The organism is Arthrobacter sp. AG258, from assembly GCF_004364695.1.
Taxonomy (GTDB): Bacteria; Actinomycetota; Actinomycetes; order Actinomycetales; family Micrococcaceae; genus Arthrobacter.
The window spans coordinates 57281-114951 of the sequence record NZ_SOBI01000007.1 but is presented as its reverse complement, the minus strand read 5'-3'; the positions used below and the strand labels follow the sequence as shown (position 1 = coordinate 114951).

Annotated in this window: 48 protein-coding genes (2 of these 48 running past the window's edge); 15 read left to right on the top strand and 33 right to left on the bottom strand. The window is 66.8% G+C overall.

Going from position 1 to position 57671, the window contains the following annotated elements; genetic code table 11:
* The 4 genes from DFO47_RS15590 to DFO47_RS15575 all read right to left on the bottom strand — a co-directional run.
* Positions 1–1264, bottom strand: the 5' portion of a protein-coding gene (locus tag DFO47_RS15590) for an RNA polymerase sigma factor (protein ID WP_018761085.1). 50 nt of this gene lie to the left of the window's left edge; the window shows 1264 of its 1314 coding nt (coding positions 1–1264); the start codon lies at positions 1262–1264; its stop codon lies beyond the left edge, outside the window.
* A 305-nt stretch (positions 1265–1569) separates the two neighbouring features.
* A complete protein-coding gene (locus DFO47_RS15585; RefSeq protein ID WP_166651736.1) occupies positions 1570–2898 on the bottom strand; it encodes a DUF4192 family protein in 1329 nt (442 codons plus the stop codon).
* Between the two features lie 92 nt (positions 2899–2990).
* Positions 2991–4337 (bottom strand): MFS transporter, encoded by a 1347-nt coding sequence (locus DFO47_RS15580; RefSeq protein WP_018761083.1) that lies wholly within the window; start codon positions 4335–4337, stop codon positions 2991–2993.
* 51 nt (positions 4338–4388) lie between these two features.
* Positions 4389–5327, bottom strand: a complete 939-nt coding sequence (locus DFO47_RS15575; RefSeq protein ID WP_018761082.1) for a PAC2 family protein — start codon at positions 5325–5327, stop codon at positions 4389–4391.
* 254 nt (positions 5328–5581) lie between these two features.
* Here DFO47_RS15575 and DFO47_RS15570 point away from each other — a divergent pair, with 254 nt between their 5' ends.
* From DFO47_RS15570 to DFO47_RS15550, 5 genes are all read left to right on the top strand, one after another.
* Positions 5582–7105: a leucyl aminopeptidase gene (locus DFO47_RS15570; protein WP_133832237.1), complete on the top strand. Its 1524-nt coding sequence runs from the start codon at positions 5582–5584 to the stop codon at positions 7103–7105.
* A 254-nt stretch (positions 7106–7359) separates the two neighbouring features.
* Complete coding sequence (lpdA, locus tag DFO47_RS15565; RefSeq protein ID WP_109864052.1) at positions 7360–8742, top strand: dihydrolipoyl dehydrogenase; 1383 nt, start codon at positions 7360–7362, stop codon at positions 8740–8742.
* 114 nt (positions 8743–8856) lie between these two features.
* Positions 8857–10590, top strand: a complete 1734-nt coding sequence (gene sucB / locus DFO47_RS15560; RefSeq protein ID WP_133832236.1) for a 2-oxoglutarate dehydrogenase, E2 component, dihydrolipoamide succinyltransferase — start codon at positions 8857–8859, stop codon at positions 10588–10590.
* A gap of 155 nt (positions 10591–10745) precedes the next feature.
* Positions 10746–11099, top strand: a complete 354-nt coding sequence (locus DFO47_RS15555) for a hypothetical protein (protein WP_133832235.1) — start codon at positions 10746–10748, stop codon at positions 11097–11099.
* A gap of 151 nt (positions 11100–11250) precedes the next feature.
* Positions 11251–11679 (top strand): OsmC family protein, encoded by a 429-nt coding sequence (locus tag DFO47_RS15550; RefSeq protein ID WP_018761077.1) that lies wholly within the window; start codon positions 11251–11253, stop codon positions 11677–11679.
* An 82-nt stretch (positions 11680–11761) separates the two neighbouring features.
* Here DFO47_RS15550 and DFO47_RS15545 read toward each other — a convergent pair whose 3' ends face one another.
* Positions 11762–15295, bottom strand: a complete 3534-nt coding sequence (locus DFO47_RS15545; protein WP_133832234.1) for a S41 family peptidase — start codon at positions 15293–15295, stop codon at positions 11762–11764.
* Positions 15296–15368: 73 nt separating this feature from the next.
* Here DFO47_RS15545 and DFO47_RS15540 point away from each other — a divergent pair, with 73 nt between their 5' ends.
* Positions 15369–16271, top strand: a complete 903-nt coding sequence (locus tag DFO47_RS15540; protein ID WP_133832233.1) for a TIGR01777 family oxidoreductase — start codon at positions 15369–15371, stop codon at positions 16269–16271.
* A gap of 41 nt (positions 16272–16312) precedes the next feature.
* On the opposite strand, the gene DFO47_RS15535 is transcribed toward DFO47_RS15540, so the two are convergent.
* Positions 16313–17968, bottom strand: a complete 1656-nt coding sequence (locus DFO47_RS15535; protein ID WP_133832232.1) for a serine/threonine-protein kinase — start codon at positions 17966–17968, stop codon at positions 16313–16315.
* Positions 17969–18106: 138 nt separating this feature from the next.
* Between DFO47_RS15535 and lipB the strand changes: the two genes are divergently transcribed.
* The 4 genes from lipB (at position 18107) to DFO47_RS15515 (ending at position 21182) form a co-directional block, all read left to right on the top strand.
* Complete coding sequence (lipB, locus tag DFO47_RS15530; protein WP_018761073.1) at positions 18107–18775, top strand: lipoyl(octanoyl) transferase LipB; 669 nt, start codon at positions 18107–18109, stop codon at positions 18773–18775.
* Positions 18772–19791: a lipoyl synthase gene (lipA, locus tag DFO47_RS15525; protein WP_133832231.1), complete on the top strand. Its 1020-nt coding sequence runs from the start codon at positions 18772–18774 to the stop codon at positions 19789–19791. The genes lipB and lipA overlap by 4 nt, the downstream gene beginning before the upstream one ends.
* A gap of 89 nt (positions 19792–19880) precedes the next feature.
* Positions 19881–20633, top strand: coding sequence for a DUF4191 domain-containing protein (locus DFO47_RS15520; RefSeq protein WP_133832230.1), 753 nt, complete (start codon positions 19881–19883; stop codon positions 20631–20633).
* Positions 20634–20747: 114 nt separating this feature from the next.
* Positions 20748–21182: a DUF3817 domain-containing protein gene (locus DFO47_RS15515; protein ID WP_133832229.1), complete on the top strand. Its 435-nt coding sequence runs from the start codon at positions 20748–20750 to the stop codon at positions 21180–21182.
* Here DFO47_RS15515 and DFO47_RS15510 read toward each other — a convergent pair.
* Positions 21115–21552 (bottom strand): RDD family protein, encoded by a 438-nt coding sequence (locus DFO47_RS15510; protein ID WP_133832228.1) that lies wholly within the window; start codon positions 21550–21552, stop codon positions 21115–21117. The genes DFO47_RS15515 and DFO47_RS15510 overlap by 68 nt on opposite strands.
* A 287-nt stretch (positions 21553–21839) precedes the next feature.
* Here DFO47_RS15510 and glnA (DFO47_RS15505) point away from each other — a divergent pair, with 287 nt between their 5' ends.
* Complete coding sequence (gene glnA / locus DFO47_RS15505) at positions 21840–23264, top strand: type I glutamate--ammonia ligase (protein WP_018763577.1); 1425 nt, start codon at positions 21840–21842, stop codon at positions 23262–23264.
* Between the two features lie 279 nt (positions 23265–23543).
* Here the strand turns inward: glnA (DFO47_RS15505) and DFO47_RS15500 are convergent, their stop codons facing one another.
* The 3 genes from DFO47_RS15500 to glnA (DFO47_RS15490) are packed head-to-tail and all read right to left on the bottom strand — an operon-like array spanning position 23544 to position 28440.
* Positions 23544–24089, bottom strand: coding sequence for a GNAT family N-acetyltransferase (locus DFO47_RS15500; protein WP_133832227.1), 546 nt, complete (start codon positions 24087–24089; stop codon positions 23544–23546).
* Positions 24079–27090, bottom strand: coding sequence for a bifunctional [glutamine synthetase] adenylyltransferase/[glutamine synthetase]-adenylyl-L-tyrosine phosphorylase (locus tag DFO47_RS15495; RefSeq protein ID WP_133832226.1), 3012 nt, complete (start codon positions 27088–27090; stop codon positions 24079–24081). The genes DFO47_RS15500 and DFO47_RS15495 overlap by 11 nt, the downstream gene beginning before the upstream one ends.
* 9 nt (positions 27091–27099) lie before the next feature.
* Positions 27100–28440 carry a type I glutamate--ammonia ligase gene (glnA, locus tag DFO47_RS15490; protein WP_109864349.1) on the bottom strand — a complete coding sequence of 447 codons (1341 nt, stop codon included), beginning with the start codon at positions 28438–28440 and terminating at the stop codon, positions 27100–27102.
* A 277-nt stretch (positions 28441–28717) separates the two neighbouring features.
* On the opposite strand from glnA (DFO47_RS15490), the gene panB reads away from it, so the two are divergent.
* Positions 28718–29614 carry a 3-methyl-2-oxobutanoate hydroxymethyltransferase gene (gene panB, locus DFO47_RS15485; RefSeq protein WP_018763573.1) on the top strand — a complete coding sequence of 299 codons (897 nt, stop codon included), beginning with the start codon at positions 28718–28720 and terminating at the stop codon, positions 29612–29614.
* A 72-nt stretch (positions 29615–29686) separates the two neighbouring features.
* On the opposite strand, the gene DFO47_RS15480 is transcribed toward panB, so the two are convergent.
* Positions 29687–29851, bottom strand: coding sequence for an SPOR domain-containing protein (locus DFO47_RS15480; RefSeq protein WP_018763572.1), 165 nt, complete (start codon positions 29849–29851; stop codon positions 29687–29689).
* 122 nt (positions 29852–29973) lie between these two features.
* Between DFO47_RS15480 and map the strand changes: the two genes are divergently transcribed.
* Both map and ppgK read left to right on the top strand, forming a co-directional pair.
* Complete coding sequence (gene map, locus DFO47_RS15475; RefSeq protein ID WP_018763571.1) at positions 29974–30852, top strand: type I methionyl aminopeptidase; 879 nt, start codon at positions 29974–29976, stop codon at positions 30850–30852.
* A 110-nt stretch (positions 30853–30962) separates the two neighbouring features.
* A complete protein-coding gene (gene ppgK / locus DFO47_RS15470) occupies positions 30963–31766 on the top strand; it encodes a polyphosphate--glucose phosphotransferase (protein WP_018763570.1) in 804 nt (267 codons plus the stop codon).
* A gap of 51 nt (positions 31767–31817) precedes the next feature.
* On the opposite strand, the gene nrdR is transcribed toward ppgK, so the two are convergent.
* The 3 genes from nrdR to DFO47_RS15455 form a co-directional block, all read right to left on the bottom strand.
* A complete protein-coding gene (gene nrdR / locus DFO47_RS15465; protein WP_018763569.1) occupies positions 31818–32318 on the bottom strand; it encodes a transcriptional regulator NrdR in 501 nt (166 codons plus the stop codon).
* Positions 32319–32468: 150 nt separating this feature from the next.
* Positions 32469–33842: a histidinol dehydrogenase gene (gene hisD, locus DFO47_RS15460; protein WP_133832225.1), complete on the bottom strand. Its 1374-nt coding sequence runs from the start codon at positions 33840–33842 to the stop codon at positions 32469–32471.
* Between the two features lie 4 nt (positions 33843–33846).
* The gene (locus DFO47_RS15455) at positions 33847–34377 is read right to left on the bottom strand and encodes a hypothetical protein (protein ID WP_109864315.1); all 531 of its coding nucleotides are present in this window, start codon (positions 34375–34377) and stop codon (positions 33847–33849) included.
* 125 nt (positions 34378–34502) lie between these two features.
* Between DFO47_RS15455 and DFO47_RS15450 the strand changes: the two genes are divergently transcribed.
* Entirely contained in the window at positions 34503–35003 is a 501-nt protein-coding gene (locus DFO47_RS15450) for a flavin reductase family protein (RefSeq protein ID WP_018763566.1), read from the top strand.
* A 94-nt stretch (positions 35004–35097) separates the two neighbouring features.
* Here DFO47_RS15450 and dnaE read toward each other — a convergent pair whose 3' ends face one another.
* From dnaE to DFO47_RS15355, 19 genes are all read right to left on the bottom strand, one after another.
* Positions 35098–38655, bottom strand: coding sequence for a DNA polymerase III subunit alpha (gene dnaE, locus DFO47_RS15445; protein WP_109864316.1), 3558 nt, complete (start codon positions 38653–38655; stop codon positions 35098–35100).
* A gap of 49 nt (positions 38656–38704) precedes the next feature.
* Complete coding sequence (locus DFO47_RS15440) at positions 38705–39631, bottom strand: RluA family pseudouridine synthase (protein ID WP_133832224.1); 927 nt, start codon at positions 39629–39631, stop codon at positions 38705–38707.
* Positions 39624–40196: a signal peptidase II gene (gene lspA / locus DFO47_RS15435; RefSeq protein ID WP_018763563.1), complete on the bottom strand. Its 573-nt coding sequence runs from the start codon at positions 40194–40196 to the stop codon at positions 39624–39626. The genes DFO47_RS15440 and lspA overlap by 8 nt, the downstream gene beginning before the upstream one ends.
* Positions 40197–40290: 94 nt before the next feature.
* Positions 40291–40974 (bottom strand): DivIVA domain-containing protein, encoded by a 684-nt coding sequence (locus DFO47_RS15430; protein WP_018763562.1) that lies wholly within the window; start codon positions 40972–40974, stop codon positions 40291–40293.
* Positions 40975–41150: 176 nt separating this feature from the next.
* A complete protein-coding gene (locus tag DFO47_RS15425) occupies positions 41151–41438 on the bottom strand; it encodes a YggT family protein (protein WP_018763561.1) in 288 nt (95 codons plus the stop codon).
* Positions 41439–41572: 134 nt separating this feature from the next.
* The gene (gene sepF / locus DFO47_RS15420; protein ID WP_018763560.1) at positions 41573–42103 is read right to left on the bottom strand and encodes a cell division protein SepF; all 531 of its coding nucleotides are present in this window, start codon (positions 42101–42103) and stop codon (positions 41573–41575) included.
* Positions 42104–42193: 90 nt separating this feature from the next.
* The gene (locus DFO47_RS15415) at positions 42194–42946 is read right to left on the bottom strand and encodes a YggS family pyridoxal phosphate-dependent enzyme (RefSeq protein WP_133832223.1); all 753 of its coding nucleotides are present in this window, start codon (positions 42944–42946) and stop codon (positions 42194–42196) included.
* A complete protein-coding gene (locus tag DFO47_RS15410) occupies positions 42939–43628 on the bottom strand; it encodes a polyphenol oxidase family protein (RefSeq protein ID WP_133832222.1) in 690 nt (229 codons plus the stop codon). The genes DFO47_RS15415 and DFO47_RS15410 overlap by 8 nt, the downstream gene beginning before the upstream one ends.
* Positions 43629–43636: 8 nt before the next feature.
* Positions 43637–44890 carry a cell division protein FtsZ gene (gene ftsZ, locus DFO47_RS15405; protein ID WP_133832221.1) on the bottom strand — a complete coding sequence of 418 codons (1254 nt, stop codon included), beginning with the start codon at positions 44888–44890 and terminating at the stop codon, positions 43637–43639.
* A 185-nt stretch (positions 44891–45075) separates the two neighbouring features.
* The gene (locus DFO47_RS15400; RefSeq protein WP_018763556.1) at positions 45076–45993 is read right to left on the bottom strand and encodes an FtsQ-type POTRA domain-containing protein; all 918 of its coding nucleotides are present in this window, start codon (positions 45991–45993) and stop codon (positions 45076–45078) included.
* Positions 45986–47362: a UDP-N-acetylmuramate--L-alanine ligase gene (gene murC, locus DFO47_RS15395; protein WP_133832220.1), complete on the bottom strand. Its 1377-nt coding sequence runs from the start codon at positions 47360–47362 to the stop codon at positions 45986–45988. The genes DFO47_RS15400 and murC overlap by 8 nt, the downstream gene beginning before the upstream one ends.
* The gene (gene murG / locus DFO47_RS15390) at positions 47359–48459 is read right to left on the bottom strand and encodes an undecaprenyldiphospho-muramoylpentapeptide beta-N-acetylglucosaminyltransferase (protein WP_133832219.1); all 1101 of its coding nucleotides are present in this window, start codon (positions 48457–48459) and stop codon (positions 47359–47361) included. The genes murC and murG overlap by 4 nt, the downstream gene beginning before the upstream one ends.
* Positions 48460–48465: 6 nt before the next feature.
* Entirely contained in the window at positions 48466–49791 is a 1326-nt protein-coding gene (ftsW, locus tag DFO47_RS15385) for a putative lipid II flippase FtsW (RefSeq protein WP_133832218.1), read from the bottom strand.
* Between the two features lie 2 nt (positions 49792–49793).
* Entirely contained in the window at positions 49794–51371 is a 1578-nt protein-coding gene (gene murD, locus DFO47_RS15380; RefSeq protein ID WP_208294419.1) for a UDP-N-acetylmuramoyl-L-alanine--D-glutamate ligase, read from the bottom strand.
* Positions 51353–52462, bottom strand: coding sequence for a phospho-N-acetylmuramoyl-pentapeptide-transferase (mraY, locus tag DFO47_RS15375; RefSeq protein WP_133832216.1), 1110 nt, complete (start codon positions 52460–52462; stop codon positions 51353–51355). The genes murD and mraY overlap by 19 nt, the downstream gene beginning before the upstream one ends.
* On the bottom strand, positions 52459–53922 hold the full coding sequence (murF, locus tag DFO47_RS15370; protein WP_133832215.1) for a UDP-N-acetylmuramoyl-tripeptide--D-alanyl-D-alanine ligase: 1464 nt from the start codon (positions 53920–53922) through the stop codon (positions 52459–52461). Before murF ends, mraY begins: the two co-directional genes overlap by 4 nt.
* A 6-nt stretch (positions 53923–53928) precedes the next feature.
* A complete protein-coding gene (locus DFO47_RS15365; RefSeq protein ID WP_133832214.1) occupies positions 53929–55560 on the bottom strand; it encodes a UDP-N-acetylmuramoyl-L-alanyl-D-glutamate--2,6-diaminopimelate ligase in 1632 nt (543 codons plus the stop codon).
* 96 nt (positions 55561–55656) lie between these two features.
* Complete coding sequence (locus tag DFO47_RS15360; protein ID WP_018763548.1) at positions 55657–57462, bottom strand: penicillin-binding protein 2; 1806 nt, start codon at positions 57460–57462, stop codon at positions 55657–55659.
* 47 nt (positions 57463–57509) lie between these two features.
* On the bottom strand, positions 57510–57671 hold the end of the coding sequence (locus DFO47_RS15355) for a hypothetical protein (RefSeq protein WP_109864328.1). It continues 534 nt past the right edge of the window; the window shows 162 of its 696 coding nt (coding positions 535–696); its start codon lies beyond the right edge, outside the window; the stop codon is at positions 57510–57512.

The following is a 57671-nucleotide window of genomic DNA, read 5'->3' as shown; positions in this document are numbered from 1 at the left end:
TGGACATCGTCTTCGATTCGATCTGCCGGATCCGCTCGCGGGTGACGCCGTAGACCTTGCCGATTTCGTCTAAAGTCTTCGGCTGCCCGTCGGTGAGGCCGAACCGCATGGCAACGACGCCTGCTTCGCGCTCGGAGAGGGTATCCAGTACCGAGTGCAGCTGTTCCTGCAGCAGGGTGAAGCTCACTGCGTCGGCAGGGACCACCGCCTCGGAGTCCTCGATCAGGTCACCGAACTCGGAATCGCCATCCTCACCCAGGGGAGTGTGCAGCGAGATTGGTTCGCGGCCGTATTTCTGGACCTCGACAACCTTTTCCGGGGTCATGTCCAGTTCCAGCGCCAGTTCCTCGGGCGTGGGTTCGCGGCCGAGGTCCTGCAGCATCTGGCGCTGGACACGGGCCAGCTTGTTAATGACCTCAACCATGTGCACCGGGATACGGATGGTACGGGCCTGGTCGGCCATGGCGCGGGTGATCGCCTGCCGGATCCACCAGGTGGCGTACGTGGAGAACTTGAAGCCCTTGGTGTAGTCGAACTTCTCCACCGCACGGATCAGGCCCAGGTTGCCTTCCTGGATGAGGTCCAGGAAGAGCATGCCGCGGCCCGTGTAGCGCTTGGCCAGTGAAACCACGAGGCGCAGGTTGGCCTCCAGGAGGTGGTTCTTGGCGCGCTTGCCGTCGTGGATGATGAATTCGAGTTCGCGCTTGTACTTCGGGTCCATGGTGTCCCCGTCGGCAGCGATCTTTTCTTCGGCGAACAGTCCGGCTTCGATCCGGAGCGCCAGGTCGACTTCCTGCTCGGCGTTGAGCAGTGCCACCTTGCCGATCTGCTTCAGGTAGTCCTTGACGGGGTCGGCGGTGGCGCCGGCGGACATGACCTGCTGGACCGGAGCGTCGTCGTCGTCGGCGTCGGAGTAGACAAAGCCCTTGCCGCTGCCGGCGGCACCCTTGACCGGATCGGCGTCGGCATCCTCGACCGCGTCGGGGCCTTCGAGGACGATGTCGTCGATGTCCTCCTCGACCTCCTCGACGTCGTCCGGGTCAACGTCACCGGTGGACTTGCCGGCAGCCTCTGCTGCAGCCTTGGCGCCCGGTTTGGGCCCGCGCTTCTTCGGCTCGCGCTTGCCGTCCGCTGCAGCCTCACCGGACGAAGCCTTGTTGGCTGCCCGCGTAGCTGCCCGCTTGGCGTTGGTCGCGGCCTGCTTCTCCTCAGGGGACAAGACGTCCTGGGCGGCGGAATCCTTCTTCGTGGAAGACGGGGTCACAGAAAACCTTTCTAGCGGTGGTCTGTGGAATCACCATACGGGCAACACCACTATGACCCTGTCAAGTCCGTGGTGGAAACCAAGCGCCACCACGGCCGGCAGAGTCACTTAAGACAACTCCCGGAGCGGCTGTAATGTTCCCTTGCGGGCACGGTTACAAGCACTCGATACACGGACCCAACCGGGTCTCGGCATCCATTGTCTCATGATTTGGCCGAATCCGGCCTCTCCTGCCGGCATCCATTACCACCCCAGCGATTCCGTCGCCCCTGAGAGGCGTCGCCCGGGGCCACCCCGGCCGGGCGTCAGACCACACCTCCGCGCTCCCGCCCAAAGGGATCCGGCCCGAATTTCTGCCAGGCAGCGTCCTTCCGCGCCGCCCAGCCGCAGAGCGCACCCCGCGCGACAATGTCCAGCAACAATTCCGCCAGCCTGTACCCGGGCTCAAGCCGGAGCGCCTCGCCCAGGTAGGCGGCCGCGTACGATCCGCGGCCGCGGCACCAGGCTATCCATCCCCTGCCGGCCAAGGCTGCAGCCCCGGCCCGTCCGCCCGGCGCTGCCAAGTGTTCAAGGACGCGGTCCAACATGTCCAGGGCCGCCCAGCAGGGCACCTCAGGCGCCACTCCCATCAGGATCTCGCCGTAACCGGCAACCGGAGGTCCGGCGGGGTTCAGTAAACGTGGCCGGCGGTCCCGGCCCAGCCGCGCAGGCGCTGTTGCAGCCCCGAACCCCGGCGTCCGCAACCGCGGCGCCGTGTCCAGGCATGCGGCCGGCGAGGCCAACGGCGCGAACACGGCGGAGTCGCCGGCAACCTCAGACGCACCCACATCGTCAAGGGCCCCGAAAAGCTCAGCTCCTGCCTCCGCGGCACTCCTGCCCGCTGCTGCCATGACCAGAACGGCATCGCGCCAAGTCGGCACGAAGATGGTGGCGCGAAGGAACGCATCGCGCTCGGCGTCCGGTTGCCACGGCGTCGCGGCCGGCTGGCCCAGGATCCTCTCCCAGAAGTCCAGCACGGAGCTGAACTGGGCCCTGCTCCGGGTCCGCCCGGCCAGTTCTTCCATCCAGCCGTCCTCCCGCGCCAGGACGGAGGCCACATATTTGCCCGGCAGCGCCGGCAGGAGCGCAGTGCCCGATCCCGGCGCTGCCTCGATGCTGCTGCCCCGGTACACCATCTCGGCATTAAGCGTGCTGTCCCTGATCTGCTGGACCGGGCGGCCGGGCGGTGGGCAACACGACGAGTCCCGGCACAGGGCGTCCCGCCAATACTCGTCGCCCACGAACCACGCGTGACGGACAGGCATGCCCGCCTGGTCCAGGACAGCCTGCACCTCGCGGACCAGTTGGTCGTAGGCGGTAGGCGGCGCCGCCCCGGCGTCGGTGGTAAAAATCGCCAGCAGCGAGCCGTCGGCCTCGACGTCAGACTGCAGGTAGCGGCGGACGGCGCGGGCGAACCCCGACGGGTCCACCTGTGTCTCCAGGTCGGGAAGGTCAAGCCGCAGCGTGGCTCCCAGCGTGGTGCCGCGCAAGGTCATGGCCACGAGACTCGATGCCGGCCAGTATCCCAGCGAATGCGGGATGAAGCCGAGGATGTCTTCGGGGCCGTGGACTGTCAATCGTTCCGGAGCTGTCATGGCTCCAGCATTGGCCCCCTGCCGCGCAGCGCGCACCGGGCCGTTCGGCTATGTGGGAAACCCGAGCGGTGGAGGACCAGTGGCCTGCGCCCTTAGTCGTCGGTAGGTGCAGGCTGCCGGCGGCGGGCCAGGCTCTCCCGGCGCTGCCGCGCCAAGGCACTGCGCAGGGGCGGCACGACGATTCCCTGCGCCGCCATCTGCCGGCGCACCTTTCGCCTGGAGGCAACGATCGCTGCCGATCCAATCGCGAGCAGCAGGAACTGGACGCTGAGGGCCAGCCGGAACGGGTCCAGGCCATACAGGACACCCTGCGAGAATCCGGTGGCATAGAGCAGGTCCAACACCAGGCCGATCAGGAAGATGGACACCAGGGCGGCAATGAAACCGCCAACATTGACGATGCCGGTGGCCGTCCCGATCCGGTGCGCGGGGTTGAAAGTCCGCGCGAAGTCAAAACCGATCATCGACCCCGGGCCGCCGATGGCGAGGACGACCACCAGCATGGCCAGCAGCCACAGCGGAGACCTGCCGGGCAACAACAGCACCGCGGCCCAGGCGGCGGCCGTGAAACCGGCAATGAGCAGGACCATGGTGGAGCGGCGCAGCGGGTGGCGGGAAACGAAGCGGCCAATGAAGGGTCCCACGGCCATGGCAGCGGCAACATACAGCGCCATCAGAGCTGCAACGGTACCGGCGTCCAGGCCCTGGCCGGAGATCAGGAACGGGTAGCCCCAGGTCATCGCGAACACGGTGCCGCTGAACTGGATGGTGAAGTGGCTCCACATTCCCAGCCTGGTTCCGGGCTGGCGCCAGGCGCGCGCCAGCGAGACGCCGGTTGCTTTCAGCCCCTGCCGGGCGTCCGGGCGTTCGGTGCCCGGCGGAACGTCCTGCAGCAGCAGGAGGACCAGCACGACGGCGAGGGCTGACATCCCGGCCAGCATCAGGAAGGCGGGAGTCCAGCCCGACAGGTGCAGGACGAGCGCGAAGGGAAGGACGCTGAACAGCTGCCCCAGCTGGCCGGACATGCCGGTCAGCTGGGTCACCAGGGGGACGCGGACCGGAGCAAACCACAGCGGGATGAGCCGGATCACCGAGATGAAGGTCATGGCATCGCCGGCTCCCACCAGCACGCGGCCAAGGACCCCGCCCGGGATGCTCTCGGCAAAGGCAAGCTGCAACTGGCCCAGCCCCATCAGCACGGCACCGCCGGCGATCATTGCCCGGGAGCCGAACCTGTCCACCAGCAATCCGACCGGGATCTGCAACCCGGCGTAGACCAGCAGTTGCAGGACCGTGAAAAAGGATATGGCCGAGGCCGTGGCATGGAAGCGCTCGGTGGCCTCAAGGCCCACTACCCCGAAGGAGGTGCGTTGCGCCACGGCCACCAGGTACCCGAAAATTCCAACGGTCCAAATCAGCCAGGCGCGGGGAGCAGTCACTTGTTCATTATGCCCGGCCCCGGCAGGCTCCCCCGAAGCCGTGACGCGCCGCTACGGCTTCGGATTCTCCCTGGCCAGGTATGCTTCCACGGCGGCGCCGAGGTCGTCGGCGTCGGGAAGCTCGTCATTTTCGTTGGCCAGGAGCGAGCGCCGCACCATGCCGTCGGCCTTCTCGTCGTAGCGCGTTTCGAGGCGGGCCACCACCTGCTGGACTTCCTCGGACGCCTCGATCTGCTCGGCGATCTGGCGGCTGACGTCACGGCCCGATTCACGAAGCCGGTCGGTGGGCAGCATGAGCGACGTCGCAGCACCGAGGTATTCGAGGCCGGCGACGGCGGCCGTGGGGTACTCTGCCTCCGCAAGGTAGTGCGGCACGTGGATGACGTAGCCGGCGACATTGCGTCCGGCTTCGACGAGGCGCAATTCCAGGATGTGGCCGACGGCGGCTGGAACTTCCACGGTGGGCTTCCACACCGAAATGCCTTCAATCAGCTCAGGCCGGTTTCCGTGCACGGTGACGCCCACGGGACGGGTGTGCGGGACCGGCATGGGGATCGAGTGGATCCACGTGACCAGGTTGACATCGAGTTTCTCCACGATGTTGACCACGGCGCGGGCGAACCGCTCCCACTGCAGGTCGGGTTCGAATCCAGCCAGGAGGAGGAACGGTTTGCCGAGGCCGTCGACGAGGCGGTACAGGGCCAGGCGGGGCTCCTGGTAGTCCTGGATGTGGTCTTCCACGAAGCTCAGGTGCGGGCGGCGGGACCGGTAGTCGATCAGCTGGTCGGCGTCGAAGACCGCCACCGGCTGGGCATCGAGGGTGTCCAGCAGTTCGGCGTTGATCTGCTTCACCACGTGGCCGGCGTCGGCGAAACCGGTGAAACCCATGACCAGGTTCAACCCCCGCAGATCGGGGCTGTGGAACAGCTCGATGTTGCTGGCGTAGAGCGCGTCGGGGTCCAGCAGGGAGCCGGAAATCCGTTCAAGCACGGCGTGTTCCTTTCAGGGTTCGGGTGGACATCTTGCATAACGCGGCGGACGGGCCGGGCATTCCGGCACCCCGTGTGGCGCACATCTCAGGAAATTCTCCCGCCGTGGCGCGGAAGGGCTACGATCGGAACTGGCCTGCCAGGCGGGCTGGCACGCCCCCGGAGCGGTTCACGACGGCCGGAGCCGGGCCACCATGGCAGAGCGCCCAACATGCATTCCTGCCCGAACGTTTCGAGAATTGAGGACTCATCCCTGTGGTCAAGAATACTGAAATCAACCTTAGTACCGTCTCGCGGGACTTGAAGAAGAGCGCCAGCGAGGCAGTGGTCATCGGGGTGGGGCAGGGAACCGACGGGCCCGTTCTCCTGGACAACCCCTTGACGGCAAAGTCCGCGGAAGCCCTCACGGAATCCCTCAAGGCGCTGGGCGTTACCGGCGCGGCAGACCAGCTTGTACGCCTGCCGGGGCTGCCCGAAACCGGAGCCGGGATCCTGGCCCTGGCCGGGGTTGGCAAGGTCGCGGCCGGCGAACCGCTGGCAGGCGAGGCTCTTCGCCGCGCCGCAGGCTCGGCGGTCCGCCAGCTTGCGGGCCTGGCCACAGTCACCCTGGCGTTTCCGACGGCGACCGTGCAGGACGTCGCTGCCGTCGCCGAGGGCGCGGCGCTGGGCGCCTACTCCTTCACCGAGTTCCGGTCCTCGACTGACGGGCTGAAGGACCCGGTCCGGAACGCCGTGATCTTCACCGAACTGGCCGGCACCGCCGGGGTGGACTCCGCGCTGAAGCGCGCAGGCCTGGTGGCCAAGGCCGTGAATGCGACCCGGTCCCTCGTTAACACCCCGCCCAGCCACCTGTACCCGGAATCCTTCGCAGAGGCCGCCAAGGATCTCGCCAAGGGCCTTCCGGTGAAGGTGACCGTTTGGGACGAGAAGCGCCTGGAGAAGGAAGGCTTCGGCGGCATCATGGGCGTTGGCAAGGGCTCCTCGCGGCAGCCGCGCCTGGTGAAGGTCGAATACTCCCCCGCCAAGGCGACGTCGAAGATCGCCCTCGTCGGAAAGGGCATCACGTTCGACACCGGCGGAATTTCCCTCAAGCCGGCCCTGAACATGGGTGACATGAAGAGCGATATGGCGGGCGCCGCCGTCGTCCTTAACACTGTCCTGGCCATCGCCGGGCTGGGCCTGCCCGTCAAGGCCACGGCCTGGCTGTGCATCGCCGAAAACATGCCCGGCGGTGCCGCCTCCCGCCCCGCCGATGTCCTGACCATGTACGGCGGCAAGACCGTGGAAGTACTTAATACGGATGCCGAAGGCCGGCTGGTCATGGCGGACGGCATCGTCGCAGCGAGCGGCGAATACCCGGACGCCATCATTGACGTCGCCACCCTTACCGGCGCGCAGCTTATCGCACTGGGCAACCGCACCGCGGGCATCATGGGCTCGGACAGCGTCACCGGCGCGCTCAAGGTTGCCGCGGACCGCGCCGGCGAGCTGGTCTGGCCGATGCCCCTGCCGGAAGAACTGCGCCCCAGCCTGGACTCCCAGGTGGCGGACCTTGCCAATATCGGAGAGCGGCACGGCGGCATGATGACCGCTGCCGTTTTCCTGCGCGAGTTCGTGGGTAAGGATAAGGCGGGCGCGCAGATCCCGTGGGCGCACATCGACATTGCCGGGCCGTCATTCAACAACGGCAGCCCGTACGGCTACACACACAAGCAGGGCACCGGCTGCACCGTCCGGACCCTGGTCGCGTACGTCGAGGACATCCTCGCCGCGGCCTGATCAAGGCTTGACGGGCCGTGCCGCGCGGCTTTGCGGCGGGGGTGATCCCTCCGCCACAAAGCCGCGTGACACTGGCCACAAGCGCTCCACAAACGCGCCGTCAAGGTGGAGCATGGATAGGTGGTTCGCTAAGGTGAACCACGGTAGTCACAAATGCAAGAGAGTTGCCCTGCTGACATAATCACGGCAGTGCAAGTTCCAAGACCAGATGATGCGCGCTGATCGCGTCATCGTTCACGCGAGGGAGCGTTTTAGTGGCCGATCAGGCAACTGCGCAAGAATTCGACATCCTGGTACTCGGTGGCGGCAGCGGCGGGTACGCCGCGGCGCTGCGGGCGGTACAGCTGGGCCTTACCGTCGGCCTCGTGGAGAAGGGCAAGCTGGGCGGCACCTGCCTCCACAACGGCTGCATCCCCACCAAGGCCCTGCTGCACTCTGCAGAGCTGGCAGACCACGCCCGTGACTCCGCCAAGTACGGCGTGAACGTCACCCTCGACAGCATCGACATCAACGCTGTCAACGCCTACAAGGACGGCATCATCGCCGGCAAGTACAAGGGCCTGCAGGGACTCATCAAGTCCAAGGGCATCACCGTCATCGAGGGTGAAGGCAAGCTGCAGGGCACCGACACCGTCGTCGTGAACGGCACCGCCTACAAGGGCAAGAACATCGTCCTGGCAACCGGCTCCTACTCCCGTACCCTTCCCGGCCTGGAAATCGGCGGCAAGGTCATCACGTCGGACCAGGCCCTCACCATGGATTACATCCCCAAGAGCGCCATCATCCTCGGCGGCGGCGTCATCGGCGTCGAGTTCGCCTCGGTCTGGAAGTCGTTCGGCGTGGACGTCACCATCGTCGAAGGCCTCCCCTCCCTCGTTCCCAACGAGGACGCGACGATCGTCAAGAACTTCGAGCGTGCCTTCAAGAAGCGCGGCATCAAGTTCTCCACCGGCGTGTTCTTCCAGGGTGTCGAGCAGAATGACGACGGCGTCAAGGTCACCCTCGTGGACGGCAAGACCTTCGAAGCCGACCTGCTGCTGGTTGCCGTTGGCCGCGGCCCCGTCACCGCCAACCTGGGCTACGAGGACGCGGGGATCACCATTGACCGCGGCTTCGTCATCACCAACGAGCGCCTGCACACCGGCGTCGGCAACATCTACGCGGTGGGCGACATCGTTCCCGGCGTGCAGCTGGCGCACCGTGGTTACCAGCAGGGCATCTTCGTTGCCGAGGAAATCGCCGGCCTGAAGCCGGTGGTTGTCGAGGACATCAACATCCCCAAGGTCACCTACTCCGAACCCGAAATCGCCACGGTTGGCTACACCGAGAAGGCTGCCAAGGAAAAGTTCGGCGACGACCAGGTCCAGACCCAGGAGTACAACCTGGCCGGCAACGGCAAGAGCTCCATCCTGGGCACCTCCGGACTGGTCAAGCTGGTCCGCCAGAAGGACGGCCCCGTGGTTGGCGTCCACATGATCGGAGCCCGCATGGGCGAGCAGGTGGGCGAGGCCCAGCTGATCGTGAACTGGGAAGCCTACCCGGAGGACGTCGCCCAGCTGGTGCACGCCCACCCCACCCAGAACGAGGCCCTCGGCGAAGCCCACCTGGCGCTGGCCGGCAAGCCGCTGCACGGCTGATTTTCCACAGTATTACCAGGCCTGGTGCACCCGGCCGCGCAGGCCGGGTGCACTAGGCTTCCACCATGGCAGCAATCATTCGCACTAAAGATCAATAAGGAGAACGGGGACGACATGTCTGAATCCGTTAACTTGCCCGCCCTCGGTGAGAGTGTCACCGAAGGAACCGTCACCCGCTGGCTCAAGCAGGTAGGTGACCGGGTAGAGGTGGACGAGCCGCTGCTCGAAGTCTCCACCGACAAAGTAGACACTGAAATCCCCTCTCCCGTAGCTGGCGTGATTGAAGAAATCCTGGTCGCTGAAGATGAGACCGCCGAGGTAGGCGCACCCCTGGTGCGCATCGGCGACGGCTCCGGCGGCGGTTCCGCACCCGCCGAAGAAGCCCCTGCGCAGGAAGCACCGGCCCAGGAAGCACCCGCACCGGCTGAGGCAGCTCCCGCCCAGGAAGCTCCTGCCCAGCAGGCACCGGCGGCCGGCGGCGAAAGCCACGGCGTCACCCTGCCCGCGCTCGGCGAAAGCGTCACCGAAGGCACCGTCACCCGCTGGCTGAAGGCCGTAGGCGACTCCGTTGAGGTGGACGAGCCGCTGCTCGAGGTTTCCACTGACAAGGTGGACACCGAAATTCCGTCTCCGGTGGCAGGCACCCTGCAGGAAATCCGGGTCAACGAGGACGAAACCGCCGAGGTCGGCTCCGTGCTCGCCGTCATTGGCTCCGGCGCTCCCGCTGCTGCGGCTCCGGCTCCGGCTGCCGCACCTGCTCCCGAGGCTCCCAAGCAGGAGGCTCCGAAGCAGGAAGCCCCCAAGCAGGAAGCTCCTGCCCCTGCCGCGGCTCCGGCCCCGGCACCTGCTGCGGTTCCCGCCCCGGCTGCAGCACCCGCTGCACCCGCAGCCCAGGAGGCAGCCCCGGCCGGCGGTTCCGAGTCCGGCTACGTCACTCCCCTGGTCCGCAAGCTCGCCAACCAGCACGGCGTTGACATCTCCTCGCTGTCCGGCACCGGCGTCGGCGGCCGCATCCGCAAGCAGGATGTCATCGCCGCGGCAGAGGCAAAAGCCGCTCCCGCCGCAGCTCCGGCTGCAGCGCCTGCCGCGTCCGCTCCGGCCGCTTCCGGCGCTGCTGCCTCCTCCCTGCGCGGCACCACCCAGAAGGCTCCCCGCATCCGCCAGGTCATCGCCCGCCGCATGCGCGAATCCCTCGAGGTCTCCACGCAGCTGACGCAGGTCCACGAGGTGGACATGACCAAGGTCGCCAAGCTGCGCGCCCGGGCCAAGAACTCCTTCCAGGCCCAGAACGGCACCAAGCTGACCTTCCTGCCCTTCATCGCCAAGGCTGTGGCCGAGGCCCTCAAGCAGCACCCGAAGCTCAACGCTGCCTACGACGAAGACAAGCAGGAAATCACCTACCACAACGCCGAGCACCTGGCGATCGCCGTCGACACCGACAAGGGCCTGCTGGTTCCAGTCATCGCCGACGCCGGCAACCTGAACCTTGCCGGCCTCGCCGGCAAGATCGCCGACGTCGCATCCCGCACCCGCGACGGCAAGATCGGTCCGGACGAACTCTCCGGCGGCACGTTCAGCATCACCAACATCGGTTCCGTTGGTGCCCTGTTCGACACCCCGATCATCAACCAGCCGCAGGTGGGCATCCTGGGCACCGGCGCCATCGTCAAGCGGCCCGTCGTGGTTGCTGACGAAAACGGTGACGACTCGATCGCCATCCGCTCCATGATGTACCTGTCCCTGACATACGACCACCGCCTGGTGGACGGTGCGGACGCCGGCCGCTTCCTCCAGACCTTGAAGGCACGCCTGGAAGAGGGCGCTTTCGAAGCTGATCTGGGGCTCTAGCCTCCGCAGCAAAGACAACGACGGCGGTGCCGGCGCAGGTGGGAAACCGCCCGCGGCCGGCGCCGCCGTCGCGGTTTAACCAACGCAGCCGCTCCCGGGGCCGCCGTGGCGTGGCTTTGCTACGGGCCGTAGAATTGACTGGCTAAGCTGGTGCCATGACTATTCTCTTCAACACCCTGGTCTTCCTGCACGTCGTGGGAGCCGCCATGATCGTAGGCTACTGGATTGCCACGATGCGGACCCCCACCGTCCACCCGCGCCAGCGCGGTGGCGCGTTCCTGCAGCTCCTCACCGGCATTGCCATGATGGGCATCCTGCCGTTCCTCCCGGACAAGGATCCGAACTACGCCAAGCTGGGCATCAAATTCGTCATTGCCGTCGTCGTGGCAGTCCTGGCCGTCATCGGGACACGCAAGGTCAAGAACGGGCAGCCTGTCTCCACCGGCCTGGCCCACGGCGTGGGCGGCCTGGCACTGGTGAACGTGGCCATCGCCACCATCTGGCAGTAGCCCCGCACCAGCCGGCCGTAAACGTCTGTCCGGTCATAATCCTCTGAGAGCGGACAACCCGTGCACCGGACGGACGTGGTCCCTAGGATGGGAAACGGCGGGCCCGGCCGCGGGTGGCCGGCCCGGATTCGAACCGACGTTGAGGAGAGACATGGCGACAACACGCAATGCGCACACTGTATGGACCGGAAGCCTGACGGAGGGTTCGGGCAACACCACCCTGGACAGCTCCGGCCTTGGCACCTTCGATGTCACCTGGAAGGCGCGCACCGAGGCCGCCGGCGGAAAGACCAGCCCGGAAGAGCTGATCGCCGCCGCCCACTCGGCATGCTTCTCCATGGCGTTCAGCCACGAACTGAGCCAGGCCGGCTTCACGCCTGAGGAAGTCAACACCAAGTCCGAGGTCGGCTTCCAGCCGGGGACCGGCATCACGGGCAGCCACCTGACCCTGAATGCCCGCATCCCCGGCATTTCGGAGGAGGACTTCCAGCGGATCGCCGAGGCCGCGAAGAAGGGCTGCCCGGTCTCCCAGGCCCTCGCCGGGATCGAGATCACCCTGGATGCCACGCTTCAGGCCTAAGCCTTGCCGGCATAGAGCACCAAAAAGGCCCTGTCCCGCCGGATGTCCGGCGGAGCAGGGCCTTTTGGTTACCCGGAAAAACCTAGGCAGGCGTCTCCGCCTGGCCGGCCTGCCGGCGGGCGGGCAGCGGCGCAGGCTTCAGGCGGCGGTATCCGGAGCGGGCCGGCGGACGGTCGGTGGGCAGTTCCTGGATCATTTCCTTGAGCGCGCCGATGCCGTACTCAAGCTGGGGATCGCGGCCAGCGGCGTAGGCGTGCGGTGGGTAGGTCACTTCGATGTCCGGGTCCACGCCGTAGTTTTCAACGCTCCACCCAACACCGCCGCCGAACCAGGTGGCGTACCTGGGCTGGGTGACTCCCGTGCCGTCGGCCAGGGAGAAGCGGTTGTCGATGCCCACCACGCCGCCCCAGGTCCGCGTTCCGATGACCGGCCCGATCCCCCGCAGTTTGGAGACCTGGGTGATGATGTCACCGTCCGAGCCCGCGAATTCGTCGGCGAGAATGATCACCGGCCCGCGCGGAGCGTGGTGCGGATACGTCCGGGGCTTCTCCCCGCGCGGCATGCTCCAGCCGGTGACCTTGCGGCCGATCAGCTCAGCGACCAGCTGGGACGTGTGTCCGCCACGGTTCCGGCGCACATCGACAATGAGTCCGTCCAGCGCGGTTTCGGTGTCCAGGTCCCGGTGAAGCTGGGCCCAGCCGTTGGCCATCATGTCCGGAATGTGGAGGTAGCCGAATGTTCCGTCCGAGGCCTCGCGGACGGTGCGCCGGTTGCCGGCGACCCATTCCTGGTACCGCAGCCGTTCCTCGTCCTTGACAGGCACGACGGCGACCCGCCGCTGGGTCCCTGCAGCGCCGCCGTGTCCCGGGCCGTTGAGCAGGGTCAGCTCCACTGCGCGTCCGGCCGCACCCACCAGCTGCATGGCCGGGGTGACGGCCTGTGACAAGGGGACACCATCGATGGCAAGGAGGATGTCCCCTGCCTTGGCGCTGACACCCGGCCGGGTCAGCGGCGACGTGGCGAGCGGATCGGAGGACTCACCGGCCAGGATGCGGGTGATCTCCCAGCCCTGCGGTGTGTGGGTGAGGTCGGCGCCGAGGCGGCCCTGCCCGCGGCTGCCCCGCTCGATCACTGCGGCCGGGCGCACGTAGGCGTGGGATGTGCCGAGTTCGCCGTGCAGCTCCCACAGCAGGTCAATCAGGTCATCGTGCGAGCCGAGGCGGTCCACCAGGGGACGGTACCGGGCGCGGATGGATTCCCAGTCCTGGCCGGCCATGTCTTCGGTCCAGAAGAAGTCGCGCTGCAGGCGCCAGGCTTCATCGAACGCCTGTCCCCAGACGCTCAGCGGGTCCAGCAGGACCCTGATCCTGCCCAGGTCCACTTTGACGGCTTTGCCGGATTCCTCATCCGCCTTGGCATCGGATGGAACGGCAGTGACCTGCTTGTCCGAGACCAGGACCACCTTGCTGCGGTCCCCGGACAGGCGGTAGCTGTCCACGGCGTCCACCAGCGTGGCTTGCTTGCGGCGGGCGACGTCGTAGCGGACCAGGCTGGGGCGGGCGTCCTTGTCCTCCTGGCTGGCCTTGCCGTCGCCGGTCACGCCGGCCAGGACGGAGTCGAGCCACAGGAGTCCGCCGTCCACGGCCTTCAGTGAGCTGTAGTTGCCCTGGGGTACGGGAACCCCGATGACGCGGTGCGCCAGGCCTTCCGGGTCGACGTGGACAGCTGCCGCGCTGTCCTGCTGCCCTTCACTTGCGTCCGCGCCGTTCTTTACGGTTTCGGGTGCGGTCTCCTCGCCGGCGGGATCCACCGACGGGCCAAAGGGCGACGGCGTGTCAGCTGCGAGTGCCACCAGGTAGGGCTTGATGGGGCTGGGGAAGGAAAGGTCGAACGAGTGCCCGTCGTAGACCGGATCGAAGCTGCGGTTGGACAGGAACGCCAGGAACTTGCCGTCAGGGGTGAACGACGGCGAGGCGTCGCGGAAACGGCCGTCAGTGACCTCCACGGGATCGGCATCGAGGCGGTCCACGGTGGCCAGGCGCAGGCGGCTGCGTGAGCCGAAGGACGTGACCGGTTCCGACCACGCCAGCCAGCGCGAGTCGGCGGACCAGGCCAGCTCGGAGATGCTGCCTTCGCCGATGCTGGCAACGCGCGTGAGGTTACCGGTTCGGGTGTCGGCCACGTGGACGTCGCCGAACGAGGTGCCCAGTGCTATCCACCGGCCGTCCGGGCTGGCTTCGAGCGAACTGGCCCGCGACGGCGTGGGGACGGTGATGCCGGTGGGCGCCGTGTCCTCCCTGTTTTCCGCGGCGGCCGTCGAGTCCTGCGGGGCGACGTCTGCCTGCTGGTCGTCGTCGGCGGGAACATGTTGGTTTCCGCCCGCAAGGACTGCGGCGCCGGAGGCCGGGACCGGTTGCGGCAGGTTGGGCGTTTCGGGGCCCTCCGTGCCCGTCTGTCCGGCGTCGGCAGAGTGGTCCGCCGTAGGTTCCTGGCCCGGTGCCGTCGCCTGCTGGGCACTGTGCGGGACAGGTGCGGCGATGTCCTTGATGTGCAGCGCCTCGACGCCGTCGTGGTCGGCGATGTAGGCGATGCGGCCGTCGCCCAGGGGCCGGGGCAGGCGCCCGCGGACACCCGGGGTTGCCTCGATGATGCGGGAGGGCCCGTCCTTGTGGCGCACCCAGTGGATGGTTCCGTGCGATTCGACGGCGCTGGCGGCTCCGGTGGTATCGGGTGCCACGGCGCCGAGGTGTTTTGCCGGGTCGAGGAGGGCCGGACGCCTGGTCTGCGAGGCAGAGCCCAGGGAGATCTCCAGCTTGACCGCCTCCGATTCGAGGTCACTCAAGACCCAAAGTTCACCGGCGGATTCGAAGATGACCCGTTTGCCGTCGGTGGCGGCGTGCCGGACGTAGAAGTCCTGGTGGTCGGTGTGCCGGCGCAGGTCCTGTCCGTTGGGCAGCACCGAGTAGAGGTTGCCGTAGCCCTCATGGTCGGAGAGGAAGGCGATCCGGCCATCCACCCACAGGGGGTCGGCGAGATTGCCGTCCAAGTCGGGCAGCAGCCGTTCGAATTCGCCGTTGCCGTCGTTGTCGATCCACAGCTTTCCGGCGGTACCGCCGCGGTACCGCTTCCACCATGCCGGTTCGCGGGACAGCACGGTCCCCAGCACCACCGGACGTTCGTCGCCCACCTCGGGGCCGAACGCAACCGATTCAACCGGGCCGTACGGCAGTTCCTGCGCCCACCCGCCGTCCAACGGGACACTGTAGGCGTACGTGTGCCGGCTTTCGGCCTGCCGGAATGCGCTGGTGACCACCACGGAACCGCCGGCGGTGAACCCCTTGACCCTGGTGCTGCTGTGCCCGAAGTAGGTGAGCTGCCGGTATCCGCCGCCGTCGACCTGTGCCGAGACAACCTCCAGCGCCGTGCCCTGCACCACCGTCCACACCAGCCGCTTGCCGTCCGGGGTGAACCGCGGGTTGCGGGCGGGTAATTGGAGGGACGAGACGCGCCAGGCCCGGCCGCCGTCCAGGGGCGCGATCCAGACGTCGTCCTCGGCCACGAAAGTGACCAGGTCGCCGTGCAGATGCGGGAAACGGAAGTAGCTCGAGGAAGTCATCGTTCGATCATAGTCAACCACCGCCTGCCCCCGCGGGAGGTGCCGGAGCCGCGCTGGCGTGGTGAGATGGACCATGCACATCGTCATGGCCGGCGCCTCCGGGCTCATCGGCACCTCCATGTCCGCAGCCTTCCGCGACGCCGGCCACTCGGTGGTGACACTGGTCCGCCGACAACCTGCGGGCGCATCAGAGATCAGGTGGGATCCGGCGGCCGGCGTCCTGGACCCCGGCGCCCTTGCCGGCGCCGACGCCGTCGTCAACCTGGCCGGCGCCGGCATCGGCGACAAGCCCTGGACGCGGCGCAGGGTCGAGGAACTGTTCAGTTCGCGGCTGGCGCCCACCACGACCCTGGTGCAGGCCATGGCGCAGCTTGAAACCCCGCCTGCCACCTTCATCAGCCAATCAGCGTCAGGCTATTACGGCGACGCCGGCAACACGGTCCTGCGCGAGGACGCACCTGGCGGTTCAGGCACGTTGGCACAGATCTGCATCGAGTGGGAACGCGAAGCCAACCTGGCGCCCGAGGGTGTTCGCGTCGTGACGCCCCGCACCGGGGTGGTGTTCAGCCGTTCCGGCGGAGCACTGGGCAAGCTGCTCCCCCTGTTGCGGCTGGGCGTGGGCGGCCCGTTCGGAAACGGCCGCCAGTTCTGGCCGTGGGTGACGCTTCCGGATGTCTCGGCCGCCTTCCTGTTCCTCCTCGAATCCCAGGTGGCGGGGCCGGTAAATGTCGCGGCCCCCGGGCAGGCGGACGTCAATGCGATCGTTGCGGCGCTGGCGCGCGCCCTGCACCGGCCTGCCGTGCTGCGGGTTCCGGCGCCCGTGCTGCGGACCGTGATGCCCGGGCTCGCTGAAGAGCTTCTGTTGTTCAGCCAGCGGATGGAGCCTGCAGTTTTGTCGGCTGCCGGCTTCCAGTGGCAGCACGGGAACCTTGACGCCGCAGCCCGCTGGGTGGTCGGGAAGGACAACGCCGGCTGACCAGGGGCACTGGTGCGGCAGCCCTGCCCGCGGGCGCGTCATCAGCCGCCCGGAAGGATGTTGCTGATCTTCCACCGGCCGTCCACGGACACCAGGACCAGCCTGAGCCGCTGCGCCGGGCTGGCCGGCCCTGTCGCCAGCACCTCGTTCTCCGGGCCCACGGCCTGGTAACCCGAGGAGGCGGAGGTCAAGCGCACGACGGCGTGGTCCTGCGTCGACCCGGATTCGGGCGTGACCTCCGAGACCATCGTGGCGAAACCGTCGAGGCGCTGGCGGGAAGCACCCAATGGCCCGGCAATGTCCTGGTCAGCGGCCGCGGCGGGCGATCCGGGCGCGTTGACGGCGGACAGCAGATCCACACTCCCGGTATTGAAGGCATGATCCCGCAGCGCGGCCAGCCCCCGAACAGCCACCGCAGGATCGGCAGCCGCAGCTTGCTGCCGGGCCTCGGCCAGCACGTCGACGGGGCTACGCCCGGCGTCATGGCCTGGCGCGGCCGGTCCTTGCGGAACGCCGGCAGCGGACGGCATGCCCGGAGCGGAGTCTCCGAGCCACGGTCCTGCACCGGCGGAAGCGGCCAGCCACCACATCCCAGCCGCCGCCACGCCCACTGCCGGCAAGGCGAGCCGGACCGGCAGCCGCGGAATATGCAGTGCCCGGACCCCGGCAGGGGCGCCCGCATGCTTCCCATGTGACGTTGCTTCGGCCTGGGGCGAAGGAAAGCGGCGGATCCGGGCCCGCGCTGCCGGGCCCGGCCACCGCAAGGTCGAGAGCCGCCGCCGCAGCCTCCGGAGTCTCGTGCCCAGCGCGGAACCCTTCGCTTCGGCCGGGATACTGCGGCGGGTGAGCAGCTCCGGAAGGACCGTGGGATGGACGGCACCCGAGAGGTCAAGAGGCAGCGCCTCCGCACTGCGGAAGACGGCAGTACCCAGCGCCATGGCAGTAGGCCGCAGCCGGCGGTCCTCGTTCAACCCTTGTTCGAGGGCTGCGGCAAGCTCCTTCGGGACACCGGGAACCAGCAAGGACAGCGGCGGGCGGTCCAGCGTGCGGCCGGGCGCTTCACCGGTCAGGCAAAACCAACCAATCGCGGCCAGCGAGAACACATCGCGTCCTGGCTGAAGCCCCGCGCGGGCGGCATCAACCGGCGACGGGTCAACGAAGCCGCCGGTTCCAGCCGTCACTGCCCGGCCAGGATCGCCGAGCATCCGGGCCACACCGACATCGGACAGCATCGGTTTCCCCTGCCCGGTGAACAGGATATTCCCGGGCGCCACGTCCGAGTGCGTGAAGCCTTGGGCGTGCAGGTATCCCAGGGCCTGCGCAACGGGAGTCAGGACGGTGACGCTTTCTCCCACGCTGAGCCTGCCCCGGGATGCCACCAACTGCGCCAGCGAACCGCCAGCGGCGAAGTCCATGGTCAGGGCCGTCCCCGGCGCGGGCCCAGCGACGCGCACGGCATCGTGGGCCCTGATGAGGTGCGGGTGGTCCAAGACACTGAGGATGCGGATTTCCCTCCGCACTTCCTCCTCCCGCATGGCCTCGTCCCGGGCTCTGCCGTCCGGGGCACGGAAGCACTTCAGCGCAAAGTCCCTGCCCGTGCGCTGTTCCGTGGCCAGCCAGACATCCGCGCTGCCGCCGCGGCCAAGCAGCCGGCCGACGTCGTAGCCCGGGACTTCGGGAGCTTGTGCACCATCCATGCTCCATGTCTATCGGAATCCGGGGCGGGCTGCAGAAGTTATCCACAGGCCGTGGCCGCTGCAGTCACATTGGGTGCCCGCCGGTGAGCTTGGACACTAAACCGGGCCGGGACGGCTTCGGGGTCTAAGCTGGATTCCATGACTCTTGAGTTTTCACAGCTGGGTCTTGCCCCCGACTTCGTTGACTACATGGAAGGCTGGGAAGCCCAGCGCGAGCTCCATGACAAGGTTGTCGCCGGAGTTGCCCCCAGCACAGTCCTGCTCCTGGAGCACGCAGCCGTTTATACAGCCGGCAAGCTCACCGAGGACCACGAACGGCCGTTTGACGGCACGCCGGTCGTCGCGGTGGACCGCGGCGGCAAACTCACCTGGCACGGCCCCGGGCAACTGGTGGCCTACCCCATCCTGAAGCTGAAGAACCGTGCCGGCATCCGCGACTACGTGGAACGCCTCGAAGACATCATGATCACGGTCATGGCGGACTACGGCATCAAGGCGGAACGCATCAAGGGTCGCGCGGGCGTCTGGATCAAGGCGGACGCCAACGGTCCCGACCGCAAGATCGCCGCCATCGGCATCCGGGTCTTGAACGGCGTCACCATGCACGGCATCGCCATCAACTGCAGCAACGATCTCGCCCCCTACGGCCAGATCATTGCCTGCGGCATCACCGATGCAGGCGTGACCACCATGTCCTTGGAAACAGGACAGGACATCCGTCCGGCCCATATTGTGGACCGGTTCGTGGAGGAATTCCACAAGCACGAAGAAGCATTGGTTTCGAGCCCTGAAGGAGCTCTACTGTGACATTGGCACCTGAAGGCCGGAAGATGCTGCGGATCGAGCAGCGCAATGCTGCCGTTCCGGTGGAGCGGAAGCCGGAATGGATCAAGGCCAAGGTCCAGATGGGCCCGGAGTTCGTCGGGCTGAAGAACCTGGTCAAAAAAGAAGGCCTGCACACCGTCTGTGAAGAAGCCGGCTGCCCGAACATCTTCGAATGCTGGGAAGACAAGGAAGCGACCTTCCTGATCGGCGGGTCCGAATGCACCCGCCGCTGCGACTTCTGCCAGATCGACACCGGCAAACCCTCCCCCGTGGACATGTTCGAACCCACCAAGGTGGCCCGCTCCGTCCAGTCCATGCAACTGCGCTACGCCACCGTCACCGGTGTGGCCCGCGACGACCTCCAAGACGAAGGCGTCTGGCTCTACGCCGAAACCGTCCGCAAGATCCACGAACTGAACCCCGGCACCGGCGTGGAACTGCTCATCCCCGACTTCTCCGGCAACCCCGACCACATCAAAGCGATCTGCGACTCCGCCCCCGAAGTCTTCGCCCACAACGTCGAAACCGTGCCCCGGATCTTCAAACGCATCCGCCCCGCGTTCCGCTACGACCGCTCCCTGGACGTCATCACCCAAGGCCGCAACATGGGCATGGTCACCAAATCCAACCTCATCCTGGGCATGGGAGAAACCCGCGAGGAAATCTCCGAAGCCCTCCGCGACCTGCACGAGGCCGGCTGCGACCTGATCACCATCACCCAATACCTCCGCCCCTCCGAACGCCACCTCCCCGTGGACCGCTGGGTCAAACCCCAGGAATTCGTCGACCTCCAGCACGAAGCCCAGGACATCGGCTTCCTCGGCGTCATGTCCGGCCCCCTGGTCCGCTCCTCCTACCGCGCCGGCCGCCTCTGGGCCACCGCCATGCGCAAAAAAGGCCGCGACATCCCCGCCGAACTCGCCCACATCGCCGACGGCATCCAAGACTCCGGCACCACCCGCCAGGAAGCCAGCACCCTCCTCGGAGCGCATTCCTGACGCGCCCCCGCACTGGCTGGCCCCAGGCCGGACACCGGACGATTCCGGCGTCCGGCCTTGGCATTTAAGTCACGTAGAATTGAGGCACTATGGCTAAATCCCCTGACTCCAGCAACTCCACCCCGGCGGGCCCAAGCGCGGTGAAGCGCGGCCTGTTCTCGCGCAAGCCGAAGGAAGCGAAGGCCAAGAAGCCCAGCAGGCTCAAGCAGATCGGCGAGGTCTTCACCATGACCCGCCGCCACGACCCCATGGTTCCGTGGCTGATGCTCTTGGTGTTCCTGGGCGTTGTAGCCGTGAGCTTCCTGGTGGGCTTCTGGCTGGATAACTGGATCACCGGCCTGATCATCGGTATTCCGCTGGGCCTGCTGGCGGCCACCTTCATTCTCTCCCGCCGTGCCGAACGCGCAGCGTTCGCGCAAATCGAAAACCAGCCCGGCGCCTCCGGTGCCGCGCTGGGCACGCTGCGGCGTGGCTGGATCACCGAGGAACAGCCTGTGGCTGTCAACCCCCGCACGCAGGATGCCGTGTTCCGTGCGGTAGGCCGTCCCGGCGTCGTCCTTGTCAGTGAAGGCCCCACCCACCGCGTGAAGCCCCTGTTGGATGCCGAGCGCAAGCGCCTCGCACGGATCCTGCCCAACGTTCCGGTCCACACGATCCAGACCGGGCACGGCGAAGGCCAGGTCCCGCTGAGCCAGGTGGCCAAGAAGATGGGCAAGATGAAGAACGAACTGACCAAGCTGGAGGTCAGCACCGTGTCCAAGCGCATCGCATCCATGGGCACCCGGCTGCCGATCCCCAAGGGCATCGACCCGCACAAGGCCCGTCCCAACCGCGGACGCTAGCTGGCCGAACGCCCCGGAACCGGCACAGCCGGCTGCCGGGGCGTTTTTTCTTGCCGCCCACGCGGCGGCCACCATATGACGGACCGTGCACCTACCAACGACAGGAACACCACCATGCCGCTGAGGACCACCGTGATCCGGGCTTTCCGGATCCTCGCCATCGCCGAAGCCTGCAGCTGGGCAGCACTGCTGGCCGGGATGTACTTCAAATGGATCGCCGGAACCACCGAAGTTGGCGTCCAGGTGGCGGGCCCGGTCCATGGCGCGCTGTTCATCGGCTACGGCCTGGCAGCGCTCACGCTATGGCGTGTGCAGCGGTGGCCTTTCCGGGTGGCGGCGCTGGCAGGCTTCTCCGCGATCTTCCCGTTCGCGACCATCCTGTTCGAGCGCTGGGCCGGACGCCGCGGCTACCTTGGCGCCCCCCGCGCCGGAGGGCACCCCGGCCCGCCTCACGTCCAGCCGCACCTAGCAAGAGCAGCGGCTACCGGCGGACCAGCAGCGTATTCATGGCCTTGTCATGAAGGCCGCGCTGGTCGGGGTCGAATATGACGGCGGGGATGACCAGGCAGAGCAGCACCGTCCTCACCAGGGCCGCGAGCGGTCCCGGGATGCCGCCGCCGGGCCTCACCACGGCGATGCCCATCACCCGGTGGCCGATGCTGTAGCCGAGGGTTCCCACCAGCAGGATCTGCTCGATCGCGAAGACCCCGAGCGTCGCCCAGGAGTCGCCACCGAAGGCGAAATTGCTGATCAGCAGCGCAATGCCCCAGTCGATCATGATCGCGACGATCCGCCGCCCTGCCCGTGCGATGGAGCCGGGACCGGACTCCGGCAGGCCCAGCCGCTCCCCCGGATATTTCGAGACGCCGGAGGTGTCCGGTCCGCTGAGCCAGGAGCCAATGTCTTTGCGATCTACCACCGTCCAAGCCTACCGGCCCTGCGGCCGGCAGGGGCGCCCACAGTGTGGATGGGGTTGGACCACACTGTGGACGGGCGATAGCGTTTCCATAGCAGGGCATTCTGTAACCTGCCCGAAACAATGCGGACACGGACGGGAAATGCCTGATCCATAGGCTGTGAGAAGTTTCAAGCAAATCCCCACGGCAGGTGTACCAGCAGGGAAAACCTTGCGTTCTCCCTGCCTTTGGATTGCGCTGGACCACATGGCTTGCATGCCAGATATTTACATATGCGTTAGGAGCATAGATGTTCAAGACTGCGGACGAAGTCCTCAAGTTCATCAAGGACGAAGATGTAAAGTTCGTCGATATCCGCTTCACCGATCTTCCGGGCGTCCAGCAGCACTTCAACGTCCCCGCCAAGAGTGTTGACGCCGATTTCTTCGTCAACGGCCAGCTCTTCGACGGTTCCTCCATCCGCGGATTCCAGGGCATTGCCGAATCTGACATGCAGCTGATCCCGGACGTGACCACCGCGTTCCTGGACACCTTCCGCATGGAGAAGACCCTCGCGCTGAACTTCTCGATCGTGAACCCGCGCACCGGCGACCCGTACCACCGCGACCCCCGCGGCGTGGCCGAGAAGGCAGAAGCCTACCTGGCCTCCACCGGCATCGCCGACACCGCGTTCTTCGCTCCCGAAGCCGAGTTCTTCGTGTTCGACAACGTCCAGTACCAGTCCTCCCCGCAGGGCAGCTTCTACAAGATCGACTCCGAGGAAGCCCACTGGAACACCGGCCGCGAGGAAGAGGGCGGCAACCTGGGCTACAAGACCCCGGTCAAGGGTGGTTACTTCCCGGTCTCCCCCACCGACAAGCAGGCCGACCTGCGCGATGCCATGTGCGTTGCCCTGGACGAAGCCGGCCTCGAGGTCGAGCGCAGCCACCACGAAGTCGGCTCCGCCGGCCAGGCCGAGATCAACTACAAGTTCACCACCCTGACCCACGCGGCCGATGACCTGCAGAAGTTCAAGTACGTCATCAAGAACACCGCGGACGCCTGGGGCAAGTCCGTCACCTTCATGCCCAAGCCCGTCTTCGGTGACAACGGCTCGGGCATGCACTGCCACCAGTCGCTGTGGAACGGCGGCGAGCCGCTGTTCTACGACGAGAAGGGCTACGCTGGCCTGTCCGACACCGCCCGCTGGTACATCGGCGGCCTGCTCAAGCACGCCTCCGCCGTCCTGGCCTTCACCAACCCCACGGTGAACTCCTACCGCCGCCTGGTCAAGGGCTTCGAAGCACCGGTCAACATGGTCTACTCGCAGGGCAACCGCTCCGCTGGTATCCGTATCCCGATCACGGGCTCCAACCCCAAGGCCAAGCGCATCGAATTCCGCGCTCCGGACCCCTCCTCCAACCCGTACCTGGCCTTCGCGGCCCAGCTGATGGCCGGCATCGACGGCATCCGCAACCGCATTGAGCCGCCGGCTCCGATCGACAAGGACCTCTACGAGCTCCCGGCCGAGGAAGCCAAGGACATCCCGAAGGCTCCGGGCACGCTGGAGGAAGCCCTGGAGGCGCTGCGCGAGGACAACGAGTTCCTGCAGGCCGGCGGCGTCTTCACCCAGGACCTGATCGACACCTGGATCGAGTACAAGTACGAGAACGAGATCCGCCCGCTGTCGCTGCGCCCGAACCCCTACGAGTTCGAGCTCTACTACGGCGTCTAGCCGGCAGCCTGCATGCCAGGCCTGCTGACCTAACAAAAAGGCGGCCACCGGAACCATCCGGTGGCCGCCTTTTTCCGTCCCCTGGCGCAAGCCCGCGGGAACGGTGAGCGGAAAGGTGGGGGCCCGGCTCCAGACGTGCTGAGACCGGGAGCCGGACCCCCTGACGAATGCCCCCCGAGACGAAGACTCAGTACAGCCTTCCCCCCAACAAGGTTGAAGAACACCGCCAATCCACATGATCGGGCAAACGCTTGCTGAGCGCAATGCCGGTCCGGCGGGTTACGGCCGCGCCGCGCAGCCGAAACTGTGGAACATGGTCCGTTGCGGCCCCGCGGAGCCACCCAGGTACTGTCCGGCATCGGCGAAACCGGCCCGCCGGTAGGCAGACAGTCCTGCCAGGTTTGCCTCATTGACGGACAGGACGACGCCGGCCTCACCGCTGTGGTGCCGGTCGGTGAGCCGCCGGGCGGCGTCCACGGCGGCAACGGCGGCGAGCGTCCCCAGCCCTTTTCCCTGGAACCTGCGGTCAATGAGGAAACCGCGAAGCAGCCAGGCTGAATCGTCGTCGCGCCAACCGGCCAGCCGAGCGGCGCCCAGCTGTAGCGTCAACACCCCAACGGCGGACCCGGAGGACTCCACGACGTACGGGCGCCGGGATTCTTCTTCCAGCCCTGCCAGTGCCATGCGCAGGGGGTCGCCGACGAAACGCTCTTGGCCTGGCAGCAGCCCCAGGCCGGCAACGGCACCGAGCTGGATGGCGCGGGCGTCCGGGTCAAGGTCGCGGAGCGGGATGAGCCAGACCCAGCCCGGATCCTCACTGCCCATAGAAGACGCGTTCAAAGACCGCCCGGGCCCGCCGGCTCACCCTCAGGTAGTCCTCTTCCAGCGCTGCGGCCCGGCCCGGCTCGTAGCCGCACCAGCGCGCTACGGCTTCCAGGTCCCGGCGGGAGGATGGCAGGAGGTCAGAGGCCTTGCCGCTCCAGATGACGTTGGCGGACCGGATCCGGCTTGCCAGCCGCCAGGCATCTGCCAGGAGGACCGCGTCGGAATCGTCCAGCAGCCCCAGGCCGTCCGCTGCGGACAAGGCTTCCAGCGTGGACGTGGTTCGCAGTTCCGGATGCCTCCCGGCGTGCTGGAGCTGCAGCAGCTGCACCAGCCACTCGACGTCGCTTAGGCCGCCGCGGCCCAGCTTCAGGTGCCGTGCGGGGTCGGCGCCGCGCGGCAGCCGCTCCGATTCAACCCTGGCCTTGATGCGCCGGATCTCACGCACGTCCTGGTCGGACAGCGACGCCGGATACCGGATGGGATCGATCAGGTCCAGGAAATCGGCGGCGAGTGCATCGTCGCCGGCCATCGGACGTGCCCGCAGCAGTGCTTGCGCCTCCCACACCAGGGACCACCTGCGGTAGTACTCGGCGAAGGAGTCCAGGGAGCGCACCATGGCCCCGTTCTTGCCCTCCGGCCGGAGGTCGGCATCCATCTGGAGCACGCGTTCGGCCATGATGGCCGGTTTCAATGGCTGGGTGAGCAGGCTGGAGACCTTTGCGACGAGGCGGGTGGCCTGTTCCTGTGCCTCGGCCTCCGTGAAGCCCGGGAGGGCCCGGTGCACGTACATGACATCGGCATCGGAGCCGTAGCCGATCTCCCGGCCGCCCTGGCGTCCCATGGCGACCACCAGGACGGTGGTCTTCAGTGGCCCGCCGGCGGAAACGATCCCCTCTGCCACCCTGAGTGCGCCCAGGACCGCCGCACGGTCCGTATCCGCCAGCGCCCGGCCCACCTGGTCCTGGTCAAGGAGGCCCGCCGAGTCGGCGATGGCAATGCGCAGGATCTCCCGGCGCCGGATCAGGCGGATCAGGCGCATGGCGCTCTCCGGGTCCGCGTGCCGGGACATTTTGGCGGTGATTTCATGCCACTGGGCTTCGAAGCCCACCGGCACCAGGTCCTTGTCCTGCCCCAGCCATGCCACGGACTCCGGCGATACTTCCAGCAGGTCGGCGATCAGCCGGGAGTTGGACAGCATGTGGCACAGTCGTTCAGCGGCGGCGTTGGAGTCCCGGAGCATGCCCAGGTACCAGTGCGTGGTGCCGAGCGCCTCGCTGACGCGCCGGAACGCCAGGAGGCCGGCGTCGGGGTCGACCCCCTCGGCGAGCCAGTCCAGCAGGATGGGCAGCAGCTGCCGCTGGAGCGCCGCGCGGCGGCTGACTCCGGCCGTCAGCGCCTCGATGTGGCGCATCGCCCCCTGCGGGTCGCGGTAGCCGAGGGCGGCAAGGCGCCCCTGGGCGGCTTCCGGCGTCAGCTTTGCGTCCTCGGTGCTGAGCTTGGCTGCCGTGTTCAGCAGCGGCCGGTAGAAAATGCGTTCGTGTAGTTCCCGGACCGAGCGTTTGGTCCGCTGCCACGCGGACAACAGTGCATCGGGTCCGGGCCGCTCATTGGAGAACGGTCCCAGCACGGCCTTGGCCAGGGAGCGCAGGGCCGGCTCCGCCACGGGCATGAGGTGGGTACGGCGCAGCTGGAACAACTGGATCCGGTGTTCCAGCAGGCGCAGGTACCGGTAGGCATTATCGAACGCGGCGGCGTCAGACCGGCCGATGTACCCCCCGGCGGACAACGCGGCGATCGCGGAGGTGGTGTCCCGTCGTCGTAATGACTCATCAGCCTTGCCGTGCACCAGCTGAAGGAGCTGGACGGTGAATTCGACGTCACGAAGCCCGCCGCGGCCCAGCTTGATCTGCCGCTGTTCCTCCGCGGGCGGGATGTGCTCGGTCACCCTTCGCCGCATGGCCTGGACGGATTCAACGAAGCCTTCGCGCCCCGCCGAATTCCAGATCAGCGGTGCCACGGCTTCCTCGTACCGCCGGCCCAACGCGGCGTCGCCGGCCATGGCCCGTGCTTTCAGCAACGCCTGGAATTCCCAGCTTTCAGCCCACCTGGCGTAGTACGTTTCGTGCGAGGCGAGGGTGCGGACCAGCGGACCTGATTTCCCTTCCGGACGGAGGTTCGCGTCCACCTCCCACAGCCCGGGCTCCCGTGCCACCGACGAGATGGCCCGCGAAATGCCGCTGGCCAGGGCGGTGCCGATAGTGTTGGCGTGCGCGTCTTCCAGGCTTCCGGCGTCCACCACGTAGATGACGTCGACGTCGGAGATGTAGTTAAGCTCGCGGGCTCCGCATTTGCCCATGCCGATAACGGCAAGGCCCACGTCCGCGACGTCGGCGGCGCCGAACTGGCCGGCCGCTTCGGCGCGTGACACCGCGAGGGCGGCTTCGATGGCAGCGGCCGCGAGGTCCGCCAGTTCACGGCCCACCGACGGCAGGAAGTCCAGCGGATCGGCGGCGCAGAGGTCCTTGACGGCCAGGTCCACCAGGCCGCGCCTGTACGCCGTGCGCAGGGCGGCATAGGCGTCGGCGCCGGTCACGGCGGCGACGGGGCGGGCGGCGCGCGGGTCGGCACCCACTGACTGCAGGAGTGTGGCCCGCAGCCTGTCAGGATCGGCGGGCAGCGGTTCGGGGCTGGCACGGACCCGGAATGCGGCCAAGTGTTCGGGGTGCCGGATGAGGAACTCCCCCAGCGCCTCGGAGGCTCCCAGGACACGGTACAGCGGTTCGCTGGCCTCCAGTTCGGCGCCCGCCAGGTCCCGGAGCTGCGGGTGCCTTTCGATCAGCCGGACCAAGGACTGCAGTGCAGTATCCGGGCTGGCAGCAAGCTGGAGTCCGGCGAAGAGCCTGTCCTGGTCCAGCCCCTCGAGTTCGCGCGCGGCCAGGAACCGTTCGCCCTTCTCCAGGTCGCTGAATCCGGCCGCGATGAGGCGGCGTGCCAGGCTCACGCCGGGCACCTAGAGAATGCCGAGGTTGCGCTGCAGCTCGTAGGGCGTCACCTGCAGGCGGTAGTCCTGCCATTCGGCTCGCTTGTTGCGCAGGAAGTGCTCGTAGACCTGTTCGCCCAGGATCTGCGGCATCAGTTCGGAATCTTCCATGGAACGGATGGCATCGTGCAGGCTGGCGGGGAGCGGATCGTGGCCCATGGCGCGCCGTTCGGCCGAGCTCAGCGACCAGACGTCGTCCTCGGCCGCCGCAGGCAGGTCGTAGCCTTCCTCGATGCCCTTCAGGCCTGCACCAAGCAGGACGGCGTAGGCCAGGTAGGGGTTGGCCGCTGAGTCGATTCCACGGTATTCGATCCGTGCAGACTGGCCCTTGCCCGGCTTGTACAGCGGCACGCGGACCAGCGCGGACCGGTTGTTGTGACCCCAGCTCAGGTAGCTCGGAGCCTCGCCCCCGCCCCAAAGGCGCTTGTAGGAGTTGACGAACTGGTTGGTGACGGCGGTGAATTCCGGGGCGTGCTTGAGGATGCCGGCAATAAACTGCCGGGCCGTCTTGGACAGCTGGAACTCGGCGCCGGCTTCGAAGAACGCGTTGGTATCGCCTTCGAACAGGGAGAAGTGCGTGTGCATGCCGGAGCCCGGGTGGTCGGTGAACGGCTTGGGCATGAAGGTGGCGTACGTGCCCTGCTGCAGGGCCACTTCCTTGATCACGGTACGGAAGGTCATGATGTTGTCCGCCGTCTGCAGGGCGTCGGCGTAGCGGAGGTCGATCTCGTTCTGTCCGGGTCCGGCCTCGTGGTGGCTGAATTCCACCGAGATGCCCACCGATTCCAGCATGGTTACGGCGGTGCGGCGGAAGTCCTGGGCCACGCCACCCGGGACATGGTCGAAGTAGCCGCCCTCGTCAACCGGCACCGGTGCACCGTTCGGGCCCGGTTCCTGGGACTTCAGGAGGTAGAACTCGATTTCGGGGTGGGTGTAGCACGTGAAGCCCATGTCCGCGGCCTTGGCCAGCGTGCGCTTAAGGACGTTGCGGGGGTCCGCTGCCGAGGGTTCGCCGTCGGGAGTGAGGATGTCGCAGAACATGCGCGAGGTCTGTTCCGTCTCGCCACGCCAGGGCAGGATCTGGAAGGTGGACGGATCGGGCTGGGCCAGCATGTCGGATTCGAAGACCCGGGCCAGCCCTTCGATAGCGGAGCCGTCGAAGCCAAGGCCTTCCTCGAAGGCGCCCTCGACCTCGGCCGGCGCCAGGGCTACGGACTTCAGCGATCCCACGACGTCGGTGAACCACAGGCGCACGAAACGTACGTCGCGCTCTTCGATCGTGCGCAGGACAAATTCTTGCTGGCGGTCCATGATGGCCTCTTCTCCGGTCAACGTTCATGCTCCGGGGCCCGCGCAAAGGGGAAAGCCGGCAGCAGTTCATCAACACTGTACTAATCATTCGGCGCCGATGCTTGAGCCTGAGCCGTGCGTAACACAGCATTAACCTCCGGAGCGGTCCGGGAGGTGCCCTGGCGGCTTCCGTGCCGGACGTCAACGGCGTTCCGGCACGGCCGCTATGACGCTAATCACCTTTGCCCGGAACCGGCTGCGGTAGAAAGCACGGCAGGTCCCGCACTACGCTCATCCCATGGCCACCAGCAACAGCTCCGACTCCAGCGCGTCCGCCGAAGTACCCGCCCCGTACGGCAGCGGACCCGGCCAGCACGAGGCTCCTGCCGCCGGACGAAAACCGGCCAAGGTCCGGATCCACCACCTGCAGCAGGCCAAGCGGGACGGCACCAGGTTCGCCATGCTCACCGCCTACGAGCAATATACGGCGGAGATCTTTGACGCTGCCGGCATTGAAGTGCTGCTGGTCGGTGATTCGGCCTCGAACAACGTCTACGGCAACGAAACCAGCCTTCCGGTCACCGTGGACGAATTGCTGCCGCTGTGCCGCGCCGTGGCCAGGACCGCGAAGCGCGCCATGGTGGTCGCGGACCTGCCCTTCGGCAGCTACGAAGTCAGTGCCGAACAGGCCGTCGCCACCGGTGTCCGCTTTTTGAAGGAAGGCCTGGCGCATGCTGTGAAAATCGAGGGCAGCGCATACTACGCCCCAACGGTGCGAGCAATGGTGCAGGCGGGCATCCCGGTCATGGCCCACATCGGTTTCACCCCGCAAAGCGAACACGCACTGGGCGGATACCGCGTGCAGGGCCGGGGCGACGACGCCCAACGCCTGATCGACGATGCCCGCGCCCTCTCCGACGCAGGCGCATTCTGCGTGCTCATGGAAATGGTCCCGGCCGACACCGCGGCCGCGGTGGACGCTGCCGTGGACGTCCCCACCATCGGCATTGGCGCCGGGAACGCGACCACGGGCCAGGTCCTTGTCTGGCAGGACATGGCCGGCCTGCGGGGCGGCCGGATGGCCAAGTTCGTCAAACAGTACGCGGACCTGCGCACCACCCTGCTCGACGCCGCCACCGCCTACGGCGACGACGTCCGCTCCGGCCAGTTCCCCGGCCCGGAACACTCCTTCTAGCTTTCAACTTCACCCCGCCGACGCGGGCGGAACAGGCGGGCCGGCACCCGGCCGGCCTGCCCACCCAACCGGTCAGTCGTCGTCGCCCTTTTCCCAGGCCTCGTTGCGCGCCTTGACCTTCTCGATGGCGTGTTCGGCTTCTTCCCGGGTCTTGTAGGGCCCAATGAGCTGGCTCCAGTCGGAGAGCCGGTCTTCTTCCACTTCGTGGGTGTTGACGTTGAACCAGTACTCAGTCATCGTTGCTCCTCGTTCCGGCGACAGGAAAGCAGCGGGGTGATCCACGTAACACAAACACTTACGTGTGCCCTCCGCCGCTTGTCGGTTGTTAGGCGTTCTGCGGTGCCTTATATGATCAATCTATGCCTTCCCTTGCCTCTACTGCACCCACCGGAACCCTCACCCCGGGTACCGTAGGCCCGCAGCGTTCCGTCCCGGCGTCCATCCCCCGTCCGGAGTACGTCGGCAAGCCTGCCCCGGCCAAATTCACGGGTTCGGAGGTCAAGTCCGCCGAAACGATCGAGAAGATCCGCGTCGCCGGGCGGATCGCGGCCCAGGCCATCGTGGAGGTCGGCAAGCACATCCAGCCCGGTGTCACCACCGATGAGCTGGACAGGGTGGGCCACGAATTCCTGCTGGACCACCACGCGTACCCCTCCACGCTCGGCTACCGCGGATTCCCCAAGTCCCTGTGCTCGTCGCTGAACGAGGTCATTTGCCACGGCATCCCGGACAGCACCGTGGTCCAGGACGGCGACATCCTGAACATCGACATCACCGCCTTCATCAACGGGGTCCACGGCGACACGAACTACACGTTCCTGGTGGGTGACGTGGACGAGGAATCACGGCTCCTGGTGGAGCGCACCCAGGAGTCGCTCAACCGGGCCATCAAGGCGGTGGCACCGGGCCGGGAAATCAACGTGATCGGCCGCGCCATCCAGTCGTACGCCAAGCGTTTCGGCTACGGCGTGGTGCGGGACTTCACCGGCCACGGTGTCGGCGAGGCTTTCCACACGGGACTGATCATCCCGCACTACGACGCCGCCCCCGCCTACAACACCGTGATCGAAACGGGGATGGTGTTCACGATCGAACCGATGCTCACCCTCGGCACCGTCGAATGGGACATGTGGAGCGATGACTGGACCGTGGTGACCCGCGACCACAAGCGCACCGCCCAATTCGAGCACACCCTGCTGGTTACCGAGACCGGTGCGGAAATCCTCACCCTGCCCTAGTCTGTCCCCTGCCCGCACACGGCATCCGATGCCGGTGCAGGACCCACCCTGTTGTGGGGCTGCCCCCGGCCGCCCCTTCCCTGCCCGCCCCAGCCTAGAACGGAATCCCATTGGCCAAGAAGGACGAGAAGTCGCACAAGAACGCACCACTGATCGGCATCGACATCGGCGGTACGGGCATCAAGGGCGGCATTGTCGACCTGAAGAAGGGCAAGCTTCTGGGTGAGCGTTTCCGGGTGCCCACCCCGCAGCCCGCCACGCCCGAGGCCGTTGCCGAAGCAGTGGCCCTGGTAGTCGCCGAGCTCTCTGCGCGCCCCGAGGCCCCGGAGGCCGGCTCCCCCGTGGGCGTGACCTTCCCCGGCATCATCCAGCACGGCGTGGTCCACTCCGCCGCCAACGTGGACAAGAGCTGGCTGGATACGGACATTGACGCCCTCCTCACCGAGCGGCTGGGCCGCCCCGTGGAGGTCATCAACGACGCCGATGCCGCCGGCCTGGCCGAAGCCCGGTACGGTGCCGGCGAAGGTGTCGCCGGCACCGTCCTGGTCATCACCCTGGGCACGGGCATCGGCTCCGCCTTCATTTTCGATGGGAAGCTGGTGCCGAACGCGGAACTGGGGCACTTGGAGATCGACGGCTTCGATGCCGAATCGAAGGCCTCCGCCGTGGCCCGCGAACGGGACGGGCTCTCATGGGACGAGTACAGCGTGCTGCTGCAGCGGTACTTCTCGCATGTGGAGTTCCTGTTCTCCCCGGAGCTGTTCATCGTCGGCGGCGGAATCTCCAAGCGCGCGGACGAGTACCTTCCCAACCTCAAGTTAAGGACGCCGATTGTTCCGGCCGTCCTGCGGAACGAGGCCGGGATCGTTGGCGCGGCCCTGGAAATCGCATTGCAGCACAAGCTCACCAAGTAAAGGTGGTGCCGGTGGCGGCTGCGGCTTCCCCTCCGCTGCCGCCACCGGAGCTTAGAGCGGGCTCTTCTCGGAGCTCTTCGGGCCGGAGGCGCCCTTGGCGCCTTCCACGGCTTCGTGGCGGAGCAGTGCAATAGCCGATTCGAAGTCCTCCAGGGACTCGAATGCCTGGTACACGCTGGCGAAGCGCAGGTACGCTACCTCATCCAGCTTCTGGAGCGGTCCGAGGATGACCAGGCCTACCTCGTGCGCGTCGATTTCGGCGGCGCCGGAGGAACGGATCTGCTCTTCCACCTCCTGGGCCAGCATGGCGAGGTCGTCTTCGCTGACCGGCCGGCCCTGGCATGCTTTGCGCACGCCGTTGATCACTTTGCTGCGGCTGAACGGCTCGCCCACGCCGGAGCGCTTGATGACGGAGAGGCTGGTGGTTTCGACGGTGGTGAACCGGCGCCCGCATTCGGGGCACTGGCGCCGGCGTCGGATAGCCGAGCCGTCATCGGCCATCCGGCTGTCAACGACGCGGGAATCGGGGTTGCGGCAGAACGGACAATACATGGCGTTTCCCCTTCCCTTCCGGCGTCTAACGGCAACGAAACCGGCAGTGCCGCCGGACCGCAGTGTTACCGTCCCAGTTTACGGCTGCATCCCGGGTAATAACAAGCCTGTAATTACTACATGTAGTGCCCGGCAACCTATATGTAGTGGCTAATCACGTCCAGGAAACCGCGCGCTGACGGCGTCCCCGTGGGCCGGCAGGTCCTCGGCGCGGGACAGGCTCACAATGTGGCCGCTGACCTCCGCCAAGGCCTCCCGGCTGTAATTGACCACCTGGATGGCGCGCAGGAACGTGGTGACGTTGAGCCCGGACGAGAACGCAGCGGTCCCGCTGGTAGGCAGCACGTGGTTCGAGCCTGCGCAGTAGTCCCCCAGGCTGACGGGGCTGTAGTCGCCCACAAAGATCGCGCCGGCATTCCGGATCCGCGCGGCCACGGCGGCGGCGTCCCGCGTCATGATCTCCAGGTGCTCGGCGGCGTAGGCATCGCACGCGGCGATTCCCTGGTCCAGGTTGTCCACCAGGACGACGCCGGATTGGGGGCCGGACAAGGCCTCCCGGACGCGGGCGGAGTGCTTGGTTGCGGCGGCCTGCCGATCGAGCTCGTCCCGTACCGCCATGGCCAACGGCTCCGAATCGGTGACCAGCACCGATGCTGCCTTGGGGTCGTGCTCGGCTTGGCTGAGCAGGTCGGCGGCCACCAGCGCCGGTTGGGCGGAGTCGTCGGCAAGGATGGCGATCTCCGTGGTTCCTGCCTCCGAATCGATGCCCACCACTCCCTTGACCAGGCGCTTGGCGGTGGCGACGAAGATGTTGCCGGGCCCGGTCACCACGTCCACCGGTTCCAGTGCGGGGCCCGCGTCGCCGGCGTCCACCCCATAGGCAAACGCGGCGATGGCCTGTGCGCCGCCGATGCCGTAGACCTCGGTGATACCCAGCAGCGCCGCAGCGGCGAGGATGGTGGGGTGCGGCAGGCCGCCGAATTCTTTCTGGGGCGGCGAAGCAAGGGCAATGGATTCCACCCCTGCCGCCAGCGCCGGCACCACGTTCATGATCACCGATGACGGATACACTGCCAGGCCGCCCGGAACGTACAGCCCAACGCGCGTTACCGGGACCCAGTTCTGGCTGACGACGGCGCCGTCGCCCAGTTCGACGTCAACGTTGCGGGGCCGCTGCCGGTCGGCGAATTTCCGTGCCCGGCTGATGGATTCCTCCAGTGCTGCCCGCACCTTCGGGTCAAGACCCTCCAGGGCTGCGGCGATCGCCTCCCGGGGAACCAGCGGATGGCGCTGATCCACGCCGTCGAACCTTGACGCAAGGTCAGACAACGCCGCGAAGCCGCGCTGCCGGACGGCGGCGATAATGTCCAGGACCTTTTCCTCGGCGTCCGCCACGGTCTGGCCCTTGGCGCGCGGAACGGCGGCGCGCAGGGCCGCCAGGGTCAGGGTGCGGCCGCGAAGGTCGATGGTGCGGAAGTCGACGGCGGTAGTCGCGGGGGCAGGAGGCTGAGGGGAAGTGGTCACCTGACTATTTTACGGCGCTGTTCCCGCCCGCCGTTCCGCCGGGGATGCCGGCGGGTTTCCGGCCTGCCATCCCCACCAACTCCAAAACGAAGACCGAAACCGCCGTGGCAGCCGGCCACAGCAGCAGCACCGGCAACGCCCGGAGCGAGAAGGCGATGCTGGCATTGGCCGAGGTGTCCACCGCCGGCCCCCAGAGCCGGGCCGCGAGGAGACCGGTTCCCCAGGCGGCCAGGCTGCCGGCCACCGCGCCGACCAGGCCCGCCAGCAGAGCCGTCCGGGGGTCCGGACGCTTGCCGTCGGCCAGGAACACGGCCAGCAGGCAACCGGCCAGCACCATAATCCCGGCAAGTGTCAGGTCGCGTGGCAGCCACACCAACGGTGCCGTTCCCGATGCCAGGGCGGGGTTCCGGGTGATCAGGTTCAGGCCGCCCGGGGCAAGCAGCCACCAGAGGAGCCCGGCCGGAACGCCTGCCGCTGCCGGGACCAGCAGCAGGGACCAGGGCAGCCGCCGCGCGGGGCGGCCAAAGTTCGTCATGACAGACACCTTAACAAAGGTTCCTGCGGAGCCCGTCAGCGGTTCAAGGGCTCTGTGTTTTCCCGCCTGGCCCGCGGGCCAATACGCTTGGGGAAAGAGATATGCCACTTAGTGCAGGAGTTCCGGTGACCGACAACAGCGAGCCCTTTGAGCAGACGTTCAGGGAGATGTTCCGGCGGCATGCCGCGGGCGTCGCCATCATCACCGTGAACTACCAGGACGAGCCCTACGGATTCACCGCAACATCGGTGGCCTCCCTGTCGGCCAAACCGCCGCGATTCACGTTCAACATGGCCCGCAGTTCCAGGTCCTGGCCCGCCGTTGCCAACACCCAGTTCCTGGGCGTGCACATGCTGGGCCTCGAAAACCAGGAACTGGCAGCCCGGTTCGCCCGGCCCGGCAACCGGTTCGAGGGGAACCACTGGGAAATCGGACCGCACGGGGTGCCCATCCTGAAGGATGTGGCCGGCTGGCTCATCGGCGAGGTGCAGATGCGGCTGTCGTTCGAAAACAACGCCGTGGTGGTGGTCCAGGTGGTGGACGGCCAGGTGGGCGGCGATGGTGCGCCGCTGCTCTACCACGGGGGCGCCTACGGGCAGCCTGTCCCGCTGGACTACGAAATCTAGCGCACTCCATCGTCCCGGGTCCGGGCTGAAGCGACCAGACGCCAAAGGCGCGGACGACGCCGGAAGCCGGCTTCCGGCGTCGTGCTCCCCTGCGTCAGGCGTCCAGGCAGGCCGGCCCCAGCAGCACCTTCAGGTCGCCGAACAGCGACGGGCTGGGGTTCACCCGCAGGTGGACGGGCAGGCCCATGATTTCCGTGCGGGTGTCGCCCTGGAGGTGCAGCCGCACCTCCGAGTTGCCCCGGTGCGTGCGCAGCACGTCCCCCAGCTCCGTCACCACTGCCTCGGTTGCCTTGTAGGTGGGCATGGTGATGACCAGCGGCCCGTGCAGGCCTTCGCTCAGGTCCGGAACGGACAACTCCATGCAGTTGAGGGTGATTGCGCCGTCGTCGCGCTTTTGCAGGCGGCCCTTGACCACCACGATCAGGTCCTCGGCGAGCACGGAGGCGATAGGCCCGTAGACCTGGCCGAAGAACATCACTTCGATGGAACCGCCGAGGTCCTCGATCTCGGCCCGGGCGTAGGCATTGCCGCTGGCTTTGGCGATGCGGCGGCTCAACGAGGTGATCATGCCGGCGATGGTGATGATGGCGCCGTCCTGCGGCCCGTCTTCGCCGATGATGGTCGTGATGCTCATCTCCGCGTGCTGGCTCAACAGCCCCTCGAGGCCCTGCAGCGGGTGGTCCGAGACGTACAGGCCCAGCATGTCCCGTTCGAAGGACAGTTTGTCCTTCTTTTCCCACTCGGGCAGGTCCGGGATTTCGATGCTGAGCGACGCTTCCGATTCGGCTTCCTCAAAACCGGCGAAGAGGTCGAACTGGCCGATCGCCTCGTTCCGCTTCAAGGTGATGACGGAGTCGATGGCCTCTTCGTGGATCATGGCCAGCGCACGCCGGTGATGGCCCAGGGAGTCGAAGGCCCCGGACTTGATCAGGGATTCGATGGTCCTCTTGTTGCACACCACCGCCGGAACCTTCATCAGGAAGTCTTTGAAGGACGTGTAGGCACCTTCGCTCTCGCGCGCGGTGACCATGGCATCGACGGCGTTCGCACCCACGTTGCGGATAGCGCCCATGCCGAAGCGGATGTCATTGCCCACCGGGGTGAAGTTCAGGGCCGACTCATTGACATCCGGCGGAAGCACCGTGATGCCCATGCGGCGGCATTCGTTCAGGTAGATTGCCGACTTGTCCTTGTCGTCACCGACGGAGGTCAGCAGTGCAGCCATGTACTCCGGCGCATAGTGCGCCTTCAGGTAGGCCGTCCAGTAGGAGATCACCCCGTATGCGGCGGAGTGGGCCTTGTTGAAGGCGTAGTCGGAGAAGGGCAGGAGGATGTCCCACAGGGTCTTGACGGCCTCCATGGAGTAACCGTTGTCCTGCATGCCCTGGGAGAAGCCGGCGAACTGCTTGTCCAGTTCCGACTTCTTCTTCTTGCCCATGGCCCGCCGGAGGATATCTGCCTGGCCCAGCGAGTAGCCGGCCAGCTTTTGCGCCACGGCCATCACCTGCTCCTGGTACACGATCAGGCCGTACGTGCCGCCGAGGATCTCCTTGAGCGGTTCCTCCAGCTCGGGGTGGATGGGAATGACTTCCTGGATCCCGTTCTTGCGCAGCGCGTAGTCAGTATGGGCATTGGCGCCCATGGGGCCTGGCCGGTACAACGCCAGCACGGCGGAGATGTCTTCGAAGTTGTCCGGCTTCATGAGCTTGAGCAGGGAACGCATGGGGCCGCCGTCGAGCTGGAACACGCCCAGGGTGTCGCCGCGGGCCAGGAGTTCGTAGGACGGGGCGTCGTCGAGCTCCAGGTTTTCCAGGTCGAGGTCGATGCCGCGATTCATTTTGATGTTCTCGAGGGCATCGGAAATGATCGTCAGGTTCCGCAGGCCCAGGAAGTCCATCTTGATCAGGCCAAGGCCCTCGGACGTCGGGTAGTCGAACTGGGTGATCACCTGGCCGTCCTGGAAGCGGCGCATGATGGGGATGACGTCGATGATGGGGTCCGAGGACATGATGACGCCGGCTGCGTGCACGCCCCACTGGCGCTTCAGCCCTTCAATGCCCAGGGCCGTTTCGAAGACCTTGGCGGCTTCCGGGTCGGTGGCGATCAGCTGCCGGAAATCGCCGGCCTCGCTGTAGCGCTTGGCTTCGGGGTTCTGGATATCCGCGAGCGGAATGTCCTTGGCCATCACGGCGGGGGGCAGGGCCTTGGTCAGCTGTTCACCCATGCTGAACGGGTAGCCCAGGACCCGGGAGGAGTCCTTGAGGGCCTGCTTGGTCTTGATGGTGCCGTACGTGACGATCATGGCGACGCGTTCGTCACCGTACTTGCGGGTCACGTAGTCGATCACTTCGGAACGGCGCCGGTCATCGAAGTCGACGTCGAAGTCGGGCATGGAGACGCGGTCCGGGTTCAGGAACCGTTCGAAGATCAGGCCGTGGCGCAGGGGGTCGAGGTCGGTGATGCGCATGGCGTAGGCCACCATGGAACCGGCACCCGAACCACGGCCGGGGCCAACACGGATGCCGTTGTTCTTGGCCCAGTTGATGAAGTCGGCAACCACCAGGAAGTAGCCCGGAAACCCCATGGACGTGATGACGCCGAGCTCGTAGTCCGCCTGCTTGCGGACCTCGTCCGGGATGCCTCCCGGGTAGCGGTACTGCAGGCCCTTGTCCACTTCCTTGACCAGCCACGAGGTCTCGTCCTCGCCGGGCGGGCAGGGGAACCTGGGCATGAAGTTGGCGTCCGTATTGAAGGACACCTCGCAGCGTTCAGCGATCAGCAGGGTGTTGTCGCAGGCTTCCGGGTGGTCGCGGAAAAGCTCGCGCATCTCCTGCGGGGATTTGAGGTAGTAGCCGCTGCCGGAGAAGGCGAACCGCGAACCGCCATTGTCGTACGTGGGTTCGAGCAGCGTGGAGCCCGACTGGATGGCCAGCAGGGCCTCATGGGCCTTGGCATCGTGCTCGTGGGTGTAGTGGAGGTCGTTGGTGGCCACCAGCGGCAGGTTGAGATCCTTGGCGAGCCTCAGGAGGTCGCCGGTGACCCGACGCTCAATGTCCAGCCCGTGGTCCATCAGCTCGCAGAAGTAGTTTTCCGCGCCGAAGATGTCCCGGAACTCGGCGGCCGCCTCCAGCGCTTCGCGGTACTGGCCGAGCCGGAGCCTGGTCTGCACTTCGCCGGAGGGACATCCGGTGGTGGCAATCAGCCCCTCGGAGTAGGTATTGAGCAGTTCGCGGTCAAGCCGCGGCCACTTGCCGAACACCGAATCGAGGGAGGCGATGGAGGAGGCTCGGAAGAGGTTCCGCATGCCCACGTTGTTGTAGCTCAGGAGCGTCATATGGGTGTACGAGCCACCACCGGAGACGTCGTCCTTGCGCTGGGATTCGTCGCCCCAGCGGACGCGTTCCTTGTCCGTGCGGGCCGTGCCGGGGGTTACGTAGGCTTCGACGCCGATGATCGGCTTGATGCCCTTGTCCGTGGCCTTGCGCCAGAAATCGAACGCGCCGAACAAGTAGCCGTGGTCTGTGGTGGCAAGGGCCGGCATCCCCAGGCGCTCGGTTTCATCGAACAGCTCGCCCAGGCGGGCAGCTCCATCCAGCATGGAATATTCGGTGTGGGTGTGCAGGTGGACAAACGAATCTTTGCTGGAACTCACCGCACCATTCTAAGCGCTGGCAGTTGGCGGCCCGGCCAGGCCGCCCGTGTCAGGCCTGTCCCGACTCCAGCAGTTCCAGGGCGTAGGCCAGGTCCTGCGGATAGTCGCTGGTGACAGTGACGCGTTCCCCTGTCACCGGGTGGTCGAATCCCAGCTGGCGGGCGTGAAGCCACTGCCGGGTGAGCCCCAGGGTGGCCGCGAAGCGCGGGTCGGCGCCATAGGTGAGGTCACCGGCGCAGGGATGGCGGAGGGCTGAGAAGTGGACCCGGATCTGGTGCGTCCGGCCCGTCTCCAGGTGCACTTCCACCAGGCTTGCCTTCCCGAAAGCCTCCAGGACTTCGTAATGGGTTACCGAGGGCCGGCCGTCCTCGATGACGGCAAAGCGCCAGTCGTGGCCGGGATGCCGTCCGATGGGCGCGTCGATGGTGCCTGTCAGCGGGTCCGGGAGGCCCTGGACCACCGCGTGGTACACCTTGTCCACAGTGCGCTCCTTGAAGGCCCGCTTGAGGGCTGTGTAGGCCCGCTCGGACTTCGCCACCACCATCACCCCGGAGGTGCCGACGTCGAGCCGGTGCACGATCCCCGCCCGCTCCGATGCGCCGGAGGTGGAGATGCGGTAGCCTGCACCGGCCAGTCCGCCCACCACAGTGGGGCCAACCCAGCCGGGCGAGGGATGCGCCGCGACACCCACGGGTTTGTCGACGACGACAAAGTCCTCGTCGTCCAGCAGGATCTTCAGGCCTTCCACAACTTCCTCCACGACTTCCAGCGGGTCCCGCCGCTCCGGGACGGTGACGTCAAGGACATCCCCCGCCACAAGCTTTGCCGATTTCCCGAGCGCCTTCCCCCGGGTGAGGACGTGGCCCTCGGCCAGCAAGGATGCGGCCACGGACCGGGACACGCCCAGGAGGCCTGCCAGGCCGGCGTCGGCCCGGGTCCCGCCGAATTCCTCGGCCACGACGATTCGCTCACTCATGGCCGGGCTTGTCCTTGTGTGCAGTCCCGAGGCGCGTTCCGTCCAGCGCGATTCCGCGAATGGTCAGGATGCAGATGATGGCGACGGCAGACACGACGGCGGAGTCCGCGATATTGAAGATCGCGAAGTTGGGAAGCTGAATGAAGTCCACCACATGGCCCATGCCGAAGGAGGGCTCGCGGAAGAGCCGGTCGGTGAGGTTGCCCAGGGCGCCGCCCAGCAGCAGCCCGAGAGCCAGGGACCACCAGGCCGAGCCCAGCTTCCGGACCTGGAAGAGAATGGCGATTGCGACGCCGGCCATGATGATCGAGAACACCCAGGTGACGTTCTCCCCGATCGAAAACGCGGCACCTGAGTTCCGGATGAAGTACCAGTGCAGCAGGGGCGGCAGGACCGGGATCCTTTCGCCTTCCACCATGGTGGACGTCACCCAGAGTTTGGTGAGCTGGTCCAGGACGTAGGCAAAGACCGCGAACCCGCCGAAGAGGGACAGCAGCACAGCCCGTCGGGGGCGCGGAGAGGAGGGGGCCGGCCGTGCGGCGTCGGCTGCGAGTTCGTCAGTCATGGTGCTTTCACTTCGAAGAACTTAGGTGTCAATGCCAAAAGCCGGTGGCCGAGGAATCCTCAGCCACCGGCTTTCAGAATACGTGTTGCCAGGGTTAGTTTGCTTCGCTGACTTCCGGCGTCGCAACGGAACCACGTGCGTCCAGGTCGCGGAGCTGGCCTTCGATGTAGGCCTTCAGGCGTGAACGGTAGTCGCGTTCGAAGCCGCGGAGCTGCTCCACCTTGCGCTCGAGGACCGAACGCTGCTGCTCCAGTGCGCCCAGGATCTTGCGGGACTTTTCCTGTGCGTCGTTGACGAGGCTGCTGGCTTCGATCTGCGCCTCGGCGATGATCTTGTCCTTCTGGGCCTGGCCTTCGGCGACGTGGCGGTCGTGCATCTGCTGCGCCATGGCCAGCAGGCCGGCAGCGGACTCGGCGGAAGGAGTGGAGGCGGCGGGCGCTGCGGGGGCGGCTGCAACCGGAGCGGCCGGCTCGACGTCCTTCTTCTTGCTGGCTTCGGCGGCCTTCGCTTCGGCTTCAGCCTTCTCGCGGGCCTCATCCTTGTCGGACTTGACCGGGGCGGGGACCTTCTCAACCACAGGTGCGGCGGTGGTGCTTGCCGGGACGCTGGAGCCGGCGTCGGCGAGCTTCTTGCGGAGCTCGTCGTTTTCCTGGTTCAGGCGGCGGAGTTCGACGACGATTTCGTCCAGGAAGTCGTCAACCTCGTCCTGGTCATAGCCCTCGCGGAACTTGGTGGGCTGAAAGCGCTTGTTGACAACGTCTTCTGGCGTCAAAGCCATCTGGTCACCTCACTGGTCTGGTTAGTCAGTAGGCCTTCCGGCCGTCAAAACTACGGTACCTAAATTTGGTCTGCTTACTCTAATTCAACACCGCGGTGTCAAACGGGAGGTTTCTTCGCTTTACAGTAGCTGTTCCCGGGAGGATCATCCTGCATTGCCAAGTCTTTGTTGGTGGATCAGGCCAGATTCCTGGTGATGCTCATCGCAATGCTGACGCCGATGAACAGGATCAGGAAGCCCAGGTCCAGGGAGATGCCGCCAAGCCGAAGGGGCGGGATCAACCGCCGCAGCCCCTTGAGCGGCGGATCAGTGATGGAATACACAGCGTGCGCCACCACGAGGGCCGCACCGCGTGGCCGCCATTCCCTCGCGAACATCTGCACCCAGTCGTAGACCAGGCGGATGATGAGGGCCACGAAGAACAGCAGCAACACGAGATAGAGAAGTCCGAAAACAATTCCCATGACTTATTTCAAATCTCCATATTTCGTGCGGACCATCCCGTTCGGATGCCGCGGTGTGCTGCAGTTGTCTTGTCTATTTCAGCACAGATGCCAGACAGGTGTCCCTGCCTGGCATCTGTCGTCGGCCTTGGCCGTCAGCTCTGGTTGAAGAAACTGGCCTGGGTGTCGCTGACTTTCTTGTCGTCACCGATCACTTCGACGTAGGACGGTGAGAGCAGGAACACCTTGTTGGTCACCCGTTCGATGCTGCCGCGGAGGCCGAAGACGAGTCCGGCCGAGAAGTCCACCAGGCGCTTTGCGTCCGCCTCGCCCATGTCCGTGACGTTCATGATCACCGGGATACCGTCCCGGAAGCTCTCACCGATGAGCTTGGCATCGTTGTAGGAGCGGGGATGGATGGTGGTGATCTGCCGAAGTCCGGTGTTTTCTTCACGGCTCGAGGCCGCACGCTTAATCGGGGTCACTGGGGCGCGGTATTCCTCTTCAGGGGTGTAGGACGCCTCACGGCTGACTTCGCGGACCGGTGCCGGGGCACGGCGTTCCTCGCGGTCGACTTCCATGGGTTCGTCCTCATCCTTACGTGTGGTCTGTTGCTCGGACTCGTAATGCTCATCGCCGTCGGCGAGCCCAAGATAGATCATTGTCTTGCGCAGAGCGCCGGCCATGGTCGACTCCTAATCGTGTCCCGTAAGCGGGCCGCCCAATGACTTGACAGCACTGGAGTCCCCCGCCCATCACTTCCAACAGGTCCGACGCTACCCCACCGCGGGACGCGAACCGAGAATATCGGAACCGATCCGCAGGTGTGTCGCCCCGAACTTGATGGCCGCCTCCACGTCCTGGCTCATGCCGGCCGAGATGGCAGCTGCCCCCGGGTGGTCGGCCACCAGGCGGGCCGAAACCGCGGCGAGCTTCTCGAAGGCCGGCTCCGGCGGCGCCCCCAGCGGCGCAACGGCCATGACGCCTGCAAGGTGGAGGCCGGCTGACGCGGCGATCCCCTCCGCCAGGAGTGGCACATCGGCCGGGGCCGCCCCGCCGCGGTGCGTGCCGCCGTCGTCCTCCAGGCTGACCTGGATGAAGCACGCCAAAGGGTCCCGCCCGCCGGAATCCATCTCGTTCCGCACTGCCTTGCCGAGGGCGTCCACGAGCTGGAGGCGGTCCACTGAGTGGACGGCGGAGGCGTACCGGACCACCGATTTTGCCTTCTTGCTCTGCAGTTGGCCTACGAAATGCCAGTTGAGGGCCAGTCCGGCCAGTTCGGCGGCCTTCGCGGCCGCCTCCTGGTCCCTGTTCTCGCCCACATCGGTGACCCCGAGGGCCGCGAGCCGGCGGATGTCCGCGGCCGGGTGGAACTTGGTGACCACGATGAGCGACGGCGGCCGGCCGCTGCGGCCGCTCGCCTCGGCGGCGGCCGCGATCCGATGGCGTACCGCGGCCAGCCTGATGGCGAGTTCCGCGGCGCGGGGATCGGACGCCGGGTCCCGGGGGTCCTGCGGATACTCAGTCATGGCACCACACCAGTCCGGCGAAACGGCCGGTGTTCCGGTTGCGGCGGTAGGAGAACAGCGTGTCGGTCTCGAGGGTGCAGGGACCGGAGTAGGCCACTTCCACGCCGGCGGCCTTGAGCTGGCTCCGGGCACCGGCCGGGAGGTCCAGCCCGGGGGTCCCCCAGGAGGTGGTACTCCACGTTGCGGGCACCTTGGCGGCTACCTCCTCGCGCAGCGCGGCGGGTACTTCGTAGCAGGCACCGCAGATGGAGGGCCCCAGCCAGGCACGGACGCGGGACGCCCCCAGGGATTCCATGGCCTCTACGGCCGCCGGGAGCACACCGTTGGCGGTCCCGGGACGGCCGGCATGGACGGCGGCGAGAACCGGCCCGTTGGCCGACTCCCCCGCGAGCAGGACCGGGATGCAGTCCGCCACCATGACGGCCAGGGGAATGCCCTGGGACACCATGGCGTCTGCTTCGGGAACGGGAGAGTCCTCGTCCATTAAAGCGACGGTGGTGCCGTGGACCTGGTTCATGAAGCGCAGTGACCGCGGAGCGGCACCCATGGATTCCTCCAGGCGGCTCCGGCGCTCCATGACCCGGGCGGGGTCGTCTCCCACGTGGAGGGCCAGGTTTCCGGCACTCGCGTCGGTGAATGCGGCCGACACCCCTGGCAGGATGTCGGCGCGCCAATGGAACAAGCCGGTGCCTACTTCAGGAAGTCGGGGACATCCAGGTCGTCCGGGTGGTTGCCGGTCAGGTCCGGCTCCACGACGGACGGGAGGTCGACGTCGAAGCCGGAGTCGGCCGGGACGGCAGACGGACGCTGCTGGCCCCAGTTGCTCAGGCCCGCCGCACCAACGCCGGCGTGGATGGGCTGCACGTTCTGCTGGTGGCTTCCGTTGCCCTGGTGGTTTCCGCCCTGGGAGTGGGCCGAGGCGGGGGCGCCAGCGGGGGCAGCGGGCCGCTGGGGGGCGGTCTGCGGCTGTGACTGGTCCATGGACGGTGAGGTGGCCTTGACGTCGTCGAAGCCGGCGGCGATGACGGTGACGCGTGCTTCGTCGCCCAGGGCGTCGTCAATGACGGCACCGAAAATGATGTTGGCCTCGGGGTGGGCCACCTCCTGGACCAACCGTGCGGCTTCGTTGATCTCGAACAGGCCCAGGTCGGAGCCGCCCTGGATGGAGAGCAGCACGCCGTGCGCGCCGTCGATGGAGGCTTCCAGCAACGGGGAGGCAATGGCCAGTTCGGCAGCCTTGACGGCGCGGTCTTCGCCGCGGGCCGACCCGATGCCCATGAGCGCGGAACCGGCACCCTGCATCACGGACTTGACGTCCGCGAAGTCGAGGTTGATCAGGCCGGGGGTGGTAATGAGGTCGGTGATGCCCTGGACACCGGACAGCAGGACCTGGTCGGCGGAGCGGAACGCGTCCAGCACCGAAACGTTGCGGTCGCTGATGGAGAGCAGGCGGTCATTGGGGATCACGATCAGGGTGTCCACTTCATCACGCAAGGCGTCGATGCCGGCCTCGGCGGAGCCGGCGCGGCGCCGGCCCTCGAAGGTGAACGGTCGGGTGACCACGCCAATGGTCAGGGCCCCCAGGGAGCGTGCGATCCGGGCGACGACGGGAGCGCCGCCCGTGCCCGTTCCGCCGCCTTCGCCGGCGGTCACGAAGACCATGTCGGCGCCGCGGAGGACTTCTTCGATCTCGTCAGCGTGGTCCTCGGCAGCCTGCTTGCCCACCTCCGGGTTGGCGCCGGCACCCAGGCCTCGGGTCAGCTCGCGCCCGACGTCGAGCTTGACGTCGGCGTCGCTCATCAGCAGGGCCTGGGCGTCGGTGTTGATGGCGATGAACTCAACACCCCTGAGGCCGACCTCGATCATGCGGTTGACTGCGTTCACGCCACCGCCGCCGATGCCGACGACTTTGATGACGGCCAAGTAATTCTGCGGAGCTGCCACGTTACGTGTCCCTTGTTCGTGTCTGTATTGCGAAAACTGATGGTGAGCTTGAAGCCTGCAACCTTAACCTTCGACTTGAAGGTTATAGTTATGTCAAGTAACTCATGTCTGTGACGGTATTTCCTCTGGTTCCGACATTCAATGACCGGGTCCGCGTGTCGGATTAATACGGGGAAAGAAAGCGCTCAGCGCGTCACGGGGTGCCGGGGCACACTGACATCGTAGACCCTGACGGGGTTCTTCGGATCCGCCGGAACCTTCAGGAGCGCGGCCAGCACCTTGGCCTTGAGTTCCTTCTCCGACGCGTTGCCCCACACGATCGTCTGGCCGTCCACAAGCTTCAGCTCCACGGCATCCACGGACTGGGCTGAGGCGTTGGACAGCTTGGCCAGCACGTCCGCGGGCAATGCACCCAGGACTGCCGCCGTGGCACGGAACAGGTCCTGGCCGATCGCTCCGGCACCGCCGTCAATCACCGGCAGCGAGGCCGATGCCGGGTCGGCCGTGGTACCGAGCTGGACGCCGTCGACGTCCACCAGCTGGTACTGCTCCCCCTGCTTGACCAGGGCTACCGGAACCCGCTCATGCACGGAAATGGCGAGCGTGGAAGGCGGCCGTGCCTCGACCGAGACGGACTTGACCTGGACCAGGGGCCCGAGAAGGCCGCGTACGTCGTCTTCACTGATCTGTGGCAGCGGCTTGCCGCGGAGCGGCTCCAGGGCCGCCTGGACCTGGGCGGGCGTCAGGAGCCGGGTGCCGCTGACCGAGATCGTCTGCAGGGCGAGGACGGGTGAATAGATGGCACCGGCCAGGATGCCTGCCACCAGCACCAACACGGTTCCGAGGGCAATGAGGAATCTCTTCCGGCGTCGTTTGGCTTTGGGCTCCGGGAACGCCAGGACCGTCGCGCCGGCGGGTTCCTGCGCTGTCGCCGATTGTTCCGGTGCCGGGTCCTGGATGCCGCGGGAGGCGGTGATGACGTCCCCACCGGTGGCACGGGGCGCCCCGTTCGCCGGGTCTTTCCGGGAAGCGGTGCCCGCCGTGGTGTCGGCACGATTGCTGCCCTTCGGAGGTGCGTAGGTGGGCCGGCGCGAGCTAGGCATGGAGCGCCTCCACGATCCGGGGACCGTAGGCCGTGACGTCGCCGGCACCGACAGTGAGGACGACGTCGCCGTCGCCAGCAGCTGCCGCCAGGGTGGCGACGGCGTCATCGGCGGCTACCAGCCGTCCTCCCCCGGTGAGGTGGTCGGCGATGAGCTGGCTGGTGACGCCCGGAATGGGGTCCTCCCTGGCAGGGTAGATGTCCAGGACCAGGGCGGTGTCTGCCAGGTTCAGGGCATCGGCGAATTCGGCGGCGAACTCCCGGGTCCGGGAGAACAGGTGCGGCTGGAACAGGACGTGCACCTTGCGGTCTCCGGCGACGGAGCGGGCCGCGGCAAGGGCAGCGCGGACTTCCGTGGGATGGTGGGCGTAGTCGTCGAAGACGCGAACCCCCCTCGCCGTGCCCTTCAGTTCGAAGCGGCGGGACGCTCCCGAGAAGCTGGCAAGGCCGGCTGCGGCGGCCGCCGGCTCCAACCCCAGCTCCAGGGCCACGGCAAACGCCGCCGCGGCGTTGAGTGCGTTGTGCCGGCCGGGAACCTGCACGGCCAGCGGAAACTGCCCGGCGGGGTTTGCCACGGCGACGCGGCCAGGACCGTCGTCAAGCAACCGAACATCCGCGGCTTCGTTCGTGCCGTACAGGACCACCCGCGTGGCGCCGCGGGCCTTGGTCCTTTCCGCGAGGGCCAGCGCCCCGGCGTCGTCAGCACAGGCAATGAGGAGCCCGTCAGGGGGCAGCAGGGCGGTGAACCGGTCGAAGGACTCGTAGACGGCTTCGGCTGTGCCGTAGTAGTCGAGGTGGTCGGGCTCGACGTTGGTGACAACGGCGATCCGTGGCCGGTAATTGAGGAAGGAGCCATCGGATTCGTCGGCCTCCGCCACGAAGATGCCCGATGTCCCGTGGGCGGCATTGACGCCAAGCGCCGGAATGTTGGCCCCCACGGCGAAGGAGGGGTCCAGCCCGGCGGCCCGCAGCAATACGGTGATCATGGAGGTCGTGGTGGATTTTCCATGCGTTCCCGCCACCGTCACCACGGCGTCATCGCCCATGGTGGCGGCGAGGGCCTCGGAGCGGTGCAGGACTGGCAGCCCTGCCTGCCTCGCGGCAGCCAATTCCGGATTATCGTCCCTGATGGCCGATCCGGCCACCACCGTCTCCGCGTCCCCCAGGTTCGCCGCGTCGTACCCGACCGCGATGCGGGCACCGGCCGCAGCGAGGTCCGACATGACGGGCAGGTCCTTGGCATCGGATCCGCTGACCGGGACGCCGCGGGCCACCATGATCCGTGCCACGGCGGACATGCCCACTCCCCCGATGCCGATGAAGTGCACCTTGCCGAGGATGTCCGTGCCTGCGTTGGTGTGGGGGTTCATGCGGATACCGCTTCCAGGACAAGACCAGCCATCCGCTGGTCGGCGTTTCGGATACCGAGCCGGTAGGACTTGGCTTCCATGGCCGCGAGCCGGGCCTTGTCGGTGACCAAGGGGATCAGTTCGCGTTCCACCCAGTCGGGCGTGAAATCACGGTCGGCTACCAGCACGGCGCCGCCTGCGGCCACCAGGCCGGCGGCGTTGAGGGCCTGTTCACCGTTGCCGATGGGCAGCGGTACCAGGACGGCGGGAACGCCCACGGCGGCTACCTCGCAGACGGTCGCGGCGCCCGAGCGTGCCAGCAGGAGGTCCGCCGCGGCGTAGGCGAGCTCCATGCCGTCAATGTATTCCACCTGCCGGTACCCGGCTGCGGTGAGGGGTTGGCCGGCCCCGTCCAGCACGGTCTTGCCGCGGCCGGTGACGTGCAGCGTCTGGATGCCCGCGTCGGCAAGCCGGCCCACGGCGGCGGCGATGGTCCGGTTGATGCTTTGCGCCCCGGAGGAACCGCCCGTCACAATCAACGTGGGCTGCTGGGGATCAAGCCCCAGGGCTGCCCTGGCCGCAGTCCTGGCAGCTTTGCGGTCCAGCCCGGAGATTTCCTTCCGCATGGGCATTCCCACGTGGACGGCGTTCCGGAGCGGGGTGCCTTCGAATGCCACGGCCACCCTGCCGTTGAGGAATGCCCCGACCCGGTTGGCCAGTCCCGGGCGCGCGTTGGCCTCGTGGATCACCACGGGAATGCGGCGCTTTCGGGCGGCCAGGTACATGGGGGTGCAGACATACCCTCCCACTCCCACCAGAACGTCAGCGTGCGCCCGGTCCAGGATGGCCCCGGCCTGGCGAACGGCGCCGGCCAGCCTGCCGGGCAGGCGCAACAGGTCCGCTGACGGTTTCCGCGGGAAGGGCACGCGGTCGATGGTGGCCAGTTGGACGCCGGCCGCCGGCACCAGCCGCATTTCCATCCCCGAGGGTGTTCCGACGGCAAGGATGTCCGCCCCCGGCGCTTCGCTCCGGAGCGCCGCGGCGATGGCGAGCAGCGGGCTGATATGGCCGGCGGTTCCGCCGCCGGCCAGGACGATAGAGGGTGTGGCAGGTGTCATCTGAGGTTAAGCACGCTTTCTGGAATTCTTGGGTTGGCTCTTGTGGCGGTCTTTCCGGGCCTTGAGCTTGAGCATCCGTTTGGGCCGGATGGCTGGGGCCATTTGTTCCCTGGCAAGGGAAAGAACCACGCCGATGGCGCACAGTGACATCAGCAGGGCCGAGCCGCCGTAGGAAATGAACGGCAGCGGCACGCCGATGACGGGCATCAGCCCGGTGACCACGGACATATTGACGGTGGCCTGCCCCAGCAGCCAGACCATGATGGTGCCGGCCAGGACGCGGTGGAACATGTCCTCCTGTGCCACCACGACGCGGTAGATCGCGGCGCCCAGGATGGCGAACAGGACCAGTACGACGACGGTCCCCACCAAGCCGAGTTCCTCGCCGATGATGGCGAAGATGAAGTCGTTGTGGGCCTCGGGGATCCAGCTGTACTTTTGCCGGCTCTGGCCCAGGCCCACGCCGAGCCAGCCTCCGGAGGCGAGGCCGTAGAGGCCGTTGGTTGCCTGGTAGTTGGCGTCGATGCCGTCGGCGCAGGACTGCCCGGTCCACCAGGAGGTGATCCGGCACATCCGGTTGGAACTGGTGACGGCCATGAAGGCGGTGCCGGCGGCGGCGATGATGCCCGCGATCCCGAACAGATAGAGCGGTACGCCCGCGAAGAAGAGGGCCGCGGCCACGATCATCATGATGATCATGGCCGTGCCGAGGTCGTTGCCCACCAGGATCAGGACGATGACGACCGCGGCCATGGGGACCGCCGGAACCAACACGTGCTGCCACCGGCTGAGCAGCCTGCCCTTCATGGCCAGGACGGTGGCCATCCAGAGGGCAAGGGCCAGCTTTGCCGCTTCCGAGGGCTGGAAGGTGATGCCGCCGACGTCGATCCAGTTCCTGTTGCCGTTGATCTCCGAGCCGATTACCTGGACCAGCCCCAGCAGCAGCACGGCGGCACCGACGGCGGGCCATGCCAGCCGCTTGAGCCACACGACGTTGATGCGCGAAAGGACGAACATGGTGAAGATACCGATCGCCGCGAAAACGCCCTGCTTCATGGCGTCCCCATAGGGGGATTTGCCGGCTGCGATCGATTCGACGCTGGAAGCGGAGAGGACCATCATGATGCCGATGGCGGTCAGCGCAAGGGTGGCTCCGAGGATCAGGTAGTAGGTGGAGCCGTTCCTGGAGGTTCCGGTACCCTCCAGGGCGGACCAGAACTTGTGGTGCAGTGCCTGCAGTCTCATCCGGGCTGAAGCCGGCGGCCGCGCGTCCTTGGCTGTGGAACCGAAGCGCGACTTGCTGCCCGGCGGCCGGGTGGGCGTGCTGACCATTGTTACTCCTCGCCGGTCTGGGCCTGCCCTTCCACCAGCTCGCGGACAGCGTCGATGAATGTACCACCACGGTGAGCGTAGGAAGAGAACTGATCCATGGAGGCCGCTGCCGGAGCCATCAGCACGGTGTCGCCTGATTCGGCGAGCCGGGCTGCTGACGCGACGGCCCGGGTCATCACCAGTTGTCCGTTGGCCGGGGAACCGGCCGGTGTGGCACCGGGCGCCGAAGCAGTCTCCACCTCTTCAGTGTCGCCCGCGTCCGGCTCGATGACCGGGACATCCGGCGCGTGTCGCTGGAGGGCCTCACGCAGCGGGCCCGTGTCTGTTCCGATCAGGACCACCGCTTTGAGCCGGGCGGCGTGCTGCCTGACAAGGTCGTCGTAGCTGACGCCCTTTGAGAGCCCACCGGCTATCCACACCACCTTGGTGAAGGCGGAGAGGGATGCCGACGCGGCGTGCGGGTTGGTGGCTTTCGAGTCGTTGACCCAGAGGACGCCGTTCATGCGAGCCACCGGCTGGATGCGGTGGTCCCCCGGCACATAGTCGAGGATGCCTTGGCGGACAGCCTTGGCCTCAACCCCGTAGGCACGGACCAGGCCCGCGGCGGCGAGGGCATTGGCCACCATGTGGCGCGGTGCCAGAGGACCGAGATCGGCCATGGAGGCAAGTTCCGCTGCACTGTCGCGGCGTTCTTCAATGAACGCCCGGTCCACGAGCAGCCCTTCCACCACTCCGAGCATGCTGACGGCGGGCGTGACCGTGGTGAAGCCCACTGCACGGCAGCCCTCAACGACGTCGGCGTTTTCCACCATGCGTTCGGTTTCAATCTGCTCGGCGTTATAGATGCAGGCCTTCTGGGTGTGTTCGTAAACCTTGGCCTTGTCCGCCAGGTACGAGTCATAGGAGCCGTGCCAGTCAACGTGGTCCTCGGCCACGTTGAGGCACACGCTGGCCACCGGGGAGAGCGATTCGGCCCAATGCAGCTGGAAGCTGGAGAGCTCGACGGCGAAAACGTCGTAGTCAACCGGATCGCGAAGGGCATCGAGGATGGGTGTCCCGACATTGCCCACGGCGATGGCCTTGAGCCCGGCAGCCCGGAGCATCGATTCCGTCAGGCCGACCGTGGTGGTCTTGCCGTTTGTTCCCGTAATCGCCAGCCAGTCTGCAGTCTTGCGGCCTTCCCTGATCCGGACCCGCCAGGCGAGCTCGACGTCCCCCCACACGGGGATGTGCGCACGGGCCGCAGCGGCGAGGAGGGCCTGGTCCGGGCGCCAGCCTGGTGAGGTGACGATGAGTTCAGGGAGTTCGCCGTCGATCAGCGGAACATGGTTGACGGCTTCCGCACCGAGCAGGACGTCGGCCGCACCCACGATTTTCAGGGTGTCGGCGTGGGCCCGCGCTGTGTCGCTGGTGGCGGCATCCACCACCACGACGCGTGCGCCAAGTTCGATCAGGGTGTCTGCCGCTGCGAACCCGGAGACGCCGATGCCGGTGACGGCAACACGCAGGCCGGCCCAGTCGGAGTCCCAGGAGACGAGGTTGGCCAGGCGGGGGGAAACGGTCACAGCAGTACAACCCATTCAGCGTAGAAGATGCCCAGGCCCACGGCGACGAAGAGGCCGCCCAGGATCCAGAACCGGACCACAACGGTGACCTCGGCCCACCCCTTCAGTTCGAAGTGGTGCTGCAGCGGCGCCATTTTGAACACTCGCTTTCCGCCCGTGGCTTTGAAGTAGCCCACCTGGATGATGACGGACAGGGTGATCAGGACGAAGAGGCCGCCAACGATCCCCAGGAGCAGTTCCGTCCTGGACAGGATGGCGAATCCGGCTACCGCTCCACCGATGGCCAGCGAGCCGGTGTCGCCCATGAAGATCTTGGCCGGCGAGGTGTTCCACCAGAGGAATCCCACCAGTGCTGCACTCAGGATGGCGGCAAGCAGTGCCAGATCCAGAGGATCCCGGACCATGTAGCAGCCGCTTCCGGCTTCCCGGGGCGAGCCGCAGGCCTGGTTGCTCTGCCATATGCCCATAAGCGTATATGCACCGAACACCATGATGGAGGCGCCGGCGGCCAGGCCATCCAGGCCGTCGGTGAGGTTGACGCCGTTGGTGGCCGCCGTGACGATCAGGTTGGACCAAATGACGAACAGGATCGCCCCCAGGACAGTCCCGCCGAAAGCAAGGTCCAGCCATGGCAGGTCCCGGACCAGGGAAATCTTGGTGGACGCCGGAGTGAGCCCGGCGTCGTTGGGAAAGTTCAGCGCCAGGATGGCGAAGATGATGCCTACGGCCGCTTGGAGGATCAGCTTGGCCTTCGCGTTCAAACCAAGGCTCCGCTGCCGGGAGATCTTGATGAAGTCGTCCAGGAATCCCACCAGGCCCATACCCACCATCAGGAACAGCAGGATCAGGGCAGAGGCGGAGGGACCGGGCGAGTCGGGGTTCATCATCAGCATGATGAGGTGGGTGAGCCCGTAGCTGAGCAGGACCGCGGCAACGACGACGGTGCCACCCATGGTGGGCGTGCCGCGTTTGGTGTGGTGCGAGGTGGGGCCGTCGTCCCGGATGAATTGGCCATAGCCGCGGCGGACCAGCAGCCGGATGAACAAGGGGGTGCCGACGAGGGCGCACAGCAGGGCGAGGCCCGCACCGATCAGGAGAGCAATCACAGCAGAGTGCTCCTTTCATCGGCAGGTGTCGGGGATGGGGGTAATGCTATCCGATCGCCCAAATGGCGAAGCCCAACGCTGTTGGACGACTTGAACAGCACCAGGTCCCCTGGCTGCAGTTCGGCGTCAAGGATCTGGTAGGCCTCTTCGGCGGTTTCGGCGAACAGGCATTCGTCGCCCCAGGATCCTTCCTGGACGGCGGAAACGTAGAGTGCACGGGCTTCGCGGCCAACCACCAGCAACCTGGAGATGTTGAGCCGTACCACCTGGGTGCCCACAGCGGTGTGCTCGCGAATGGAATCTTCGCCAAGTTCCAGCATGGCGCCCAGGACCGCCCAGGTCCGGCGGCCCCGGCCAAGGTCGGCCAGGGTGCGCAAGGCGGCACGCATTGATTCAGGGTTGGCGTTGTAAGCGTCGTTGATGATCGTGACGCCGTCCGGGCGTTCGGTGCGTTCCATCCGCCAGCGGCTCGCGGCGGCCTGCTGGCTCAGTGATTCAGCGATGCGGTCCCCCGGCACCCCTGCGGCACACGCAGCTGAGGCTGCCGCCAGCAGGTTACCCATGTGGTGGGCGCCGATGAGCCGGCTGCGGACGTGCCGTGGCGCTTCGCCGTCCGGCAACTGGAGATCGAATTCCGGGCAGCCCTCAGCGTTCGTGTCGGCATTCAGCGCCTGCACCACGGCATCCGGGCGGCCTTCCGCGGAGAACCCGAGGACCGTCGCGGAGGTCCGGCTGCGCATCGCAGCCACGCGTTCGTCGTCGAGGTTGATGATCGCGGTGCCCGCACTGGTGAGTCCTTCAACCATCTCGCCCTTGGCCCGGGCGATGTTCTCCACTCCCCCGAATTCGCCTGCGTGGGCCGTTCCTACGGCGAGCACAACTCCGATGTCGGGTTTGACCATCTCCGCCAGGTAGCGGATGTGGCCAATCCCAGTGGCACCCATTTCAATGACCAGGTAGCGGGTGTCGGTTCCGGCCCGGAACACTGTCAGCGGGACGCCAACCTCACCGTTGTAGGAACCCTGTGGCGCTACGGTTGCCCCCTGGGTGGAGAGTATGCCGGCCAGGAGGTCCTTGGTGGTGGTCTTACCCGCTGAACCGGTGATGCCAACGACCGTCAGCTGGTCACCTGCTGCCGAGCGAGCGGCGCGGATCCGTCGGACTGCTTCGGCGGCGATGGCGCCCATGGCGAGGACGGCGTCGGCAACCAGGACTGTCGGGTAGCCCCGGCCGTCCGGCGCAGCGACCGGGCGTTCAACGAGGGCCAAAATGGCCCCGGCAGCAAAGGCGGCGTCCACGAAATCGTGGCCGTCGGCCTGTTCGCCCGGCTTCGCGACGTAAAGCGAACCCTGCGTGGCTTCGCGTGAATCCGTCACCACCGAAAGGGGCGTAATTCCGGGATCGGCGTCCAGGCGCCCGTTGGTGATTTCGGCGATTTCCGCCGCAGTAAATGCAATCATCTCGGTCTAGGACTCTATCCGGTCGTCATGGAGAACGTTGAATCCCCTGGCTGTCAAGGCGCTGCGCAGTTCCACCCGGTCGTCCAGGGCGAGGTTGACGCCTTTTACCTCCTGCCAGACCTCGTGGCCGCGGCCTGCGACAAGAAGGGTGTCCTGCGGGCGTGCGAGTTCTGCGGCTCGGCGGATGGCCTCCGCCCTCGGGAAGACTTCCAGCAGCTCTGTTCCAAGCGCTTCATTCTGCACGGCCTCCCGGGCCCCCGCCAGCACGTCGGCGCGGATGGCCGCGGCATCTTCGTCGTGCGGGTCGTCATCGGTGATGATCACGGTGTCAGCGAGCCGCGCGGCAGTGGCGCCCATGGCCGGACGCTTGCCTTGGTCCCGCTGCCCTGTGGCGCCGAATACCACGATCAGCCGTGAGCCGGGCTCGGGTGAGCGGACCGCTTCCAGTGCCCGCGCCAGTGCGTCGGTGTTGTGGGCAAAGTCGACGACGGCGGCGGGCCGGTCGGAGACCAGCTGCATGCGGCCCGGGACTTCGACGGTAAAGGGGTCGGCACTGTCCAGTGCGGCTTGGAGGTCTGCGGCGTCCACGCCGGAGGCAAGGACCATCAGTGCGGCAAGGGCCGCGTTGGCAACGTTGAAGCTGCCCGGCAGCCCGGTGCGGAGGTTCAGGACGGCCCCTGCCGGCCCCGTGAGGGTGACGTCGGTTCCGAGCCCGCGCGGCGACGTCGATGTCACGCGCCAGTCGGCGGGCGTATGGCCGCCGGTGCTGAGCGTGGTGACCGGCACCTGGGCATCGCCGGCCAGCCGGCGGCCCCACTCGTCGTCGACCGTCACCACGGCCTTCCGGGCGCGCGCGGGGGTGAACAGGTCCGCCTTCGTGGCGAAGTAGCCGTCCATGGTTCCGTGCAGGTCCAGGTGGTCCTGGGTGAGGTTCGTGAATCCGGCGACGTCGAAGAGCAGCCCGTCCACCCGCTGGTAGGAGATGGCGTGGGAGGACACCTCCATGGCTGCGGCGTCAAGCCCGCGCTCATGCATGAGCGCCAGCAATCCGTGGACCTCAGGTGATTCAGGAGTGGTCAGGAGGCTGGGAACAGGTTCTCCACCGGCCTGGATTTCGATGGTGCCGATCAGGCCCGCCTGCCGTCCAAGGGCCCGCAGGAGCGAGGCGATGAAGTAGGTGGTGGTGGTTTTCCCGTTGGTTCCGGTAACCCCAAAAAGCTGCAGCGGACGGCCATCCGCGGACTGGCTCCGGTAGATCAACGCGGAGAGGGGCCCCACCTCGTTCCGCGGGCTGTCCACCACCAGCACCGGGACGGGCGTGTCCGCGGCAAGGGCAAGGAGCCGGGCGCCGGCGTCGTCTGTCAGCACTGCGGCCGCACCGGCTTCGATGGCGTCCGTGGCGAAGTCCGCGCCGTGCCGGCTTGCCCCGGGCAGTGCCACATACAGGTCGCCGGGCTCCACGGTGCGGGAGTTGATGGAGATGCCGCTGACCTGCACCTCGGCGGCCGGAGCGGGAACTGCTACTCCCAGGGCATTGCCGACGGCGGCCAGCGGGACGGGCGCTACGGCAGAAGGCCGGAAGCGGGCCGGGTTTTCATCCCGGGCAGCGTCGCCGCCGGGCGTCGTGAACTCTGACAAGGGGATCTCCGATGGTGCTAGTGCGTGCCCGCCATGGTTCGCGCCGGGCACTGTGATGCGCTGGATGCTGCTGGTGTTTCCAGCGTGGCGCAGCGGCTACTTCGCGTACTGGGGCAACCTGGCCGGCGCTCCGGTTGAAGGCTGTACGTTGTAGGTCCGCAGCGTCTGGCTCATGACGGACCGGAAGACCGGCCCGTTGGTGATGCCGTAGATGCTGCCCTTCGGCCGCTGGAGCACCACCTCCACAATAAACCGCGGATCATCCATCGGCGCCATTCCAACGATGGAGGCCGTGTAGCCGCAGTAGCCTGATTTGCCGTCGTCACACGGGGATTCCGACGTGCCGGTCTTGGCGCCCACCCGGTAGCCGTCGATACCGGCGTCCTTGATCTCGCCTTCTGTGACGGCGCTCTCCAGGATGTCCTTGACCTGCTGCGCGGTGCTTCCCGAAACCACCTGGCGCGAGGGTTGGGCCGGGACCTTCTCTTCCGTGCCGTCGGGGGAAATGTAGGAATCGATCAGCCGCGGCTGCAGCATGACACCGTTGTTGGCGATGCTCTGGTAGGCGCGGACGGTCTGGAGCGTGGACTGGGAAACGCCCTGTCCAAACAGGACGGTGTACTGCTGGCGTCCGTCCCACTGGTCAGCCGGCGACAGGATGCCCGCTGCCGTTGCGGGCAGTCCGATGTCGGGCGCTTCGCCGATGCCGAATTTCTTCAGCCAGTCGTAGCGCTGTTCCTTGCTGAGCCGCTGGCCGGCCATGACGGTTCCGGTGTTCATGGAATACCCGATGATGCCGGCCAGGGTCCGTTCCTCTGTCCCGTGGGTGAAGGCGTCACTGAAGGTCTGGCCGTCCACGGTGTACGTCGGCGGAATGGTGAACTTGTCCAGCGGGCTTGCCAGCCCTTCATCGATGACCGCCGCCGCGGTCATCATCTTTTCCACTGATCCGGGCTCGTAGGCCGCGGTCACTGAACGTGTGCCGCGGTCCTTCGCGGCCACCAGCCCCGGGTTATTGGGATCGGGTGCGTTGGTGTCCGCCAGGGCAAGGAGGTTGCCGGTTTTGGCATCCATCACGATGATGACGCCCCATTCGGCACTGAGCTTGTCCGCTTGGCTCTGGATGGCCTGCTGGGCGAAGTACTGGAGGTCGGAGTTGAGGGTGAGCTTGACGTCCTTGCCATTCTGGGGCGGTGTCAGCTGGTCGAGGCCCACGGGGATGCGCAGTCCGTCCGCGCCGATCTCGAACAGCCGCTTGCCGTCCGTGCCCTTCAGCTTGTCGTCCTGTGTCTGCTCGATGCCGGCCTGGCCGGTGGTGCCGTCCTGCAGGAATCCCACCACGCCGCCCGCAACCGCGCCGTTGGGGTAGACGCGCTTGCTGACGCCCTCGGCAACAATGCCCGGGACCTGGAGCTTGGAGATGCGGTCCTCGACGTCGGGTTTCACGTCCTTGGCCACGATGTAATAGGGCTGCTGGCCGGTCACGGCGTCCCGGACAGCGGCGGTGTCCATTCCGAGGGCTGCAGCGAGTTCCGAAATTGCCTGGTCGCGGCTGATGTCCACCAGTTTGTCGTGGCCGTCAGCCTGCGGTTCGTACCGCTTGTAGGAGTCTGTCTTGGTGTTGACGCGCTGGTCCACCACGATGTTGTAGCGGATCACGCTGTTGGCGAGCACGGTGCCGCGGGAGTCCAGGATGCTGCCGCGTTCGGCCGGCAGGATCGCCGAGGTCATCCGGCTGTTCAGGGCTGCTTCCGCCATGCCGCCGACGTCGAGTCCCTGGACCAGGAACAACTTCCCGCCCACCACCAGCAGGAGGGTGAGCATGATTCCCAGCCCCAGGCGCAAGCGCTTCGTGGCGTTGGGTGCCTTGCCTTTTCCGGCTTTGCCGGTCGTTTGCGCCACCGTGATATTCCTTGCTGTTCGACCTGCTGCTTGTCCTGCCTGGCGACTTACTGTCCGGGGACCTTCTGCTGCGGCGCCGGGATGGAGCCGCCGTGCAGTTCAGGCGCCGGAGCCGCTGCAGCGGCCGCTGCTGCGGCCTGCGCGGCGGCTTGTGCCTGTGCCGCGGCTTGGGCCGCCTCCGCTGCCGGGGCCGAGGACGTCCTGCCGGC

What these genes read in the sequence shown, in the direction of transcription:
- lspA (WP_018763563.1), bottom strand. Translation starts at nt 40,196, where the DNA reads ATGACTGACGAACTCGCAGCCGACGCCGCACGGCCGGCCCCCTCCTCT.
- panB (WP_018763573.1), top strand. Translation starts at nt 28,718, where the DNA reads ATGGCCACCAGCAACAGCTCCGACTCCAGCGCGTCCGCCGAAGTACCC.
- murG (WP_133832219.1), bottom strand. Translation starts at nt 48,459, where the DNA reads ATGACACCTGCCACACCCTCTATCGTCCTGGCCGGCGGCGGAACCGCC.
- DFO47_RS15555 (WP_133832235.1), top strand. Translation starts at nt 10,746, where the DNA reads ATGACTATTCTCTTCAACACCCTGGTCTTCCTGCACGTCGTGGGAGCC.
- lipB (WP_018761073.1), top strand. Translation starts at nt 18,107, where the DNA reads ATGACTCTTGAGTTTTCACAGCTGGGTCTTGCCCCCGACTTCGTTGAC.
- sucB (WP_133832236.1), top strand. Translation starts at nt 8,857, where the DNA reads ATGTCTGAATCCGTTAACTTGCCCGCCCTCGGTGAGAGTGTCACCGAA.
- murD (WP_208294419.1), bottom strand. Translation starts at nt 51,371, where the DNA reads ATGGGTTGTACTGCTGTGACCGTTTCCCCCCGCCTGGCCAACCTCGTC.
- glnA (WP_109864349.1), bottom strand. Translation starts at nt 28,440, where the DNA reads ATGGACCGCCAGCAAGAATTTGTCCTGCGCACGATCGAAGAGCGCGAC.
- nrdR (WP_018763569.1), bottom strand. Translation starts at nt 32,318, where the DNA reads ATGTATTGTCCGTTCTGCCGCAACCCCGATTCCCGCGTCGTTGACAGC.
- DFO47_RS15540 (WP_133832233.1), top strand. Translation starts at nt 15,369, where the DNA reads ATGCACATCGTCATGGCCGGCGCCTCCGGGCTCATCGGCACCTCCATG.
- map (WP_018763571.1), top strand. Translation starts at nt 29,974, where the DNA reads ATGCCTTCCCTTGCCTCTACTGCACCCACCGGAACCCTCACCCCGGGT.
- DFO47_RS15550 (WP_018761077.1), top strand. Translation starts at nt 11,251, where the DNA reads ATGGCGACAACACGCAATGCGCACACTGTATGGACCGGAAGCCTGACG.
- DFO47_RS15455 (WP_109864315.1), bottom strand. Translation starts at nt 34,377, where the DNA reads ATGACGAACTTTGGCCGCCCCGCGCGGCGGCTGCCCTGGTCCCTGCTG.
- DFO47_RS15480 (WP_018763572.1), bottom strand. Translation starts at nt 29,851, where the DNA reads ATGACTGAGTACTGGTTCAACGTCAACACCCACGAAGTGGAAGAAGAC.
- DFO47_RS15585 (WP_166651736.1), bottom strand. Translation starts at nt 2,898, where the DNA reads ATGACAGCTCCGGAACGATTGACAGTCCACGGCCCCGAAGACATCCTC.
- DFO47_RS15440 (WP_133832224.1), bottom strand. Translation starts at nt 39,631, where the DNA reads ATGAGTGAGCGAATCGTCGTGGCCGAGGAATTCGGCGGGACCCGGGCC.
- DFO47_RS15430 (WP_018763562.1), bottom strand. Translation starts at nt 40,974, where the DNA reads ATGGCTTTGACGCCAGAAGACGTTGTCAACAAGCGCTTTCAGCCCACC.
- murC (WP_133832220.1), bottom strand. Translation starts at nt 47,362, where the DNA reads ATGAACCCCCACACCAACGCAGGCACGGACATCCTCGGCAAGGTGCAC.
- DFO47_RS15520 (WP_133832230.1), top strand. Translation starts at nt 19,881, where the DNA reads ATGGCTAAATCCCCTGACTCCAGCAACTCCACCCCGGCGGGCCCAAGC.
- DFO47_RS15400 (WP_018763556.1), bottom strand. Translation starts at nt 45,993, where the DNA reads ATGCCTAGCTCGCGCCGGCCCACCTACGCACCTCCGAAGGGCAGCAAT.
- sepF (WP_018763560.1), bottom strand. Translation starts at nt 42,103, where the DNA reads ATGGCCGGCGCTCTGCGCAAGACAATGATCTATCTTGGGCTCGCCGAC.
- DFO47_RS15500 (WP_133832227.1), bottom strand. Translation starts at nt 24,089, where the DNA reads ATGGGCAGTGAGGATCCGGGCTGGGTCTGGCTCATCCCGCTCCGCGAC.
- DFO47_RS15545 (WP_133832234.1), bottom strand. Translation starts at nt 15,295, where the DNA reads ATGACTTCCTCGAGCTACTTCCGTTTCCCGCATCTGCACGGCGACCTG.
- DFO47_RS15425 (WP_018763561.1), bottom strand. Translation starts at nt 41,438, where the DNA reads ATGGGAATTGTTTTCGGACTTCTCTATCTCGTGTTGCTGCTGTTCTTC.
- DFO47_RS15415 (WP_133832223.1), bottom strand. Translation starts at nt 42,946, where the DNA reads ATGACTGAGTATCCGCAGGACCCCCGGGACCCGGCGTCCGATCCCCGC.
- ftsW (WP_133832218.1), bottom strand. Translation starts at nt 49,791, where the DNA reads ATGGTCAGCACGCCCACCCGGCCGCCGGGCAGCAAGTCGCGCTTCGGT.
- DFO47_RS15515 (WP_133832229.1), top strand. Translation starts at nt 20,748, where the DNA reads ATGCCGCTGAGGACCACCGTGATCCGGGCTTTCCGGATCCTCGCCATC.
- glnA (WP_018763577.1), top strand. Translation starts at nt 21,840, where the DNA reads ATGTTCAAGACTGCGGACGAAGTCCTCAAGTTCATCAAGGACGAAGAT.
- DFO47_RS15535 (WP_133832232.1), bottom strand. Translation starts at nt 17,968, where the DNA reads ATGGATGGTGCACAAGCTCCCGAAGTCCCGGGCTACGACGTCGGCCGG.
- murF (WP_133832215.1), bottom strand. Translation starts at nt 53,922, where the DNA reads ATGATTGCATTTACTGCGGCGGAAATCGCCGAAATCACCAACGGGCGC.